The sequence below is a fragment of the Paeniglutamicibacter quisquiliarum genome (genome assembly GCF_019084045.1).
Taxonomy (GTDB): domain Bacteria; phylum Actinomycetota; class Actinomycetes; order Actinomycetales; family Micrococcaceae; genus Paeniglutamicibacter; species Paeniglutamicibacter quisquiliarum.
In genome coordinates this window covers 1-56,506 of sequence record NZ_JAHRED010000001.1, presented here as the reverse complement: position 1 = coordinate 56,506, position 56,506 = coordinate 1, and the positions used below count along the sequence as shown (strand labels likewise).

General features: G+C 67.0%; 51 protein-coding genes (1 of these 51 cut by a window edge). 17 read left to right on the top strand and 34 right to left on the bottom strand.

All coding sequences use genetic code 11. From position 1 onward, the window contains the following. The 3 genes in view from KRR55_RS00255 to KRR55_RS00245 are tightly spaced (at most 1 nt apart) and all read left to right on the top strand, a layout consistent with a single transcriptional unit that may run on beyond the window. Window positions 1-58, top strand: the 3' end of a protein-coding gene (locus tag KRR55_RS00255; RefSeq protein WP_217387041.1) for a Bug family tripartite tricarboxylate transporter substrate binding protein. 926 nt of this gene lie to the left of the window's left edge; only the last 58 of its 984 coding nucleotides appear in the window; its start codon lies beyond the left edge, outside the window; the stop codon is at window positions 56-58. Further along, complete coding sequence (locus KRR55_RS00250; RefSeq protein WP_217387040.1) at window positions 55-696, top strand: tripartite tricarboxylate transporter TctB family protein; 642 nt, start codon at window positions 55-57, stop codon at window positions 694-696. The genes KRR55_RS00255 and KRR55_RS00250 overlap by 4 nt, the downstream gene beginning before the upstream one ends. A 1-nt stretch (window position 697) precedes the next feature. Next, window positions 698-2,242: a tripartite tricarboxylate transporter permease gene (locus KRR55_RS00245; protein WP_217387039.1), complete on the top strand. Its 1,545-nt coding sequence runs from the start codon at window positions 698-700 to the stop codon at window positions 2,240-2,242. Window positions 2,243-2,360: 118 nt separating this feature from the next. Here the strand turns inward: KRR55_RS00245 and KRR55_RS00240 are convergent, their stop codons facing one another. After that, window positions 2,361-3,002, bottom strand: coding sequence for an NADPH-dependent F420 reductase (locus tag KRR55_RS00240; protein WP_217387038.1), 642 nt, complete (start codon window positions 3,000-3,002; stop codon window positions 2,361-2,363). Between the two features lie 414 nt (window positions 3,003-3,416). Between KRR55_RS00240 and KRR55_RS20600 the strand changes: the two genes are divergently transcribed. Further along, window positions 3,417-3,701: a GNAT family N-acetyltransferase gene (locus KRR55_RS20600; protein ID WP_336245001.1), complete on the top strand. Its 285-nt coding sequence runs from the start codon at window positions 3,417-3,419 to the stop codon at window positions 3,699-3,701. A gap of 27 nt (window positions 3,702-3,728) precedes the next feature. On the opposite strand, the gene KRR55_RS00230 is transcribed toward KRR55_RS20600, so the two are convergent. The 3 genes from KRR55_RS00230 to KRR55_RS00220 form a co-directional block, all read right to left on the bottom strand. Further along, a complete protein-coding gene (locus KRR55_RS00230) occupies window positions 3,729-4,526 on the bottom strand; it encodes a dioxygenase family protein (RefSeq protein WP_217387037.1) in 798 nt (265 codons plus the stop codon). Window positions 4,527-4,603: 77 nt separating this feature from the next. Beyond that, the gene (locus KRR55_RS00225; protein WP_217387036.1) at window positions 4,604-6,061 is read right to left on the bottom strand and encodes a benzaldehyde dehydrogenase; all 1,458 of its coding nucleotides are present in this window, start codon (window positions 6,059-6,061) and stop codon (window positions 4,604-4,606) included. Between the two features lie 397 nt (window positions 6,062-6,458). Next, window positions 6,459-7,097, bottom strand: a complete 639-nt coding sequence (locus KRR55_RS00220; protein WP_217387035.1) for an HD domain-containing protein — start codon at window positions 7,095-7,097, stop codon at window positions 6,459-6,461. Window positions 7,098-7,209: 112 nt separating this feature from the next. Here KRR55_RS00220 and KRR55_RS00215 point away from each other — a divergent pair, with 112 nt between their 5' ends. Then, a complete protein-coding gene (locus tag KRR55_RS00215) occupies window positions 7,210-8,196 on the top strand; it encodes a GlxA family transcriptional regulator (protein WP_217387034.1) in 987 nt (328 codons plus the stop codon). 285 nt (window positions 8,197-8,481) lie between these two features. Here the strand turns inward: KRR55_RS00215 and KRR55_RS00210 are convergent, their stop codons facing one another. The 4 genes from KRR55_RS00210 to KRR55_RS00195 form a co-directional block, all read right to left on the bottom strand. Then, on the bottom strand, window positions 8,482-9,015 hold the full coding sequence (locus KRR55_RS00210) for a gamma carbonic anhydrase family protein (RefSeq protein ID WP_217387033.1): 534 nt from the start codon (window positions 9,013-9,015) through the stop codon (window positions 8,482-8,484). Between the two features lie 28 nt (window positions 9,016-9,043). Continuing rightward, on the bottom strand, window positions 9,044-10,459 hold the full coding sequence (locus tag KRR55_RS00205) for a 2-hydroxycarboxylate transporter family protein (protein ID WP_217387032.1): 1,416 nt from the start codon (window positions 10,457-10,459) through the stop codon (window positions 9,044-9,046). A gap of 75 nt (window positions 10,460-10,534) precedes the next feature. Further along, the gene (locus KRR55_RS00200) at window positions 10,535-11,413 is read right to left on the bottom strand and encodes a hydroxymethylglutaryl-CoA lyase (protein WP_217387031.1); all 879 of its coding nucleotides are present in this window, start codon (window positions 11,411-11,413) and stop codon (window positions 10,535-10,537) included. Between the two features lies 1 nt (window position 11,414). Next, window positions 11,415-12,650 carry a CaiB/BaiF CoA transferase family protein gene (locus KRR55_RS00195; RefSeq protein WP_217387030.1) on the bottom strand — a complete coding sequence of 412 codons (1,236 nt, stop codon included), beginning with the start codon at window positions 12,648-12,650 and terminating at the stop codon, window positions 11,415-11,417. A 265-nt stretch (window positions 12,651-12,915) separates the two neighbouring features. Here KRR55_RS00195 and KRR55_RS00190 point away from each other — a divergent pair, with 265 nt between their 5' ends. Then, on the top strand, window positions 12,916-13,572 hold the full coding sequence (locus tag KRR55_RS00190; RefSeq protein WP_254455711.1) for an IclR family transcriptional regulator: 657 nt from the start codon (window positions 12,916-12,918) through the stop codon (window positions 13,570-13,572). Window positions 13,573-13,586: 14 nt separating this feature from the next. Here KRR55_RS00190 and KRR55_RS00185 read toward each other — a convergent pair whose 3' ends face one another. Continuing rightward, window positions 13,587-15,905, bottom strand: a complete 2,319-nt coding sequence (locus KRR55_RS00185) for a helix-turn-helix transcriptional regulator (protein ID WP_217387029.1) — start codon at window positions 15,903-15,905, stop codon at window positions 13,587-13,589. A gap of 377 nt (window positions 15,906-16,282) precedes the next feature. Between KRR55_RS00185 and KRR55_RS00180 the strand changes: the two genes are divergently transcribed. Further along, on the top strand, window positions 16,283-17,791 hold the full coding sequence (locus KRR55_RS00180; protein ID WP_217387028.1) for a SulP family inorganic anion transporter: 1,509 nt from the start codon (window positions 16,283-16,285) through the stop codon (window positions 17,789-17,791). 4 nt (window positions 17,792-17,795) lie between these two features. Here KRR55_RS00180 and KRR55_RS00175 read toward each other — a convergent pair whose 3' ends face one another. Next, a complete protein-coding gene (locus KRR55_RS00175) occupies window positions 17,796-18,227 on the bottom strand; it encodes an acyl-CoA thioesterase (RefSeq protein WP_217387027.1) in 432 nt (143 codons plus the stop codon). 87 nt (window positions 18,228-18,314) lie between these two features. Here KRR55_RS00175 and KRR55_RS00170 point away from each other — a divergent pair, with 87 nt between their 5' ends. Next, complete coding sequence (locus KRR55_RS00170; RefSeq protein ID WP_217387026.1) at window positions 18,315-18,803, top strand: pyrimidine dimer DNA glycosylase/endonuclease V; 489 nt, start codon at window positions 18,315-18,317, stop codon at window positions 18,801-18,803. On the opposite strand, the gene thpD is transcribed toward KRR55_RS00170, so the two are convergent. From thpD to KRR55_RS00130, 8 genes are all read right to left on the bottom strand, one after another. After that, the gene (gene thpD / locus KRR55_RS00165; RefSeq protein WP_217387025.1) at window positions 18,767-19,666 is read right to left on the bottom strand and encodes an ectoine hydroxylase; all 900 of its coding nucleotides are present in this window, start codon (window positions 19,664-19,666) and stop codon (window positions 18,767-18,769) included. The two genes, KRR55_RS00170 and thpD, sit on opposite strands and share 37 nt — an antisense overlap. Before the next feature lie 144 nt (window positions 19,667-19,810). Then, the gene (locus KRR55_RS00160; RefSeq protein WP_217387024.1) at window positions 19,811-20,215 is read right to left on the bottom strand and encodes an ectoine synthase; all 405 of its coding nucleotides are present in this window, start codon (window positions 20,213-20,215) and stop codon (window positions 19,811-19,813) included. Window positions 20,216-20,281: 66 nt separating this feature from the next. After that, on the bottom strand, window positions 20,282-21,550 hold the full coding sequence (gene ectB, locus KRR55_RS00155) for a diaminobutyrate--2-oxoglutarate transaminase (protein WP_217387023.1): 1,269 nt from the start codon (window positions 21,548-21,550) through the stop codon (window positions 20,282-20,284). A 143-nt stretch (window positions 21,551-21,693) separates the two neighbouring features. Beyond that, complete coding sequence (gene ectA / locus KRR55_RS00150) at window positions 21,694-22,239, bottom strand: diaminobutyrate acetyltransferase (RefSeq protein WP_254455710.1); 546 nt, start codon at window positions 22,237-22,239, stop codon at window positions 21,694-21,696. Window positions 22,240-22,803: 564 nt separating this feature from the next. Then, window positions 22,804-23,217: a DUF779 domain-containing protein gene (locus KRR55_RS00145; RefSeq protein WP_217387021.1), complete on the bottom strand. Its 414-nt coding sequence runs from the start codon at window positions 23,215-23,217 to the stop codon at window positions 22,804-22,806. 148 nt (window positions 23,218-23,365) lie between these two features. Further along, window positions 23,366-24,394, bottom strand: coding sequence for an alcohol dehydrogenase AdhP (gene adhP, locus KRR55_RS00140; protein ID WP_217387020.1), 1,029 nt, complete (start codon window positions 24,392-24,394; stop codon window positions 23,366-23,368). 175 nt (window positions 24,395-24,569) lie between these two features. Further along, window positions 24,570-26,093, bottom strand: a complete 1,524-nt coding sequence (gene exaC, locus KRR55_RS00135) for an acetaldehyde dehydrogenase ExaC (RefSeq protein WP_217387019.1) — start codon at window positions 26,091-26,093, stop codon at window positions 24,570-24,572. 105 nt (window positions 26,094-26,198) lie between these two features. Beyond that, entirely contained in the window at window positions 26,199-27,518 is a 1,320-nt protein-coding gene (locus KRR55_RS00130; protein ID WP_217387018.1) for a GAF domain-containing protein, read from the bottom strand. Window positions 27,519-27,778: 260 nt separating this feature from the next. Between KRR55_RS00130 and KRR55_RS00125 the strand changes: the two genes are divergently transcribed. Further along, window positions 27,779-28,195 (top strand): VOC family protein, encoded by a 417-nt coding sequence (locus KRR55_RS00125; protein ID WP_217387017.1) that lies wholly within the window; start codon window positions 27,779-27,781, stop codon window positions 28,193-28,195. Between the two features lie 71 nt (window positions 28,196-28,266). On the opposite strand, the gene KRR55_RS00120 is transcribed toward KRR55_RS00125, so the two are convergent. Together KRR55_RS00120 and KRR55_RS00115 are read right to left on the bottom strand one after the other, a co-directional pair. Then, window positions 28,267-28,434 carry a hypothetical protein gene (locus KRR55_RS00120; RefSeq protein ID WP_217387016.1) on the bottom strand — a complete coding sequence of 56 codons (168 nt, stop codon included), beginning with the start codon at window positions 28,432-28,434 and terminating at the stop codon, window positions 28,267-28,269. A 66-nt stretch (window positions 28,435-28,500) separates the two neighbouring features. Then, window positions 28,501-29,769, bottom strand: a complete 1,269-nt coding sequence (locus tag KRR55_RS00115; protein WP_217387015.1) for a carboxylate--amine ligase — start codon at window positions 29,767-29,769, stop codon at window positions 28,501-28,503. 83 nt (window positions 29,770-29,852) lie between these two features. Here KRR55_RS00115 and KRR55_RS00110 point away from each other — a divergent pair, with 83 nt between their 5' ends. From KRR55_RS00110 to KRR55_RS00100, 3 genes are all read left to right on the top strand, one after another. Further along, window positions 29,853-30,182, top strand: coding sequence for a metal-sensitive transcriptional regulator (locus KRR55_RS00110; RefSeq protein WP_217387014.1), 330 nt, complete (start codon window positions 29,853-29,855; stop codon window positions 30,180-30,182). A gap of 55 nt (window positions 30,183-30,237) precedes the next feature. Beyond that, a complete protein-coding gene (locus tag KRR55_RS00105; protein ID WP_217387013.1) occupies window positions 30,238-30,561 on the top strand; it encodes a heavy-metal-associated domain-containing protein in 324 nt (107 codons plus the stop codon). Window positions 30,562-30,623: 62 nt separating this feature from the next. Continuing rightward, the gene (locus tag KRR55_RS00100) at window positions 30,624-32,927 is read left to right on the top strand and encodes a heavy metal translocating P-type ATPase (RefSeq protein WP_217387012.1); all 2,304 of its coding nucleotides are present in this window, start codon (window positions 30,624-30,626) and stop codon (window positions 32,925-32,927) included. Window positions 32,928-33,024: 97 nt separating this feature from the next. On the opposite strand, the gene KRR55_RS00095 is transcribed toward KRR55_RS00100, so the two are convergent. Beyond that, window positions 33,025-33,999, bottom strand: a complete 975-nt coding sequence (locus KRR55_RS00095) for an EamA family transporter (RefSeq protein WP_217387011.1) — start codon at window positions 33,997-33,999, stop codon at window positions 33,025-33,027. Between the two features lie 147 nt (window positions 34,000-34,146). Here KRR55_RS00095 and KRR55_RS00090 point away from each other — a divergent pair, with 147 nt between their 5' ends. Both KRR55_RS00090 and KRR55_RS00085 read left to right on the top strand, forming a co-directional pair. Continuing rightward, the gene (locus KRR55_RS00090; RefSeq protein ID WP_217387010.1) at window positions 34,147-34,701 is read left to right on the top strand and encodes a CGNR zinc finger domain-containing protein; all 555 of its coding nucleotides are present in this window, start codon (window positions 34,147-34,149) and stop codon (window positions 34,699-34,701) included. A 56-nt stretch (window positions 34,702-34,757) separates the two neighbouring features. Beyond that, window positions 34,758-35,087, top strand: coding sequence for a hypothetical protein (locus KRR55_RS00085; RefSeq protein WP_217387009.1), 330 nt, complete (start codon window positions 34,758-34,760; stop codon window positions 35,085-35,087). A gap of 231 nt (window positions 35,088-35,318) precedes the next feature. Here the strand turns inward: KRR55_RS00085 and KRR55_RS00080 are convergent, their stop codons facing one another. The 4 genes from KRR55_RS00080 to KRR55_RS00065 form a co-directional block, all read right to left on the bottom strand. Further along, complete coding sequence (locus KRR55_RS00080; RefSeq protein WP_217387008.1) at window positions 35,319-35,624, bottom strand: hypothetical protein; 306 nt, start codon at window positions 35,622-35,624, stop codon at window positions 35,319-35,321. Between the two features lie 38 nt (window positions 35,625-35,662). Next, window positions 35,663-36,235 carry a DUF308 domain-containing protein gene (locus KRR55_RS20595; protein ID WP_217387007.1) on the bottom strand — a complete coding sequence of 191 codons (573 nt, stop codon included), beginning with the start codon at window positions 36,233-36,235 and terminating at the stop codon, window positions 35,663-35,665. A 34-nt stretch (window positions 36,236-36,269) separates the two neighbouring features. After that, window positions 36,270-37,490 carry an alpha-hydroxy acid oxidase gene (locus KRR55_RS00070; RefSeq protein WP_217387006.1) on the bottom strand — a complete coding sequence of 407 codons (1,221 nt, stop codon included), beginning with the start codon at window positions 37,488-37,490 and terminating at the stop codon, window positions 36,270-36,272. Between the two features lie 62 nt (window positions 37,491-37,552). After that, window positions 37,553-38,887 (bottom strand): MFS transporter, encoded by a 1,335-nt coding sequence (locus KRR55_RS00065; RefSeq protein WP_217387005.1) that lies wholly within the window; start codon window positions 38,885-38,887, stop codon window positions 37,553-37,555. 147 nt (window positions 38,888-39,034) lie between these two features. On the opposite strand from KRR55_RS00065, the gene KRR55_RS00060 reads away from it, so the two are divergent. Continuing rightward, complete coding sequence (locus KRR55_RS00060; RefSeq protein WP_217387004.1) at window positions 39,035-39,694, top strand: GntR family transcriptional regulator; 660 nt, start codon at window positions 39,035-39,037, stop codon at window positions 39,692-39,694. 13 nt (window positions 39,695-39,707) lie between these two features. On the opposite strand, the gene KRR55_RS00055 is transcribed toward KRR55_RS00060, so the two are convergent. From KRR55_RS00055 to KRR55_RS00035, 5 genes are all read right to left on the bottom strand, one after another. Further along, window positions 39,708-41,063: an MATE family efflux transporter gene (locus KRR55_RS00055; RefSeq protein WP_217387003.1), complete on the bottom strand. Its 1,356-nt coding sequence runs from the start codon at window positions 41,061-41,063 to the stop codon at window positions 39,708-39,710. A gap of 378 nt (window positions 41,064-41,441) precedes the next feature. Next, window positions 41,442-42,593, bottom strand: coding sequence for an MFS transporter (locus KRR55_RS00050; protein WP_254455761.1), 1,152 nt, complete (start codon window positions 42,591-42,593; stop codon window positions 41,442-41,444). A 95-nt stretch (window positions 42,594-42,688) separates the two neighbouring features. Beyond that, window positions 42,689-43,453: a CPBP family intramembrane glutamic endopeptidase gene (locus KRR55_RS00045; RefSeq protein ID WP_217387001.1), complete on the bottom strand. Its 765-nt coding sequence runs from the start codon at window positions 43,451-43,453 to the stop codon at window positions 42,689-42,691. Between the two features lie 60 nt (window positions 43,454-43,513). Next, the gene (locus tag KRR55_RS00040) at window positions 43,514-44,158 is read right to left on the bottom strand and encodes a pentapeptide repeat-containing protein (protein ID WP_217387000.1); all 645 of its coding nucleotides are present in this window, start codon (window positions 44,156-44,158) and stop codon (window positions 43,514-43,516) included. Between the two features lie 121 nt (window positions 44,159-44,279). Continuing rightward, entirely contained in the window at window positions 44,280-46,397 is a 2,118-nt protein-coding gene (locus KRR55_RS00035; RefSeq protein WP_217386999.1) for an acyltransferase family protein, read from the bottom strand. Window positions 46,398-46,696: 299 nt separating this feature from the next. Between KRR55_RS00035 and KRR55_RS00030 the strand changes: the two genes are divergently transcribed. Then, window positions 46,697-48,610, top strand: coding sequence for an FAD-binding monooxygenase (locus KRR55_RS00030; protein WP_217386998.1), 1,914 nt, complete (start codon window positions 46,697-46,699; stop codon window positions 48,608-48,610). Window positions 48,611-48,784: 174 nt separating this feature from the next. Here KRR55_RS00030 and KRR55_RS00025 read toward each other — a convergent pair whose 3' ends face one another. Both KRR55_RS00025 and KRR55_RS00020 read right to left on the bottom strand, forming a co-directional pair. After that, window positions 48,785-50,857: an ABC transporter ATP-binding protein gene (locus KRR55_RS00025; protein ID WP_217386997.1), complete on the bottom strand. Its 2,073-nt coding sequence runs from the start codon at window positions 50,855-50,857 to the stop codon at window positions 48,785-48,787. Beyond that, on the bottom strand, window positions 50,858-52,591 hold the full coding sequence (locus KRR55_RS00020) for an ABC transporter ATP-binding protein (protein ID WP_217386996.1): 1,734 nt from the start codon (window positions 52,589-52,591) through the stop codon (window positions 50,858-50,860). A gap of 303 nt (window positions 52,592-52,894) precedes the next feature. On the opposite strand from KRR55_RS00020, the gene bcp reads away from it, so the two are divergent. Beyond that, window positions 52,895-53,371, top strand: a complete 477-nt coding sequence (gene bcp / locus KRR55_RS00015) for a thioredoxin-dependent thiol peroxidase (RefSeq protein WP_254455708.1) — start codon at window positions 52,895-52,897, stop codon at window positions 53,369-53,371. A 106-nt stretch (window positions 53,372-53,477) separates the two neighbouring features. Here the strand turns inward: bcp and KRR55_RS00010 are convergent, their stop codons facing one another. Together KRR55_RS00010 and KRR55_RS00005 are read right to left on the bottom strand one after the other, a co-directional pair. Continuing rightward, on the bottom strand, window positions 53,478-55,007 hold the full coding sequence (locus KRR55_RS00010; protein WP_217386994.1) for an amino acid permease: 1,530 nt from the start codon (window positions 55,005-55,007) through the stop codon (window positions 53,478-53,480). 56 nt (window positions 55,008-55,063) lie between these two features. Beyond that, window positions 55,064-56,470, bottom strand: a complete 1,407-nt coding sequence (locus tag KRR55_RS00005) for an aspartate ammonia-lyase (RefSeq protein WP_217386993.1) — start codon at window positions 56,468-56,470, stop codon at window positions 55,064-55,066. Window positions 56,471-56,506 lie beyond the last annotated feature (36 nt).

Genomic DNA, 56,506 nt, shown 5'->3' with positions numbered 1-56,506 from the left:
GTTCATCGACTCCGAGGTCGCCATCACCAAGGACATCGTGGAAGGGCTGGGACTGTGAAGACGATAGAAGATTCCCCCGCTACCGGGCGGAAGACAGAGGACTACCCGGTGCGAATCACCGGCTTCTGGTCGGGTCGCAGCGAACTGATCGTCCCGGCACTGGTCTTCACCCTTGCCGGTTTCCTCAGCTACGGAACCGCCACCATGGAGGTGATGGGCACCAGCGTTCCGGGGCCGCAGTTCTTCCCCACCATCGTTTGCGTGTTGCTCTTCCTCATGGCGGCCATCCACACGATCCAGATCCTGCGCACCAGGCGTTTCCCGCACGCCGACAGCGAGGGGCACAACCCCGATTTCTCCAGCGACATGCTCGGAGACCTGGGCGACACCGAGGGCAAGTCGATCTATCGCCCCACCGCACCGCCCTCCGCCACCGGCAAGCGAAAAGCCTATTCGGACTGGAAGACGTTGGGCACGGTCATCGGCGGCGTGGCCGCATTCATTGTGGCGCTGCCCGTCCTGGGCTGGATTCTCAGCGCCGCCGGCCTCTTCTGGGTCGTCTGCCGTGCACTGGGCAGCAAGCGCCCGCTCTTCGACATCAGCATCTCGATCCTGTTTTCCGCGGTCATCCAGCTGGCCTTCAACGCCGGCCTCGGCCTCAACCTGCCCTCCGGCTTCTTGGAAGGACTGATCTGACATGGAATCCATAACCATGCTCATGGAGGGGTTCGCCTCGGCCCTGACACCCATGAATCTCCTGTGGGTGCTGATCGGTGCGGTCCTCGGCACCGCGGTGGGCGTATTGCCAGGTCTCGGCTCGGCCATGGCCGTTGCCCTCCTGCTGCCCATCACGTTTTCACTGGATCCAACCGCGGCATTCATCATGTTCGCCGGCGTCTATTACGGCGGGCTCTTCGGGGATTCAACCTCCGGCATCCTGCTGAACACGCCCGGCAACTCATCGGCCATCGCCTCCACCTTCGAAGGCCACCGCATGGCCCTCGACGGCAGGGCTGCCAAGGCATTGGCCACCGCCGCCATGGGTGCCTTCATCGGCGGACTCATCGCCACGACGGTCGTGGTCTTCTTCGCCCCGGTGCTCGTCAAGATGGCAACGGCGTTCGGCCCCGCCGAATACTTCGCCCTGGCAGTCTTCGCGTTCCTCGCGATTTCCTCCGTGGTTTCCGACTCGGTGGTCAAGGGCCTGCTGTCCCTGGGACTGGGTCTGGTCCTCGCACTGGTCGGCGTTGACGGACCGTCGGGAACGGCGCGCTTTACGCTGGGCCTGCCGCAGCTCTTCGACGGCATGTCAATCGTGGTAATCACCGTCGGGCTGCTGGCGCTCGGCGAAGTCCTTCACATTGCCTCGCGCATCCACCGCGACGATGCGGCCACGCGGGTCGAGTCCAAGGGCAAGCCCCGCCTGGACCTGCGGGACATCCGGCGGGCGCTTCCGGCCTGGCTGCGTGGCACGGCATTCGGTGTACCGTTCGGCGTCATCCCCGCCGGCGGTTCCGAGGTCCCCACCTTCCTGGCCTATGGCACCGAAAAGAAGCTCGCTGCCCGCAACGGCGACACCGACTTCGGCACCAGCGGGTCCATCCGGGGCGTTGCCGCCCCGGAAGCGGCGGCAAACGCGACCGCCGGCACCGCCATGGGCGCACTTCTCGCACTGGGCCTTCCCACCTCGGCGACGGCGGCCATCATGCTGGCGGCCTTCCAGCAGTACGGAATGCAGCCAGGTCCCCTGCTGTTCGAACGCAGTGGCCCGATGGTCTGGACGCTGCTCGCGTCGCTGTTCATCGGCTTGGTCATCCTGCTGATCCTGAACATGCAGTTCGCCGTGCTCTGGGCCAAGCTCCTGCTCATTCCCCGGCACTACCTCTACGCCGGCATCACCGTGCTCTCGGTACTTGGCGTCTACGCGATCAGTTCATCGATCGTTGACCTGTGGATCCTGCTGGCCATCGGGCTGCTGGGCTTCCTGATGCGCCGCTACAAGTTCCCGCTCGCGCCCGTGCTGATCGCGGTGATCCTCGGCCCCCTGGCCGAAACGGAACTGCGCCGCGCGCTGACCGTCTCGGAAGGCGACCTGTCGATCCTGGTCGGCAGCCCCGTCACCCTGGTGCTCTACGGACTATTGGTGATCGCCCTGCTGATCACCGGTATCCAGCACCTGCGCCACAGCAAGGCGGCAAGGAGCCAGGCACCGAAATTCGACTCCGACAGAATCGGCGTCTAGGCACTCAGATCCCGAACTAGAAACATCCTGAAATGGGAGGTCGTCACGGTCCAACTGTGACGACCTCCCATTTCTTAACAGACAAGGCCACCGTTATACAACCAAGCGTTGGGCCGAACTAGATGACCCGCGGCGCCTTGGCCAGGTTGGCCGTCAGTTCTTCCGCGTTTTGCCGCACAACGTAGGACGGGCGGTCGCGCTCCACCCGCCAGCTCTCGGCCAGCGGGCCGATGTTGACGGTGTCGAAGCCGAATTCGTCGTACAGTCGGGTGACGAGCGCCGCCGCGTCCTCGTGGTCACTCGCGGTGGCTAAGGCACGGCGATTTTCGATGCCGGTCGGTGCACCGGTGGTCGTGATTTCCGCGGCGAGGATGTGGTTAAAGCCCTTGGCCACCCGGGATTCCTTCAGATGTTCCTGGACCAAGCCGGAAGTCGTGGCTTCACCGTCATCCAGCGCCGGTATTCGGCCATCGCGCTCCCAGTAGTAGTTGATCGTGTCGATCACGATCTTTCCTGCCAGCGCTTCGACGGGAAGGTCCGTGTAGTTCCCCAGCGGAATGGTGGCCACCGCGAAGTCGCCCGCCTCCGCGGCCTCGGTCGCAGTGGCGGCACGGGCCCGCGGTCCCAGTTCGGCCACCAGGTCCATGAGGGTTTGTGGCCCACGCGAATTGCCGATGACCACGTCATATCCCAGTTGCACGGCCTTGCGCGCGACCTGGGATCCAATGTGTCCTGCTCCGATGATTCCGATGACAGTCATGTGGGTTCCAACGATGCCCTCTGGGCGTCACATTCCCGTGCGTCTCCAGGTTACGCGGTGGACTCTACTTGGCGGGTCGCGAAGTAAAACGACAGAATGGTCCCATGGCCGAGACCACAACGAGTCCGCGGTGGGAAACCCATCCTGTCACGCCGGAGAACTTCGAGGATTTCGCCGACGTCATCAATCCGACCCGGCGGGACACCCATTGCTGGTGCCTCTCGCACCGCCTGGGCGTCAAGGACATCAACGAGCTCGGCGGCGGCAGTCGCGAAAACGCCATGCGCAGGCTCTGCGAGCGGGAGCACCCGCCCGGGGTCATCACCTATCGCGACGGCGAACCCGTCGGATGGTGCAGCATCGGGCCGCGGGCCGAGATCCCCCCGCCTGGCCGCCTCGAAGTTGATCCGTCCCGTGGACGAGGTCCCGGTGTGGAGCATCATCTGCGTCGTGGTGCGCAGCGGTCACCGGCGGCAGGGAGTGACGGCCCACCTGCTGGAGGGGGCCGTGGAGTACGCGGCTTCCCGCGGTGCACCGGCCATCGAGGCGCACCCCGTGGATCCGGACGGGCGCATGGACACCACCATGGCGTTCGTCGGAACCCGGGCGATGTTCGAACAGGCAGGGTTCCGCGTCATCGGCACCACCGACGCGGTGGCCAGCAGGATGACGCGGCTCATCATGCGCCGCGACCTCTGACGGTGAACCGGGCCCTGCAGCCCGTCTTTAGGTGAGCGACCAGGAGCGCTTGGACAGCCCGAACCAGAAACCGTCAATGGCGGTCTTGGCCTCGATGCCACCGGAGGCATAGGCGGCGCCGAGGGCGACATAGAGCGGCGCCCAGTGCTCGGAGCGCGGGTGAGCCTCGCGGGCGGCCGGGGCCTTGTGCAGGAAGTCCAGGATGGAATCCACGTCCCCGCGCGCCATGGCCTCTTCGGCCCAGTGGTCGAATTCGCTCGAGGCGGCCGGTGGCGTCGTGTCGGGTCCCCCGGCCGGGTTGAACCAGCGCAGGTTGTGGGTGGTGAAGCCGGAGCCGATGATCATGGTGCCGCGATCGCGCAGCGGTGCCAGGGACTGGCCGAGCTCGAACAATCCCTGCGGGTCCAGCGTCGGCATCGACATCTGCACGACCGGGACGTCCGCGTCGGGGAACATCTCCTTGAGCGGGACGTAGGCGCCGTGGTCAAGGCCGCGGGTCTCGTCGCGCTCCACGTGGTGGCCGTGATTGCCGGTCAGCCGGGCGACCTCGTCGGCCAGCTCCGGTGCCATGGGCGCGTCGTAGCGCACGTCGTAGTAGTGCTGCGGGAAACCCCAGAAGTCGTAGACCAGCTCCTGCTTTTGGTGGGTGGCGCTCAGGGAAACGGGCGCGTTCTCCCAGTGCGCGGAAATCATCAGGATGTCCTTGGGCTTTTCCATGGTCGCCGACCAGCCGGCCAGCTGGGAGGTCCATGTGGCGTCGTCAGCGAGTGGCGGGGCGCCGTGGGAGAGGAAGAGTACCGGTGGGCGTTCGGCTGCAGTGGTCATGCGACTAGCATACACCAAATTTAGTTGATGCTTCAAGCAATGTTGGGGTGGGCATTACTTGCCGCGAGAAGATCCGGTCAGAACGGGTAGTCGGCAATCTCCGGTCGCATGGTCAGCCACTGCGTCTCGGTGAACGCCTCGATGTTCGCCGCGGCCCCGCCAAAACGCGACCCGGTGCCCGAGGCGCCCACGCCGCCGAACGGGGCATTGGCCTCGTCCGAGACGGTCTGCTCGTTGATGTGGATCTTGCCGGAGTGCACCCGGTCGGCGATCCGCATGGCCATCCCGACCTCGCCCAGGATGCCGACCGAGAGGCCGTACTCGTTGGCGTTGACCTTCTCGATGAGCTCGTCGATATCGGCGAATGCCGCGACCGGCGCGACGGGGCCGAAGATCTCCTCCTTGAAGGCGGGATTGTCCAGCGCCAGGTCCGCCAGCACCGTCGGGGCGTAGAAGAGCCCGTCGAAGGTGCCGCCGGCGGCAAGCCGGCCGCCGGCCATCACCGAGGCATGGACGATGTGGTCGATGTTTCCCAGCTGGTGCTCGTCGATGACCGGACCCAGCGCCACCTGCCCGGTATTCGGGTCCCCCACCGGGATGTTCCGCGCCTTCCCGGAAAGCGCGTCAACGTAGGCATCGTGGAGCGACTCGTGGACGAAGTGGCGCCCGGTGCTCATGCAGATCTGTCCCTGGTGCATGAAGGAACCGAAGGCACCGGCGGAGGCGGCCTTGGCCAGGTCGGCACCGGGAAGCACGATCAACGCGCTGTTGCCTCCCAGCTCCAGGTGGGCGCGCTTCAGGTGCCGGGCCGCGGCCTCGCCGACCTTGCGCCCCGCCGCGGTGGAGCCGGTGAAGGACACCACCCGGACCTCGGGTGCCTCGACCACCGCGGCCCCGACGTCGGCGCCGCCGGGCAGCAGCGAGAGGACGCCGGCGGGAAGGCCCGCTTCCTCAAAGATCCGCATCAAGGCCACGCCACCGCAGACGGCCGTGCGGGGGTCGGGCTTGAGCAGCACCGCGTTGCCCAGGGCCAGCGCCGGCGCCACCGAGCGGATGGAGAGGATCAGCGGGAAGTTGAAGGGTGCGATCACGGAGACGACGCCGGCGGGGCGGCGCCGGGCGAAGGACCAGCGGTCCTCGTTGGAGGTGAGCACCTCGCCGTGGGGGTGGGAGGGAAGCGCGGCGGCCTCCCAGCATTCCTGGGCCGCGGTATGCGTTTCCAGTCCCGCCTTGGCCGGGATGCTTCCGGCCTCGCGGATGAGCCAGGACTGGATCTCCTGGGTGTGCTCCTCCCAAAGATCCCCCGCCCGGCGCAGTACCGCGGCCCGCTCCTCGGGCTTTTTGGCCGCCCACGCCACCTGCGCCCGGGCGGCCGCGGTTGCCGCACGCAACACGTCCTGGACCGAGGCGACGCCCAGGCTGCCCAGGACGTTTCCCGTGGCCGGCTCCATGACATCGCGGGTTCCGGCCGTCCCCTGCACCCAGCCGTTGATGTTGATCTTTGAGCTCCACAGTGATTCCTCGAGCAATGACACGGTGACTCCTTTTCGGGTCGGTGGCTGTCCGGCAAGGCCGTGCGGGATTCAGGGCCAGGGCTTTCAGTCTTCGCCGGCGGCCCTGGCCTTGTTCCGTGCCCTGCCCTTTCCACGCTATGCCAGGGCGTGGTGCCAGTCCATCGAATGCGCAGACGAAAGTCCCTGGGGACTGCCGGCAGGTCCGCCCACCTCGCTTCCCCGGCCGCGGGGACTGGATCTCCAGACCGCCGAACGATGCCTCCCGCCGGCATCCGAGCCGTCCCTTCCAGGTCAATGGGGAACTCGGGCGGACACGGCCTGCGTGGCGTCCGGAGGTTGGCCGTCACCTTCGGCGGCCCGCCTCATTGAGGCGAGCCGCCAAGTTGCAGGTGCATGCACCGGGTGACCCCGGTTCGGTCTACTCGGCCCAGGCTGATCCCTGGATGACCTCCACGAAGTCGCCTCGCTTGAATCCCGGGACGAAGTGGGCCAGCACGTCGGCCTTGACGTTGCCGAAGGTCGTGTCGGGACGATCCTTGAGTCCGTTGGCAAACGCGGCCAGGATCTGGTTCTTGAAATCCGGGCGCGGGTGCGCCGCCACGACGGCCTTGCGCTGCTCGTCGGTGATCGCGTCGTAGCCGATGCCCAGCACGTCGAGCTCGACGCCGCGGGTGACCAGTGCGATCTCCGGCGCCATGTGCAGCGGGATTTCCGGGGTGGTGTGCAGCGCGATGCCCGACCACACCTTGTCCGCCGCCTCGCCGGTGATGCCGTAGTCCCCCAGGAAGCGGCGCGCCTCATCGGCGGCGTCGATCTCGAAGCGCTGGTCGGTGCGGCGGTACTTGTCCGTGAGGCCCAGGTCGTGGAACATCGCCCCGATGTACAGCAGCTCGGGGTCGTAGTCGAGCCCCTGCTCCGCGCCGCGCAGTGATCCGAAGACAAACACACGCCGGGAGTGGTTGTACACGAGCTCGGTGGCCACCTCGCGCAAGAGCTCGGTGGCGTCGCGGGCCATCTTGCTGTCGGGAATCCGGATACCTGCAATGGTCTCGGTCATGGGTGCTTTCCGCCTTCTGGAACTCGTATTGCCAATGATGTCCCCTCCATCCTGGCCGAGCGGGCTATGCTGGCGACATGTCTTTATTGCCTACTTGCCCTCGATTTCGGACATGAGCCTCCGAATCGGCCTGATGGTCTTCGACGGCATGACCATGCTTGATGCCAGCGGGCCCGCAGAGGTGTTCAACCTCGCCGACCCCGCACGGGAGCACTACGAGGTCACCTACGTCTCGCCCGCGGGAGGGCCGGTGGTTTCCTCCTCGGGGTTGGAGCTCTCGCGGACGATTGCTGCAGCCGATGCCGGAAAGGTGGACACGTTGCTGGTCGTCGGAGGGGCATCCCTCCCCGACGGCGGGGTGCCCCCGAACCTCCTGGAAGCCGTGGATGGCCTCGCCGGCGGCGCGCGGCGGGTCGCCTCGGTGTGCACCGGGGCGTTCATCCTGGCCGAGCTGGGCTACCTCAACGGCCGGCGGGCAACGACCCATTGGCGGCACGCGCATGCCCTGGCGGCACGGTATCCGCGCATCAACGTGGAACCGGACGTCATCCACGTCCGCGACGGCCGCTACCTGACCTCCGCGGGCATCAGCGCGGGCATCGACTTGGCCCTCGCCATGGTCGAAGACGATCTCGGTGTCCGGACCGCACGGGAAACTGCCCGCGAACTGGTGGTATTCATGCACCGACCCGGCGGCCAAGCCCAGTTCTCCACGGCGCTGAGCACCCCGCCGGTGCAGAACAGGTTGCTGCGCGCCCTCATGGATTCGGTTGTGGCCGATCCCGCCGACGAGCACACCGTCGCCTCGATGGCAGCGGCCGCCGGGGTGAGCGTGCGCCACCTGAACCGGATCTTCCAGGCCGAGGCCGGCACGACGCCGGCACGCTGGCTCGAACGGGTGCGAGTCGATGCGGCGCGCTCGCTCATCCTCGACGGCCACCCCATGACGCTCGTGGCACAGCTCAGCGGTTTCGGCAGCGACGAGACGCTGCGGCGGGCGTTCGCCCGGCAACTCGACACCACCCCGACCAGCTTCCGGGACCGCTTTGCCACGACCCGGCAGGTCCGCGCAGTCCCCGGCGTTTTGCCGGGCGGGTGACGGCCCGCCATCAAGACAAGGCCCGGGTGGCAGCGCATCCCTGCGCGGCGAAGGCCAATCCCCCTCCAGCAACCGCTGGCGTGTCACTCATTTTTTGCGCTTCGGTCAATGCGGCCAGGGTCTTCAGCCTGGCAGGTTTCGGGTTGCCACCGATTTCCTTCAGCTGTCGTTGGACCGAGCCGGCTGCGCGGTATGGGCACCGGGCCGGTCGAGGACGAGTTGCGTGAATCGCCCTCGATCCGGCCCGGTTCCCGGTCCTTGTCCTTGGTGGCCGGCTGCACGAGATTACAGGGCAAGGGCCTGTGCCGTCGCGGCCGCATGAGCCCGCGTGATTTCCACGTAGGTTTCGGCGTTGGAGCGGCAATGTAGCACCTCGGCGTCGGTCAGTTCGCGGCGCACCTTGGCCGGCACCCCGGCAACCAGCGAGCGTGGCGGAACCACGGTGCCCTCGAGCACCAGCGCGTTGGCGGCGATGAGCGAGCCCTCGCCGATCACCGCGCCGTTGAGCACCGTGGCATTCATCCCGACCAGCGCCCCGTCGCCCACGGTGCAGCCGTGGAGCACCGCACCGTGGCCGATGCTCACGAAGTTCCCGATGCGGGTCGGGAAGCCCGGGTCGGCGTGGAGCACGGCGTTGTCCTGCAGGTTGCTGTGCTCGCCCATCCGGATGGATTCCGTGTCGGCCCGAAGCACCGCGCCGTAGAAGACACCGGATCCGGGGCCGACGCCCGCGTTCCCGATAATGGCGGCGGTTGGCGCCAGCCAGGCCGTGTCGTCGATCTCCGGGGTCTTTCCGTCGAGGGTGATGATGGTGGCCATTGGCTTCTTTCGGTGTAAGTGTGCGGGATCAGGAGGAGATGGCCAGCAGCGGCACCAGCAGCGAGGTCACGAAGAGCACCAGGGCGCCGCCGAGCCGATTGGTCAGCGCGGCGAAGGGCATCAGGTGCATCCGGTTTGCGGCACTGAGCACCGCGACGTCTCCGCTGCCGCCGGTGTCGGCCATGACCAGGCCCGGGGTAATGGAGGCCTCGACGAAGTTGAACTTCATGAGCCAGCCCAGGATGCCGGAGGTCAGGGTCGCGATCAACACCGTGGCAACGGTCAGCACGATGAACTTCGGGTTGCTCAGCGAGGCAACGACCTCGCCCATGTCGATGTAGCTGATGCTCACGCCCACCAACAGCGCCGGGACCATGGTGGCACCCACCATGTCGCCCCAGTCGGCGGTGGATTCCTCGATGTCCTTGGGCAGCCAGCCGAAGATCTTCACCGCGGCGGCGGCAATGATGGTCCAGGCGTAGGGGTGCAGGACCTCGAGGTAGGAGCCGACCAGCTGGCCGAAGATGAACAGCGCGCCCGCGAAGAGCAGGCCCTTGCCCAGGGCAATGAACGAGGAGGCCTCGTTCTTCGGGGGCAGGGAAAGCTCGGACTTCTTGCCCTTGATGCGCATCAGCTCGCCGTGGCCGTTGAAGCCGACGAAGAACTGCTTGCGGGTCTTGCCCAGGCCGTTGTAGATGCCGGCGATGATGATGCACACGATGTTGGCCACCACGACGGCGGACATCAGGTCTCCCATGAACGTCGCGGAGTCCAGGCCGGTGCGGGAGGCGTACATCTCGCTCATGGGCAGTGCGCCCACGCCCAGGCCGCCGGCCATGATCGGGGCGGCGATGAACAGGATGCCCTCCATGAACCCGAAGCCGGTGGCCGCGCCCAGCAGCCCGACGAGCACGAAGGTGGCGACCAGGCAGCCGACCAGCGGCACCGCGAAGCGCGGTCCGGCCTTCAGCAGCAGGGCGCGCGGCATGCCCAGGATGGAGCCGGCGATGATGGTGATGACGAAGAAGTCCAGGAAGCCGTGTCCCTTGACGAAGTTTTCCACGACCTCCACCAGGTTCGCCGGCAGCAGGTTGAAGGACATCAGCGTGGCGGGGATGAAGGTGCACAGCACCGTGGGCAGGCCGAAGTCGCGCACCACCGGGAACAGGTTGCCGATCCAGATCAGCAGCCCGCCGAGCAGGATCGTGACGGTGAAGCCCGAGAGCATGGAATCGGGCAGCTTGCCGGTGGCCGCGGCGATGAACACCATGGCGGCCAGCACGATGAAGAGCGCCGCCGGCAGGCTGGCGATCCGGGTGCCGCGCGGGCCGGCAAAGTGCGTGCCGCGCAGCTTGCCGACGGTGGCCTCCACGCGTCGCTGGACGCCTGGCTCGTCGGGGTGTTGGCCGTCAAGGGTGGGGGTGGGGTTTTCAATCTGAGACATCGTCGTCCTCGCAGAATGATGGGGCGCACCGGGCTCCGGGCGGAGTCTTGCGGCGTGCGGTGGATGGGAGTGGTGTTAGTGCCCGGTCAGGGCGTTGGACTCAAGTGCCGGGGAGTTGGAGACCGCGTCGCGGCCCAGCTGCACGGCACGGGTGAGCGCGGCCTCGTCGATGCCTGTCTCGTGCCCTGCGGCGTGCAGGTGCGCCACGAGTTCCTCGGTGGCGAGGTTTCCGGCGGCACCCGGGGCGAAGGGGCAGCCGCCGTAGCCTCCCAGCGCGCTGTCAAAGCGGGTGATGCCCGCTTCGATCGCCGCATCGACGGTGTCCAGCGCCTGCCCGTGGGCGTTGTGCAGGTGGAGGTAGTAGGTCAGCTCCGGCTCCTTGTCCTGGATGTGGCGCACCGACTCCATGAGCCGCCCGGTGGGGGTGGTGCCCAGGGTGTCTGCCAGGCCGATCTGGGTGATGCCCATGGCCTTGAACCCGCGCACCACGCGCAGCAGGTGGCCGGGATCGACCTCGCCCTCGAAGGGGCAGGTGAAGGCGGTGGAGATCCCGGCGAAGAAGTTGATGCCGGGATGGGCCGCCACGTCGGAGCCCAGGGATTCGAGCGCCTGCTCGATGCTGGATCCGGCATTGGCGCTGCTGTGGGCCTGGCTGGCGGAGGTCACCACTTGGAGATCGGTGGCGCCGGCCGCAACCGCACGCACGATCCCCTTGCCGTTCAGGGCCAGGGCGGTGAACGTCGCCCCACTGCCGGACGGCAAGCCCGCCAGCACTGCCGCGGCGTCACCCATCTGCGGCACGCGGGCCGGATTGACGAACGAGGCGACCTCGAGCCGCTTCACCCCCGCGGCAAGCAGCGCGTCTGCGATTTCGAGCTTGTCGGACGTGGAGACGATGACTTTTTCGTCCTGCAGCCCGTCGCGCAGGAAGACGTCGGTGATCTGGATCCGCATGTCAGTTCTTCTCCTTGGCGCCGAGCGAGTTGATTTCGAGGGTGCTCAGGCCGGCGAGGTCCGCGAGGACCTCGTGCGTGTGTTCGCCCAGCTCCGGGCCGATCCAGTTCACGCGGCCCTCGTGCCCGGGCAGCTTGGGGACCACGCCCGGGAAGCGGATGAGTTCCGGCTCGTCCTCGATGATGACCTCGTGGGTCTGGATCATGTCGCGGGCCAGGTAGTGCTCGTCCTTGGCGATCGAGGGGGCGTCGTAGACCGGTCCGGCGGGGACGCCGGCGGTGTCAAGAGCCGTGAGCACCTCGGCCAGCGGCATCGAGGAGGTCCAGGTGGCGATGGCGCCGTTGAGTTCCTCTTCGCGCGCGCCGCGCCCCTCGGTGGTCAGCAGGGTTTCGTCGGCGGCCAGGTCGTCGCGTCCGATGGCCTTCATGAGGCGGACGAACACGGAGTTCGAGTTCCCGCCGATCACCACTTCCAGCTCGTCCCCGCACGGGTAGGAGCCCGTGGGCACGACGCCGGGAAGCGCGCCACCGGTGCGCTTGCGGACCATGCCGTAGGCGTCGTAGTCCGGGACCAGGGATTCGAGCAGGGAGAAGACGCCCTCGTAGAGCGCCACGTCGACGATCTGCGGGCCCTCGCTTTTCACGCCCTGGGCCTTCTGGAACATCAGCATCAGTGCGCCGATCACGCCGTAGAGACCCGAGACGGTGTCCCCGACGCTGGCTGCCGCGCGGCCCGCCGGGCGGTCCGGTTCGCCGGTGATGTAGCGCAGGCCGGCGAAGGACTCGGCGGAGCTGCCGAATCCGGCACGGTTCTTGTACGGGCCGGTCTGGCCGTAGCCGGAGATGCGGACCATGACCAGGTTCGGGTTGGCCGCGTGAAGTTCCTCGGGGCCCAGTCCCCACTTTTCCAGGGTGCCCGGGCGGAAGTTCTCGATCACGACGTCGGTCTTGGCCACGATCCGCAGGACGGCCTCGCGGCCCAGCTCGCTGCGCAGGTCCAGCGCGACGGATTTCTTGTTGCGCCCCATGGTGCGGAAAAGCATCGAGGTGGTGCCGCGGGTCTTGCGCCAGTCGCGCAGCTCGTCGCCGCCCTCGGGCTTTTCGATCTTGATGACTTCGGCCCCGAAGTCACCGAAGAGCCGTGCGGCGAACGGGGCGGCAATGAAGCTTCCGAGTTCCAGAACGCGGATTCCCTCGAGCGGCAGGGCGCTGCCCGGGAGGTGGAGATTTTCAGTCATGGTTGTGGCCCTTTATTCGGTGACTTCTTCAAAACTTCCCATACAGTGGGATATGATTCCTTGTGAGCAGGAAGACCATAGCAAGTGATCCAGCACACAGCAAGGGGCGCGTCGGCAATAACTGCCTCGCGGGCCTCCCGGGACCTGTGACGCCGGGATCGAATGGCTCCCTCACCTGCTCGTTCCGCAATTCCGGAAAAGCACGTCACATAGCATGGTCGGGGAAACGATTCCCGCCCTCCAACCGAAACACCAGGAGTCAGCCATGGCCGAGCCGGCAACCACCAGCAACCGCATGCTTGAACGCGTTGCCATGGTCCTTGACGCGGTGGAGGGTTCCTCCGCCTCGGCCAGCGAACTGGGACGGCGCACCGGATTGTCGGTGTCGACTGTCCACCGCCTGGCCCTGTCCATGGTGGAGTATGGGTTCCTGCGCCGCGTCGACGACGGCGATTTCAAGCTGGGCCACCGCTTCGTGCGCACCGCGCTGGAATCCATCGCGACCCCCATCCTCACGGAGTTGCGCAACGTCACCGGGGAGACGGCGCAAATGTGGATTCGCCGGGGAGAACGGCGCATCTGCCGGGTGACGGTGGACAGCCAGCACGAACTCAAGGCCACCCTTCCGGCGGGATCCACCCTGGAGCTGCCCAACGGTTCGAGCGGGCGGCTGCTGTCGCACGACCCCGAGGCCCTGGAGTCCGTGGAGGAACACGGATGGGTCGAATCGGTGGGCCGGCGCACCCCCGGCCTGGGCTCGGTCAGCGCGCCCGTGATGCTGCGCGACCAGATGATTGCCACGCTGTGCCTGGCCATGCCACTGAGTCGGGTTGAGGTCTCCCCCGGCCGGGACTTCGGGGAGAACCTGGCCCGGGCGGCACGGATGGTCGGCACGGAACTGGAAACGGCCAAGCAACTGTAGTGACTGGCGGGCGCTCAGAGACCCCAGGCCCGCGCGTTTTCCAGCGCCTGTTCCACGTCCGAGGCCTCCAACTTCCGATAGAGGCTGCGCATCTGGGTCTTGACGGTGTTTTCGGACCGGTAGCCCGCCTCGGCGATCTGCCGCCGCGTCATTCCCGCGCGCAATTGCCTCAAGATCTCCTGCTCCCGCACGGTTAGGACCGGCCGCCTGGGCAACGGCGCCGGCGCGAGATCCAGCGCATATCCCAGGCGTTGGAGTTCGTCGGGCTCCAGGTCCAGGGACCTGCCCACCTCTGACCATCCTGGAACCATGCCCAGGATCGCGAGTTCATACAAGACTCCCGAGTCCCGGTGCTGCTGCTTCACGCGCAGCAACGCCGCCGGCGTCGGGCCCAGGGGGTTCCGGGCGGCGATATCCAGGTACAGCGCCAGGTTTCCCCGCCATCGCATGCCCCCGGCGGGCGGGACTTCCTGCAGGGCCGCCAGGGCCGCGTCGGGATTCCCGCCCAGCAGGTGGCCGAGCGCCACCAGCAGCGGATCCCTGTTTTCGATCCCGGTTCCGCTGCGCACGCCGCCGCGTTCCAGGATCTCGGCCAACAGGAGCGTGTCGTCGAACAGCCGCCGCGCCAGGGGCGCGGCCGCCGCGAAGCGACGGTCCCGGCGCAGTGAAGAGATCAGTGTCCTGGCCGCGTCAAAGATGCCGGCATTGAGTTTTTGCAGGGCCAGCAGTTGGGCATGCACCGACCAGAATTCGTCGTTGTCCACCATGGGTGGCAGGGTCTCCATCACCTCGTCGAATCCCGCGTAGTCGAGGCGGGCCAGGGCCAGGAACGCCCGGGCCATCATCGCGGTGCGCTCCACCATCTTCCGCCCCCACCCGACGTCCCCGATGGCTGCATCGTGCTCGGCCAGCCAGCGCAGCGCCGTGTCGCTGCCGCCTTCAAGGACATCGAGCAGGGCAAGCTTTCCCGCCAGGTCCGCCAGCAGGAAGGCCTTTCCGGAAACTTGCGCCCAGTGGAATCCCCGCTCATAGGCCGCGCGCGCCTGCACGTCCCGGCCGGCCAGCTGAAGCGAGATGCCGATTTGGAGTTCAATCAGCGACACCAGTGCCGGGTTGACCCGTTGGGTGTCGAGCGCCCGGTGCAACGCGTCGCGCAGCCGGGTGCCTGCCACGGCGGCCTCCTCATACAGACCCGCCAGCCGCAAATGGAGCATCTCCAGGATGCCCACTGTCAGGGCGTGGGCATTGGGCTTGCGGTAGAGCCGCAGGGTGTCCCGGTGCAGGCGCTGGGCCGTTTGGTTGGTGTCGTAGTCGGGTTCGAACCCCGGGAGCTGCTGGGCCATCCCGTCCCGGTCACTCTGGCCGAGGATGCGCAGGCCGACGCGCATGTACTCGGTTTGCTCGGAAATGAAGCGCGGGATCTTGGCCGCAATCACGCCCAGTTGCCGGGGGTTTCCGATGAAGATGTCCACCCACCGTTCCAGCAGCAGGTTCAACAGGGCAGGCCAGCTGCGGCGCGCCACGGCCGAATCCACGGCCTCGCCCACCCCGCGGGTCGCGGCCATCGCGTTGACGGCAGCCTGCTCCAGGACGGCAATGCGTTCACGCCCGCGCAGCCCGACCCGTTCGGCGAGCACCTTGCGCACCATCAGCGGCATCATCCAGCCGCCGCGCCCGTCGGACTGCACCAGCCCCGCCTCGACGAGCTCCTCCAAGGTATGGACCACCAAGGAAAATTCCCCGTAGAACGCCTCCACGGTGCGCCGGTCGAACGCGGGCAGGAACGCGGCCTCGGACAATTCCCCGTCGGGGTCGCGGTTGGCCAGCCAGACGGCCAGGCCGTTGCGGATAATCTGCTGCGCGCGGCTTTGGGCCTGCGGATCGGCGGCCAGGACCCGGCTCGCGGCAAGCCACCCTCCGGACAACTCGTGGATGCGGTGGGCATCGAGTTGGCCGACTCGTGCCCCGGCGCCAATGAGCTGCTCCGTCTCCCCGGCATCCAGCAGCAGGTCGCGATGGTTTGCCACCCGGCAGGGGGCCCGCGAGGCCAGTTCCCAGATGGAGGCGCCCGGAGGCAGGATGACGGCCAGATGCAGCGCCTTGTCCGCGCGCAGCCGATCGACCAGCCGGTCCGTTTCGGCCGCCACGTCGATTCCCCCGCCGGAGAAGTCAAGCAGCTCCCCGGAACGGTTCCCGATCCACGAGCGGGCGAAGGTGTCTCGTCCGGTGCCGGCGGCGGCGCGGATGAAGAGCAACCTGTAGCCGGAGTCGTCCCAGGCGAGGAATCTCGCGATGGCCGGGTGAATGGCCTGCCGGTCGAATGGGGCCCCCATGCCACCTTCTTCCTTGTCCTCTCGACCCGACCCCCTGCGTGCCGAGGCGACGGTTCAGGGAGCCATACCAACGATGCCGCCCGGCAACACTGCGGCGGGCGATTTGATACCTCATCCTAAGCGACGGCACGCCGTTTTGACCCTCTGGAACGGCACCTGAACCTCCTTGCCGTGCGCCCGCGGCAGCCAGGGAGTCCGGTGCCGCGCCGGGCGGCCGAAGCCACTGGGCAGGTCACCGGGGATTGTCCGTTCCAACACATCTGCCAGCCGCAATACCCCGGCTCCCCTAGAATGGGGCTTAATCCCCGAGCCGCGTCGCAGGCGTGTTGCCCTCCCCGCATGCCCCCTGACCACACTTCTTCTGAACGGAATCCCCTATGCCCTCCCTGTCCGCCGCGCCAAGCGCCGCGCCGACTCCCCTTGAACGCCAATCGGTGCTGCGCACCCTGCGTTCCCCGCGGTTGCTGGGCGTGGAGATCCTCGGCGGGCTGGTGGTGGCGCTCGCGCTGATCCCGGAGGCGATCGCGTTCTCGATCATCGCCGGGGTCGACCCGCGGGTCGGGTTGTTCTCCGCCTTCACCATGGCGGTGACCATCGCGGTGGTCGGCGGCCGCCCGGCGATGATCTCGGCGGCCACCGGGGCGGTGGCCCTGGTGATCGCACCGCTGGTGGCAAGCCACGGCGCGCACTACCTGGTCGCGGCGATCCTGCTGGCGGGCGTGTTCCAGGTCCTGCTGGCGGTGCTGGGCGTCGCAAAGCTGATGCGCTTCATCCCCCGCCAGGTCATGGTCGGTTTCGTCAACGCGTTGGCGATCCTGGTGTTCATCGCCCAGCTGCCCGAGCTCATGAACGTGCCGTGGCTGGTCTACCCGCTGCTGCTTCTGGCCCTGCTCATCGTCTTCGGACTGCCGCGGATCACCACCAGGGTCCCGGCCCCGCTGGTGGCGATCGTGGCGCTCACCCTGATCACCGTCCTGGCCTCGCTCACGGTGCCGACGGTGGGCGACAAGGGCGAGCTGCCCTCCTCCCTTCCCGAGTTGTTCTTCCCGCAGATCCCGCTGGACCTCGAGACCTTCAAGGTCATCGCCCCCTACGCGCTGGCGGTGGCGTTCGTGGGTCTGCTCGAGTCGCTGATGACCGCGAAACTGGTCGACGACGTCACCGACACCGCGTCCAACAAGACCCGCGAGGCCTGGGGCCAGGGCGTGGCCAACCTGGTCACGGGGTTCTTCGGCGGCATGGGCGGCTGCGCCATGATCGGCCAGACCATGATCAACGTGAAGGCCTCCGGGGCCCGGACCCGGATCTCCACGTTCCTGGCGGGTGTCTTCCTGCTGGTGCTGGTGGTGGTCTTCGGCGACGTCGTGGCGCTGATCCCGATGGTTGCGCTGGTCGCGGTCATGATCTTCGTGTCGTGGGCGACCTTCGACTGGCACAGCATCCGGCCCTCCACGCTGCGCCGCATGCCCAAGAGCGAAACCTCGGTCATGCTCATCACCGTGGTGGCCACGGTGTCCTCGCACAACCTTGCCGTGGGCGTAGGAGCCGGAGTGCTCACCGCGATGGTGCTCTTCGCCCGCCGCGTGGCGCACTTCGTCACCGTCAAGCGAACAGTGGATGCCGAGGGCGAGACCGCCACCTACACGGTCAACGGCGAGCTCTTCTTTGCCTCGTCCAACGACCTGTACACGCAGTTCCAGTACGCCCTGGACCCGGGTCACGTTCTCATCGACATGCACGCCTCGCACCTCTGGGACGTCTCCACGCTCGCGGCGCTCGAGGCTATCACCGCCAAGTACGAGGCCGGCGGCAAACGGGTGGAGATCGTGGGCCTGAACGAGGCCAGCGCGGCCATGAAGGATCGCATGGCCGGGCACCTGGGCTAGGCGGTCATGTCGTGGCAGCCGCCACCGCGCCTTCGAGCCAGCCGCGCTCGAGGTCGTTGAGCGCGCGCGAAGAGACCCCGTCCGCGGCCAGCGGAACCATCACCGTGGTGCCGTCAAAGACCGGCTGCCCGTCCTGGATTCCCACATGCCGCAGGGAGAACGACTTGGTGCCGATGCGCACCACTGTCAACTGGATAAGCATGGTCGGCTGGTAGTACAGCGGACGCAGGTAGTCCAGCCGCAGCGAGGCCACGACGGTGCCGTGCGGGAAGCGGCCCGATTTGCCGCGCGGCTGCGTCCAGCGCAGGCGCGCCTCCTCCATCAGCGTGACGATGCGGGCGTTGTTCACGTGCCCCAACGCGTCCTCGTCGGACCAGCGCAATTGCAATTCAATGTCGATCGGTGCCGGAGTGCCGGCACCATGGTTTTCGCTCATGGATCCCATTGCACCAGAGTGCGGGAAAAGCGCGCAGAACATGAAGCACTCGGGTCGCCGGGGCGTCCGCCCCGCTAGGCTGGTCGAATGCGTCTCTGGAGCCTGCACCCCACGTACCTGGACACCAAGGGCCTGCTCGCCGGCTGGCGCGAGACCCTGCTGGCGCAGAAGGTGCTGGACGGGAGGACCGCCGGCTACCGGAACCACCCGCAACTCGTGCGCTTCCGCGCCGCCGCGGATCCGCTCGCGGCGGTCGGGAACTACCTGGAGGGCCTGGCCCGGGAGGCCGACGCGCGCGGCTACAACTTCAACCGCGCCCTCATCCTGCACCCGCCGGCGGACGGCCCGGTGCAGATGCTCACCGTGGCCGCCGGCCAGGTCGGCTACGAAAGCGAACACCTGCTGGCCAAGCTGGCCGTGCGCGATCCGGAACGCGAATCCCTGCTGGCGGCTGCCGACCCGCCCCGGCTGCATCCCGCCTTCGGGGCCGTCCCCGGGGACATCGAGTCCTGGGAACGGCCCGAAGCCGGACGCCGGAGTCAGCCGGCCGGGGTGAAGTCCCGGACCCCGATGTAGTCCGGGCGCGGCTGGTCCGCGCCGAACGGTTCGACCAACGTGTTTTTGACGCTGTTGAACACGATGAAGATGTTCGAGCGCGGGTACGGGCTCACGTTGCCGTTCGAGGCGTGCATGCAGTTCGAATCGAACATCACTGCCCCGCCGGCCTTGCCCTCGAGCACGTCAATCCCGTATTCATCGGCGAACCGGGTCAGCGTCTCCTTGTCAGGGGTTCCTGCTCCCTGCATGATGAGGGACTTCTTGTAGTTGTCCTCCGGCGTTTCGCCACCGCAGGAAATGAACTTCTTGTGCGAGCCGGGCATGATCATCAACGGCCCGTTGAACGTGTAGTTGTCGGTCAGCGAGATCGAGATGCTCACCGCCCGCGGGTCCGGCATGCCGTCCTCGGCGTGCCAGGTCTCGAAGTCCGAGTGCCAGGAAAATTCCTTGCCCTCGAAGCCAGGCTTGAAGTTCACCCGAGACTGGTGGATATAGACCTCCGAGCCCAGGATCTGCCGGGCCCGGCCCACAACGCGGGGGTCGTTGGCGATCTTCTTGAAGACCTCGCTGGTCCGATGCACGTCGAAGATCGAGCGCACCTCCTGGGACTTCGCCTCGATGATGGTCCGCTCGTCGGCCCTCACCGACGGGTCTTCCGACATCCGGCGCAGTTCCACCCGGAGAACCTCCAACTCCTCGGGGTCCACCAGCTGGTCGATGGCCAGATAGCCCTTGGACTCGAAACCCTGCAGGGTCTGCGCGTCAATGGGTCCATCGGCGGCGGTTCCCCAGGCCACCGGGCCCGGGCGATCAAGCACCGTGTAGTTGCTGCCTGTTCGTGTTGGATACGCATCGTGGTGGCGACGCAATGTCTCCGTCATGTCCGTTCCTCCTCGGTTTTTTAACTTGTCTGCGCCGTACCGCGCAGACACGGATGTGCCGGACCCTTCGGGGCCGGCACATCGCACTGCCCTGCCCCGTGGGGCAGGCAAGTCCACGGGGGGGCGAATGGCCCCCGATGCGGGTCAGGAAGCCGAAACCGCCTCTTCGACGACCAGCGGGTAGACGCCGTTCTCGTCGTGGACCTCGCGGCCCGTCACCGGCGGGTTGAACACGCAGGCCATGCGCAGCTCGGTGGTGGCGCGCACGGTGTGCTTCTCATTGCCGTTGAGCAGGTACATGGTGCCGTCGCCCAACTGGTGCACCTCACCGGTCTCCTCGTTGGTCAGCGTCCCCTCGCCCTGCACGCAGTACACGGCCTCGATGTGGTTGGCATAGTGGAACGTCGAGGTGGTCCCGGCGTAGATCACGGTGTCGTGGAAGGAGAAGCCGACGCCCTCCCCCGCAAGCACCATGCGGCGGCTGCGCCAGGTCTCCGACTTGACGTCGCGGTCGGTGTCGTTCAGGTCGTTCAGGTTGGTAACCAGCATGTGTCCTCCAAGGGGATCGATAGTGTACTCGGCGGCCGTTGCCGGCCATGGAAGTCGGGGGGGTGATTAGGCGGAGGCCAGCGCCGGGGTGCCGGCGACGGTGCGCACTGCCGCGGCGAGGATCGCCAGGCCGCGGCCCAGTTCCTCGTCGGTGACGGTCAGCGGCGGCATGAGCTTGACGACCTCGTCATCGGGACCGGAGGTCTCGACCAGCAGTCCGTTCGCAAAGGCCTCGGCGGCGACCTTGGAAGCCGTCTCCAGATCCGGGAAGATGATGCCCACGAGCAGGCCGCGGCCGCGGAGGCCCGCGCCCTCGACGGTGCCAGCGATTTCCTCGAGTCCGCGGTGCAGCGTCTCGATGGTGCCCGCCAGCTGCTGCTGGAACTTGTCGTCGGCCCAGTAGGTGCGCAGCGCGGCGGTGGCGGTGACGAAGGCCGGGTTGTGGCCGCGGAAGGTTCCGTTGTGCTCGCCCGGCTCCCAGACATCCAGTTCCGGACGGAACAGCGTCAACGCCATCGGCAGCCCGTAGCCGGAGATCGACTTGGAGACGCATACGATGTCCGGCTCGATCCCGGCTTCCTCGAAGCTGAAGAAGGTGCCGGTGCGGCCGCATCCGGCCTGGACATCGTCGACGATCAGCAGGATGTCGTGGCGCTTGAGCAGCGCCGCGAGGCTGCGCAGCCATTCGATGCGGGCGGCACGCAGGCCGCCTTCGCCCTGCACGGTTTCGACGATCACGGCGGCCGGCTTGTCCACGCCGGAGCCCGAATCCTCCAGGACCCGCTCGAGCCACATGAAGTCGGCGGTGGTGCCGTCGAAGTAGTCATCGTAGGGGATCTTGGAGCTGTTGGTCAGCGGGATGCCGGCGCCCTTGCGCTTGAGCGAGTTGCCGGTGACCGACAGCGAGCCCAGGGTCATGCCGTGGAACGCGTTGGTGAAGGAGAGGATGTGCTGGCGCCCGGTGACCTTGCGGGCCAGCTTCAGGGCGGCCTCCACCGTGTTGGTGCCGGTCGGGCCCGGGAACATGACCTTGTAGTCAAGGTGGCGCGGCTTGAGGATCAGTTCCTGGAACGTCACAAGGAACTCTCGCTTGGCCGGGGTCATCATGTCCATCGAGTGGACGACCGCCCCGCTGGAAAGGTAGTCCAGCAACGGCTTGGTCAGCGCGGGGTTGTTGTGCCCGTAGTTCAGGGCGCCGGCGCCGGAGAAGAAGTCCAGGTACTCGGTCCCGTCCTCGGAAGTCTGCGTGGCGCCTTTGGCGTGCGTGAACACGACGGGCCAGCTGCGGCAGTAGCTGCGGACTTCGGATTCCAGGGTTTCAAAAATATTGCTCATGGTCTTTCCCTTCAATAGGTATGACAAAGCTGCGGCCGGTCCTCGAAGGAGCTGGCCTCGGTGCGAAGATACTGATGGTGGTGCGGGCAGGTCGGGCCGCCCGCTGGCCGCAATGGATACGGCGTGGTCAGGAAATGGTGCCGCTAGCGGCTTCCGGCGGCAGCCAGTTCAGGCACCGGTGAATTGGTGCCATGCCCCAGCGGGCCGATCCTGTACAGGTACTCGGTGTCGTGGTCGTCCGGGTAGAGCTCGGGGGTAAACAACGCCGTCCGGGTCAGTTCGGCACCGTGCCGTTCGGCGAAACGGGTGAACAGCCGGTTGGAAGGCGCGTTGTCATCGGTGACCGTGGTCTCGAGCAGTTCCGCGCCGCTGCGTGTTGCCAATTCGTCGAGCATGGCCGCAGCCAGGCCGCGCTGCTGGAAGTCGGCACCCACGGCGACCTGCCACACCATGAGTGTTCCCGGGTCCTCGGGGCGCAGGTAGCCGGTGACGAAGCCGGCCGGGGCACCGTCGATTTCGGCGATGAGCGACGTCTCGGCGAAGTCGCGGGCCCAGAGCAGGTACGCGTACGAAGTGTTCACGTCCAGTACTTGGCTGTCGTGGGCCATCTGCCACAGGGCGCGGCCGTCGGATACTGCTGGTTGGCGGAATGTTGCCTCGGACAATGTGTTTTCGAGTTCTTCAACCATCCATTCCAACGTAGCCATATGTCAGCAGAACTCAACCCCGAGTCCGGGGATTTGACAAGAATCGGCCAACGCCGGGGCTGCCGGCCCATTCGGAGGCATCCCATGGGCGACTAAGGAAGCGCGGGGGTCGAGCGGGACCCGAAAAAGGCCCGAAATACCGTTATCATTTTGTTATATTACGAAGGGTCCCACGGCCCCGGGCGCGATCCGGGGGCAGAGTGGTCGACATTGAAGGAGCGGACTGGCATGCGGGAAAGCTGCAACGTCGCCGAATGAATCCGCTCATCGGAGCATCGACCTCTGTTGCGGGCGATCGCCGGAGACCCGAAATCGACGCCACACCGGGTATGACGCCACACCGGGTATGCAGAGACCCGTTCCCCGTGGCCACCGGGATCCAGGGAACCCTGGCCGTCAATCCCGACCCCGCTTTCGCCTGCCAATGGAGTTGGCCAAACCGGGCGCCGCTTACCCCCCTAAGGCTTGCACGTAAACCGCGGCCTAGCTTCCGGGATACGTGCCTGACGGTACGCTGCGGTGCTTTCCTGCGGGTGGGAGCCGCCTTTAGCGTTCAGGAAACTCGATGATCTCGCTGCGGATCAGGAACCTCTTGCCCTCGGGCGCTTCCACGGAGAACCCCGAGCCTCGTCCGGGAACCACATCAATGGTCAGCTTGGTGTGCTTCCAGTACTCGAACTGCTCCCGGCTCATCCAGAAGTCCAGGGAGCCCAACGCACCGTCCTCGCCGTCCGGCAGCGCGAACGTGCCCAGCAGGATGTCCGAATCGCCGGTCTTGAACTCCCCGGCCGGGAAGCACATGGGCGAGGACCCATCGCAGCAGCCGCCGGACTGGTGGAACATCAGCGGCCCGTGCCGGTTCCAGAGCTTGCGCAACAGGTCAGCGGCCTCCTGCCCGAGCGCCACCCGCGAAAATTCCTCGCCGGCAATCGCCGGCGCCGACTCGATGACGTTTTCCATGGTCGTGCTCCCTTGTGCTTGTGGGTGTTTCCAATGGCAGACACCACCGCCCGGCACCGTCTTGGGGGATCGGTGCCGGGCGGGAGGTGTGGAACGGTTCCTGCACTGGCCCTGCCCTGGTTCCACGGGGCAGGGGGCTGGGCGTCCGCTACTTGTTGACGTAGTCGATGACCACGCGGCCATCGATCTTGGCGTGCTTCATTTCGTCGAAGACCGCGTTGACGTCCTCAAGCGGGCGGGTGTGGAAGGTGGGCTTGATCTTGCCGCGGGCGTAGAACTCCAGCGCCTCGTCCATGTCCTGCCGGGTGCCGACGATTGATCCGCGGATGGTCAGGCCCTTGAGCACGATGTCGAAGATCGGTGCCGGGAAGTCCCCCGGCGGCAGGCCATTGAACACGATGGTTCCGCCGCGCCGGGTCATGCCGATGGCTTGGCCGAATGCCGCCGGGTGCACCGCGGTGACGAGCACCCCGTGGGCGCCGCCGGTGGCCGCCTGGATGGCCTCGGCCGGGTCTTGCGCGAACGCGTTGACGGTGACCTCGGCGCCGTGGCTGCGGGCCAGGGCCAGTTTTTCCTCGGCGACGTCTACCGCGGCGACCCGCATGCCCATGGCGACCGCGTACTGCACTGCGATGTGCCCGAGCCCGCCGATGCCGGAGATGACGACCCACTGGCCGGGCTTCACTTCCGTCTGCTTCAGGCCCTTGTAGACGGTCACGCCGGCGCAGAGCACCGGGGCGATCTCGTACGGGTCCGAACCCTCGGGGATGTGTGCGGCGAACTTCGCATCCACCAGCATGTATTCGCCGAAGGAACCGTTGAGAGAGTATCCGCCGTTCTGCTGCGACTCGCAGAGGGTTTCCCAGCCGGTGCCGCAGTACTCGCAGCTGCCGCAGGCGCTGGCGAGCCAGGCGTTGCCGACCAGGTCGCCGACCTTGACCTCGGTGACGCCTTCGCCGATCTTCACGACGTTGCCGACGCCCTCGTGTCCGGGGACCAGCGGGAGGATCGGCTTGATGGGCCAGTCGCCCTCGGCGGCGTGGAGGTCGGTGTGGCAAACGCCGGAAGCGATGACCTTGACCAGCGCCTGGCCAGGGCCTGGCTCGGGGATCTCGGTGGTTCCAACGGTGAGTTCGTCGCCGAAGTTCTCGACTATGGCTGCGCGCATGGTGCTCATCAGTATTTCCTTGTCATTGGTTGATGGCGCGGGGACAGGGGGTTCGTGCACCGGAAGGTGACTGGCCCCTGATCACGCACCACGGAAGCAGGGCGGAAAGCGGGTGGTGCTCACGTGCGGGGGTGGTGCGCATTGGAGGGGTCGGCGGCTTTCCGGCCGCCGACCCCAGGGCGGTTTAGAAGAAACCGAGCTTGTTCTCGGAGTAGGAGACCAGCAGGTTCTTGGTCTGCTGGTAGTGGTCCAGCATCATCTTGTGGTTTTCGCGCCCGATGCCCGAGGACTTGTAGCCGCCGAACGCCGAGTGCGCCGGGTAGGCGTGGTACTGGTTGACCCAGACGCGGCCGGCCTGGATGTCGCGGCCTGCGCGGTATGCGGTGTTGCCGTTGCGGCTCCACACCCCCGAGCCCAGCCCGTAGAGGGTGTCGTTGGCGATCTCGATGGCGTCCTCGTAGCCGGAGAACTTGGCGACCGAGACGACGGGGCCGAAGATCTCTTCCTGGAAGACGCGCATCTTGTTGTGGCCCTCGAAGATGGTCGGCTGCACGTAGTAACCGCCGGCCAGGTCGCCCTCGAGTTCGGCGCGGCCGCCGCCGGTGAGCACCTTGGCGCCCTCGGCCTTGCCGATGTCCAGGTAGGAGAGGATCTTTTCCAGCTGGTCGTTGGACGCCTGGGCGCCCATCATGGTCTCGGTGTCCAGCGGGTTGCCCTGCTTGATGGCCTCGGTGCGCTTGATGACCTCGGGCATGAACGTGTCGTAGATGGATTCCTGGACCAGGGCGCGCGAGGGGCAGGTGCAGACCTCGCCCTGGTTCAGCGCGAACATGGTGAAGCCTTCCTTGGCCTTGTCGTAGAACGCGTCGTCCTTGGCCGCGACGTCCTCGAAGAAGATGTTCGGGGACTTGCCGCCCAGCTCCAGGGTGACCGGGATGAGGTTCTCGGAGGCGTACTGCATGATCAGCCGGCCCGTGGTGGTCTCGCCGGTGAACGCGATCTTGCGGATGCGCTTGTTGGAGGCCAGCGGCTTGCCGGCCTCCACGCCGAAGCCGTTGACAACGTTCAGCACGCCGGCCGGGAGCAGGTCGCCGATCAGCTCCATCAGCACCAGGATCGAGACCGGGGTCTGCTCGGCGGGCTTCAGGACAATGGCGTTGCCCGCGGCCAGCGCCGGGGCGAGCTTCCACACGGCCATCAAGATCGGGAAGTTCCAGGGGATGATCTGCCCGACCACGCCGAGCGGCTCGTGGAAGTGGTAGGCGGTGGTGTGCTCGTCGAGCTGCGAAAGGCTACCTTCCTGGGCGCGGATGGCGCCGGCGAAGTAGCGGAAGTGGTCGATGGCCAGCGGCATGTCGGCGTTGATGGTCTCGCGGACGGCCTTGCCGTTGTCCCAGGTCTCGGCGACCGCGAGCATCTCCAGGTTTTCCTCCATGCGGTCCGCGATCTTGTTCAGGATCACCGCGCGTGCCGCCGGGCTGGTCTTGCCCCAGGGGCCTGCGGCGGCCTCGGCCGCGTCAAGGGCGGCCTCGATGTCCTCGGCGGTGCCGCGGCCGACCTCGCAGAAGCCCTTGCCGGTGACCGGGGTGATGTTCTCGAAGTACTCGCCCTTGACCGGGGCGACCCACTGGCCCCCGATGTAGTGCTCGTAGCGGGACTTGAACTTGACCAGGGAACCTTCGGTGTTGGGGTTGGCGTAGACCGTCATGACGACTCCTTGCAATCGGTGGTGTGGCGCTGTTCTGGATGTGAGCCTACTCACACCAACGTTGCGGCAACGTTGCATTCCGTCACGGCCCCGATGCGCCGCCCGTCATCCGGCGGATTCGAGCCTTTCGAGGCGCTCGAGCGCGGCGACCACCATCGCCCGGCGGGGCGAGCGGGCGGGCAGGACCTGCAAGGTGGTGCTGAGGACCTCCTCGTCGTCATGCACCTCGGGCAGCTCCAGGAAGCGAAGCAGCTGTGCCGCGGTGCCGTCCTGCAGCAGGCCCTGTCGCAATGCGGCGAAGACCTCGTCGCGGATCGCCTCGATCCCCGGGGCCTGCGAGCGCGGCAGGACAGGTCCCGCGTAATGGGCCAGCGCGGCATCGAGGTCGCCGTTCTCGATGGCACGCAGCACCTCGCGGGCATCGCTCGCCGGCGGACTGGCCAGCCGGTAGGGACGCGAGAGCGGGACCAGCGACGGGTCGAATTCCGCCAGCACCTTGCGCAGTCGGACCATTTCGGCCCGCAGCGTTCCCATGTCGGCCGCATCCGGATTCAGGTGCAGCAGTTCGACCAGTTCCTCGCCACTGAGCCCGCGGGGATGCCAGGAAAGCAACCCCAGCAATTCGGCATGCCGGCTACTGAGTTCAAGGCACCCGGCGCCGCGGCGCAGTTCCGCACCCGTGCCGGAGGTCAACCGCAGCATTGAAACTTCCACCGGCGCCGCGTGCGGTGCCGGCGCGGCAGGCACCGCAAGGCTTCGGCGCACCGGTTCGACCTGTTGCCGGTGCCAGCGCAGCTCGGATTCCGCCGCAGCCACGGCCGCCTGCAGGAGCGCCAGCGAATGTGCCGCGACGGCGTCCGGGCCCCCGGTGATGTCCACGACCCCGATCACTTCCCCGGTATCGGGGGCATGGATGGGGACAGCCGTGCAGCTCCAGCGGTGCGCGATGGGATCGAAGTGCTCGGCCCCGGAAACCTGGACGCCCCCTCCGGTGACCAGGGCGGTCCCCGGTGCCGAGGTTCCCACCGCGCGTTCGGACCAATCGGCGCCGGGCACGAAGGCCATCGATTCGGCGTCCCGCAACACCTGGCTGTCCCCCTTGACCCAGAGCAGGCGTCCATGCGGATCGCCGATGGCCAGGATCAAGCGGGCGTCGCGGGTGGGCTCGAGGAGCAGGCGGTCAAAGACCGGAAGCACGAGGCGCAGCGGGGAAGCGGTCCGCAATTCGCGCAGGGCCTCGTCGCCGAGCACGGTGTGGGCAATGGATGCGGCCGCCCCCCTGTATTCCAGGGAACGCAGCCAGGAGGCGCGCACCACGTCGCGCAATTGCCAGGCCCCGTGTCCATGCGCCCCCGTACCCAACGTCTCGTGGGCCGCCAGCGCACTGCGCTGCAGTGCCTTGGAGGCGGGGGAAATCAGGGACATTTTTAACCTTCCGCGGGGCAAGGGGCAGAGGCGCGCAACATTGCATCGCCACGCAACGTGATCCCCTTCACGATTTGTCCCCCAGCTTAGGGGAGAATCCCCTTCAAATGAACCCCGGCGCCGCTCGGCCGCGACCGACGCATGCGCGGCACCTGGCACCAAGGCAAACCCTTGCACCGATCGCTTCACCCGAGCATCATGGGGTGCGGGAGCCTTCCCGTTTCGCCCGACGTCCCTCCCCCACATTAAGGAGCGGCCCCATGGCCCGCATGATATTCGTCAATCTTCCCACCAGGGATCTCGCTGCCTCGGATGCGTTTTATGCCGGGCTCGGATTCGAAAAGAACACCGACTTTTCCAACGACGTGGCCACCGCCTGGATGATCACCGAGACCATCTGGGTCATGGTGCTGTCCGAGGAGTTCTATTCATCGTTCCTGCGCAACGGGGACAAGCCCACCTACGGCGCCGGCCCGCGCGAGGTGCTCAATGCCATCAGTGGCGAGAGCCGCGAAGAAGTCGATGAGTATGCGAGCCGCGCGCTCGCCCATGGCGGCACGATCTACCGCGAGGCCGCCGAGGAATTCCCGGGGATGTACTCGGTAGCGTTCCTGGACCCGGACGGACACGAATGGGAAGTCGGCTGGATGGACATGTCGGCCGCCCCCGAGGCCTAGGGGAACGGGCAGGTCGCCGATCCGTGGATCGGCGACCTGCCCGTCTCTATTGACCCGGAATTCCCATGCGCTCAGGCGGTGCAGGCCTCGTTGGAACAACCCGCGTCGCGCGGTGACCAATGGGCCTCGCCCTCGCCCTTGTCTTCCCACACAACATGGCGGTGCTGCCCGCATCGTTCGCAGGAAGGCGCCAGGAACGTGGCGCGCTCGGCGTCCGTATACAGCTTGTAGTCACCCATGTTTTTCTCCCTTGATCCGCACGGAACTAAAGTTCAATCACTCTACGCCGGGTGGGGAGCGGAACTCTAGGATGCCGGGTGGTGGCGCTTGAACTTGCGGTAGTGGTTTACGGTGCTCACCAGGATGTAGAGCCAGCGCCGGGGATTGGTTTCCTTCTTGTAGTACAGCGGGTGGCTGTATCGCTTGGCCGAAATCAGCTCCTCGACCCCGGCCTTCATGTCGCCGGGCAGGTAGCGGCGCAGCAGCCGCAGCGGCAGGATGTTGTAGAGGTGGCGATTGTTGGCCACCTGCAGTTCCCCCGCCCCGGACAGTCCGCCGCGCAGGTATTCCTCCACGTAGAAGCGCGTGACGTTGTCTCCGGCGGCGGTGATGTAGAAGTGGTTGCGGCCCAGTCGGGGATTGAGCTCGAAGAACTTGTAGGTCCCGTCGCGCGGGTCCAGTTTCATGTCGAACATGGAGAAGCCCGTCCAGCCAAGCTCCTCGAGCAGGCGGGTGCCCTCGGCGACGGCCGTGTCGTTGGGCTGAGCGACGATGGCGGCGGAGTTTCCCAGGGCGCCGGGCGCGTGCTCCTCGACGATGACCCGGCCGCAGGAGACAAAGCGGACCTTGCCGGCGCGGTCGCTGAAGAACGTGGCCAGGTGCATGCCGCTGTCATCGCCCGGGATCAGGTCCTGGACGACAAGCGTGCCGGTGTACCCCGCCTTGGTGGCGCTGGCGATGAGTTCGGTCAGCTGCGCCAGCGAGGCAACGGTGTGGACCTTCTTCTTGCCCGCAAACTCCAGCGCGCCCCAGGCCACCCCGTCGGAGGGCTTCACGATGGCGGGGAACGGCACGCCCTCGGCGGCGAGCTCCGCCTCAAGCGCCGCGGGATCCGCCCCACCGGCGGCGCAGTCGTGGACCACGGTGGCGGGATAGCTCACGCCAAGGTCGCGGCACAACTCATAGAAGGCATCCTTCTCCGTGGCCCGGTCCAATTCGGCATTGCCCACGTACGGGATGGTGAACCACTCAGACAACTCGGCGGCGTGGGTGGCGATGAAGCGGATGTGCTGGTCCGCGGCGCCCAGGAGCAACAGCGGTCGCTTGGTGCCGTTGGATCCGGCCAATTCGCGTCCCAGCCCGGAGACGAAGGCGGCAAATGCCGACGGATCGTCCTGCCGGGCAAAGGGCCGCGGCACCAGGATCCGGGAGTATTCGGTAATGCCGGTCAGGACCGACGGGACGACAACCGAATGCACGTCGTACTGCTCGTGGAACTCGCGCGCCAACGAGTACGCGCCGATGTCACCGCCCAAAATGACAGGGACGAAGGGCTGGTTATCGTTGATCTGCATGTTCCAAAACTATCAACCTCCCACAAATCGGATACCCCAGTAGGGTACTTGACAGGATACCCGCCAGGGGTATTATTGAGGCTATGGAAAACATCGCCCTTCCCATCGACGAGCACGTCGGCCACGGATACACCGCCAACAAGGAATCACTGCTGAAGCGGCTCAGCCGCATCGAGGGCCAGGTCCGCGGCGTCAGTCGCATGGTCAACGAGGACAAGTACTGCATCGACATCCTCACGCAGATCTCCGCCATCAACGCGGCCCTGCACAAGGTCAGCCTCGGCCTGGTGGAAGAGCACGTTTCGCATTGCGTCGTGAACGCCGCGGCCCAAAGCATCGAAACCGGGGACCAGTCCTACGTGGATGACAAGGTAGCCGAGGTCACCACGGCCATCGGCCGCCTGCTGCGCTAAGAAACCCCGCGTCACCACGGATTTCCCAGACCAAAACACTGTCCCAGGAGGACCCATGAGCAACTCATCAAGCGGCGGTTGCTGCGGTGGCAGCTGCGGCTGCAACTCGAACGAAGGACTCGCCATCACCACCCGACCGGAGGACACCATGACACAGAACAACATCACCCTGAAGATCGACGGCATGACCTGCGGCCACTGCGTCGCCTCCGTCACCGAGGAGCTGCGGGAAGTCGACGGCGTCACCAACGTCGAGGTCTTCCTCTCCGCGGGCGGCACCTCGACCGCCAACCTCACCACCAGCGCACCGGTTGACGACGCCGTGCTGACCCAGGCTGTCGAGGAGGCCGGCTACACCCTCGTCTCGGTCGACGCCTAAGCCCACCACCGATTGCCGGCGCCGGCCACCCCGGGCACCTGCAATCCCCAGGAACGGAAAAGATGAGTAACGAAACCACCTTCCCCGCCAACCAACGCATCATTGAACTGGATATCCAGGGTATGACCTGCGCATCGTGCGTGGGGCGGGTTGAACGCAAACTCGGCAAACTCGACGGCGTCGAGGCCCTGGTGAACCTGCCGCTCGAATCGGCGCGGGTCACGGTCCCCGACTCGGTCAGTGACGAGCAGATCATCGCGACGGTCGAGTCCGCCGGGTACCAGGCCAGCCTCAAGGTCGACCAGTACGCCGCCGCGGCTTCGTCCCCGGGAACAACCGCGGTTGACACCGGGCCGGAGCATTCTCCCACCTCCGGGGACAGCCGCCGGCTCGGCATCAACCACGCACACGAGCCCGCCGGGCACGACCTGAAGAAGCGCCTGATCGGTGCCGCGATCTTCACGGTTCCGCTGTTCATCATTTCCATGATTCCCGCCGCCCAATTCCCGCATTGGGGTTGGGTGGCCCTGGCCCTGGCCACGCCCGTGGTCTTCTGGTCCGCGTGGCCGTTCCACCGCGCCGCCGCCATCAACGCCCGGCACCTCGCCTCCACGATGGACACGCTGGTTTCGCTCGGCGTGCTCGCCGCGTACTTCTTCTCGGTGTGGCAGCTGGCCGTCGATCCGATGCTGACCGCCCACGTCGGCATGGCGATGAGCGAACATGCCCTGTACTTCGAGACCGCGGGTGTCGTGGCGACGTTCCTGTTGCTGGGCCGCTACCTGGAGGCGCGCGCCAAGTCGAAGGCCGGGGATGCGCTGAAGACCCTGCTGGATCTGGGCGCGAAGGAAGCCGTGGTGTTGCGCGACGGCCTCGAGGTGAAGATCCCCGCCGCCGAACTGGTTCCCGGCGACGAGTTCGTGGTCCGCCCCGGGGAGAAGGTCGCCACCGACGGCTTCGTCGCCAGCGGCCACTCCGCCGTGGACACCGCACTGGTCACCGGCGAGTCGTTACCCGTCGAGGTCGGCCCCGGGGACACCGTCATCGGCGCCACCATCAACACCTCCGGCCGCCTGCTGGTGCGTGCCACGCGGGTCGGCAAGGACACCACGCTGGCCCAGATGGGACGCCTGGTGTCCCAGGCGCAGACCGGCAAGGCGCCCATCGCCCGGCTTGCGGACAGGATCTCCGCGGTCTTCGTCCCGATCGTGCTGGGAATCGCCGTGCTCACCTTCGTGCTGTGGCTGGTGATCACCGGGGATATGAACGCGGCGTTCGCCGCCTCCGTCGCAGTGCTGGTCATCGCCTGCCCGTGCGCCCTCGGCCTGGCCACGCCCATCGGCCTGCTGGTCGGTTCCGGGCGCGGCGCCCAGCTGGGCATCCTGATCCGCGGACCCCAGGTGCTCGAGGACACCCGCAAGATCGACACCGTGCTGCTGGACAAGACCGGCACCATCACCGAGGGCAACCTCGCCGTCACCTCCACCGCCCCGGCGAACGGCCTCGACGCGGCCACGCTGCTGGCGCTGGCCGGGGCCGCGGAATCGGGTTCCGAGCACCCGATCGCCCATGCCATCGTCGCGGCGGCACGCGCCGAGGCCCCGCTGCCCGAATCCGAGGCCTTCTCCTCCGCTCCCGGCGGCGGCGTCAAGGCCCGCGTCGGACGGCAGACAGTGGTGGTGGGCCGGATGAGCTGGATGCGCGAGAACGGCATCGACCTAGACGACACCCACCAGGCGATGCTGCGCGAGGCCCAGGAAACCGGATCGACGTCCATCATGGTCGGTGTTGACGGCACCTTCGCGGGACTGGTCAACCTTTCGGACACCATCAAGGAATCCTCGGCAGGCGCGATTGCCCGGCTCAGGGAACTGGGCCTGCGACCGGTGCTGCTGACCGGTGACAATGCAGCGGTCGCGGCGCAGGTTGCCGCGCGCGTCGGCATCGCCGGGGAAGATGTCTTCGCCGACGTCTTCCCCGAGGGCAAGGCCCAGGCCGTGCGCCGGCTGCAGGACGAGGGCCGGGTGGTTGCCATGGTCGGAGACGGCGTCAACGACGCCCCGGCATTGGCCCAGGCGGACCTGGGGATCGCCATGGGCTCGGGAACCGATGTCGCCATCGAGGCGGCGGACCTGACCATCATGGGCAACGACCTCGCCCAGGTGGCCCAGTCCATCGAGCTGTCCCGCAAGACGCTGGGCACCATCAAGATGAACCTGTTCTGGGCCTTTGCCTACAACACCGCCGGCATCCCCATCGCGGCACTCGGGTTCCTGAACCCGATGATCGCCGGGGCCGCCATGGCCGCCAGTTCCGTGCTGGTCGTGGCCAACTCGCTGCGGCTGCGCAGCTTCGGGCGCAAGTAGAAAAGCCGCCGCCAAGGGCCGGTGTGCCGCTGCAGGCCTTCCCGTGGGAAGCACTGCAACGGCGCACCGGCCCGGCGTTTTTGCCGGTGCAGGCCGGCTACCGGCTGCGCAATTCGTCGGCCCGCACCAGCAGCACGCCGCCGACGATCAACAGCCCTCCCAGCAACTGGACTCCGGCAGGCAATTCCCCCAGCAACAGCCAGGCCCACAACACCGCGAAAAGCACCTCGGTGAGCGAGATGAAGGAGGCGAGCTTCGAGCCCAGCGCCCGGGCGGCCATGATTCCGGTGACATAGGCAATGACGGTGGAGAAGAGGACCAGCCCGCCGAGCGCCACCCACCACTGGGTTTCCCAGTTCGCCAGTTTCACCGGGACGAACGCCACCTTCATGTCCAGCACGCCGACCAGTCCCAGCAACCCCATGGCCGCGGACCCGACGAGCAGCCCGCCGGTGGCCAGCACAATCGGCGGCAGTGCGCCGTCGGCGCGGGCGCTGACGAAGAAGTAGACAGTCAAGCCGACGGCCGCTCCCAACCCCCAGAGCACGCCGATGGGATCCACCCGGGTCTCCCCCGCCAAATCCAGCACGGCAACCAACCCGGCCAATGCCAGCAGTGCGCCGCCGATCGTCATGGGCTTGGGCGTCTTGCGGTGTCGGGCCCAGAGGAAGAGCACTATCAGCACAGGGGCCAGGTATTCCAGCAGCAGGGCCACGCCCACGTCGAGCCGCTCGACGGCCAGGAAATAGCAGAATTGGCAGGCGCCGACGCCGAAGAGCCCAAAGAGCAGGATTGACTTCCAGTTGCTGGCAACCAGCGCCCACTTGCCGCGCATGAACAGCAGCGTGGGAACCAGCAGCACCAATGCGGCACCGGCCATGCGCAACGTCACGGCCGCGGAGGGACTCCAGCCGGCCTCCAGCAGGGATTTGGCGAAGGAACCGGAAAGGCCGAAGACCGCAGAGGAAAACAGGGCAATGCCCACTCCACCCAGGCGCGGGCGGATTGCGTCCACGGGGGTCGCCAGGGTTGTCGGCTGCGCCAACTGGGTGGGGATTTCTTCTCTTGGCACGGCGATACGCTCCCTGGGGCGAAGTTGGTCCGACGGTTGAATGGGCTGGTAAGCCGCCTCGACTGTCAGGAGTAAAACTATGTATGATCATGACATTAGATCCACACCGGTTCTTCCGTCAATCCATCAGGCACCACAGGAGTCATAATGATCTTTGCCCCTGACACAGAGATTGCCCTGGGCACGATCGTGGCGCTCATCAATTCGGCAAGCGGTGACGCCGACGAGCTGCTCACGGGTGCCGATCTCGACGAGTTCCTCGAGCAACAGGGGTTCACCGGGTCGCGGACGCACAACGAGGCGGAGCTTCGCTCGGTGCGGCAGTTGCGGACCCAGATGCGCGGCCTGTGGCTGGCTTCCGAGTCGGAGTCGGTGGACCAGGTCAACAACATCCTGCGCAGTGCCCGCGCCATGCCCCAGCTCTTCAAGCACGATGGATGGGACTACCACATCCACGCCACCACCCCCGAGGCTCCGTTGAGCGAGCGCATGGCGGTGGAGGCCGCGATGGCCCTGGTGGATGTGCTGCGGTCGGGCGAATTGTCGCGCCTGCGGGTTTGCGCCGCCGAGGACTGCGAGGCGGTGTTGCTGGATCTTTCCCGAAACCGTTCCAAGCGCTATTGCGACACCGGAAACTGCGCCAACCGGGAACATGTGCGTGCATACCGACAACGAAAATCCGAGCAAAAACACGGAGTCTGAACATACACTGGTGCCATGGCTGAAAGTGCTTTCGGCCCGTGGATCGGAGGAGCACCGTGAACAGCGAAGAAGTACCGCAACCACACGCCGCTGACGAGTACGAAGTCGACCTGGAAAAGTCGAACGACGGCCCGGTACGTGCCGCCGCCCGCTGGGCCGCGGGACTGGTCGATGCATTCTTCGGCGGGGACGGATCCGATGCCGTCGGTGCCGCCGTCGTTGTCCACCGGATCGACAACGATGCCGAAGTACTGCGCATCAATGCCGGCAGCATCGAGGAAGCCGAATCCCTGGTGGCGATGGTGCGCTCGGACCTGGAGGAGTTGGGACACGACGAATTCCTGGACCGCTGGGGCGGACGCGACGGCGCCGAACCTGCCCTCTAACGGGAGCCGGACGACTGCGCTTGCGGCGAATGCCAACCACGTTGGCTCCCGCCGGTTCCCGTGTAGGCGATGAACCGCGGCCGAACGAAACGATCGGACGGGGTCCGCATTGCTCCGACCAGGCCATCAGGAAACGAAGCCGAATCTGCCCGTGGTGGCGCCGGTTCCTCCCCCTTAACTGCAGATGCCGCCCGGGAATCCCGGGCGGCATCTGCTAAAAGCGTGGTTTATCTAGTTCTTCGTCTCGGGCTTCGCATCAGGGGTTTCCGACGAGCGGTTGACGCCGGCTCCGGTCCCCATCTCCTCCGGATTTTCCTTGCTTGCCATGGTCATCACGGAAATGACCAGGAGGCACGCGACGAAGGCGACGCCAAAGGCCACGAGCCCGATGTCGATTCGCAAGGGGTTGTCCGACCCGCCGGTTGACGAAATGGTGGCGATTACGCCGGCGATGATGGCCATGACCAGGGAGAAGGACAGGGGTGCCTTGATGCTCTGCTGCCAAGACTTCTTCTGCTCGGCTGGGGTGTTGCCCACGAAAGGCCCTCCTACAGGTTTTTGATTCAAGATCTATTCTAGCTCCAAAGCCCGGGCTCGGGTTCCTTCGCGGCATGGCGCAGGCCGAAGGCCGAAATCAATTCGAACACCGCCAGTATGATGGCACTGCCGCCGGCCAGGCCCAGCAGCCCGTGGGCGTCCAGGTGCAGTCCCATCAGCAGGGAAGCGCCCGCGCCCAGGGACACGAAGCCGGTGACCAGCTGGTCCTTGAACGGGACAAACTCGGCGCGGTGCCGAATGAAGACCACGATTTCCAGCGCCCCGGCGACGATCCAGGCCGACGCCGCGGCGATCGCGACAACGAGGGTTTCCGGGCGGAACGCCATGACCAGGCCCGCGAGGATCATGGCCACCGCTGCGGCCGCGTAAAGGCCGCGCACGGACTTCGGGGCGCTCGGGGCGCTGGCGTAGTCCCAAAGGAACTTTGCGCTGATCACCATGAAGGCTGCCAGGGCATAGGCCAGCACCTGGTTGGTGGCCGCGGGCCAGAAGATGGACAAGAGCGCAAAACCGGCGGCGGTCGCGGCGCGCCCCATCACTGGGGTGGCTACTTCGGCGGCAATGGTTGCGGGGATTTTTACTGCAGGCACGACTACGAGTCTACCGGCGATGGGCCGCCGGGCCTTATTCGCGCCCGGGCCGCCGGCGGATCAGCTCCGGGCCCAGGTCGGCGATCGTTGCGGCTCCCATGAGTTGCATGTTGACCTCGATTTCCTTGGCAAGCAGCTCGATGACACGCGCAACACCCTGCTCGCCGCCTGCCATCAACCCGTAGAGGTAGGCGCGGCCAATGAGCACGAAGTCTGCGCCGGCGCAGAGCGAGGCGACGATGTCGGCACCTGACATGATGCCCGAGTCCAGGATGATCTCGGTCCCCTCACCGACCTCGGCGCGCACCTCGGTGAGCGCCTCGAAGGAGATCGGGGCGCGGTCCAGCTGCCGCCCGCCGTGGTTGGAGACGACCAGGCCGTCGGCCCCGGCGTCGACGGACTTGCGGGCGTCCTCGGCGGTGAGCACGCCCTTGACGAAGAGTTGGCCGTCCCAGATGGAGCGGATCCACTCCAGGTCGGCAAAGGAGAGCGTCGGGTCGAACATCGAGTTGATCAGCGTGGGCAGGTCGGTGGCGCTGTCGGACAGCGAGGCGAACTTCAGCGAATCCGTGGTCAGGAAGTTGAACCACCACTCGGGGCGGTAGGAGGCGTCCAGCACCGTCTTGAGGTTCAGCCGGGGCGGGATGACCATGCCGTTGCGGGCATCGCGCAGCCGCTGGCCGGCCACCGGGGTGTCGACGGTGACCAGCAGGGTGTCATAGCCCGCGGCCGCGGCGCGCTCGAGCAGCTGGCGCGACTTCTCGCGGTCCTTCCACAGGTAGAGCTGGAACCAGCGGCGGGATTCCGGCGCCGCTTGCGCGACCTCCTCCAGCGACCGGGTGCCCATGGTGGACAGGGAGAACGGGATGCCTGCTGCCGCGGCGGCGCGCACCGCGCCGGTCTCGCCCTCGGCGTGCATGAAGCGGGTGAACCCGGTCGGGGCGATGCCGAAGGGCAGCGCGGAAGGTCCCCCGGCGATGGTGGTGGACAGATCGGCGCTCGCGGTGCCGTGCAGGATGCGCGGGATCAGCTCGATCGAATCGAGGACCTCCCGGGTGCGGGTGTGGGTCAGTTCGCGCTGGGCCGCGCCATCGACGTAGTCGAAGGCCGGGGTCGGGGTGCGCCGCTTGGCGATGGCGCGCAGGTCCCACACGTCGGCGGCCTTGGCCAGGCGGGCCGCCCGCCGGTCCAGGGTGATGGGCTCGAACTTCATCAGCGAGCGAAGTTCGGATATCTGGGGCAGGCGGCGCTTCATCTGGGGTTTTCCGGCTTTCTGTGGATCGTGCGTGGGTGGATGCTGCGTGCGAGGGGGGCAGCTCAGTGGTTGGCGGGAACCCTCAGGGAAAGCAGGACGGCGATCGCCGAGAGCAGGCAGCAGGCCAGCAGGTAGCCGGCGGCCAGGTGCGTGCTGCCATCCGCGGCGTTGACCAGGGCGGCGGCAATGAGCGGGCTGAGCCCGGCGACGACAGCACCGTTGGTCTCGCGGGCCACGCCGATTCCGCTGAGCCGGCGCTGCGGCGGGAAGAGGTTGGTGAGGAATGCGCCCTGGGCGCCGCTGGTGGCCGGGATGACCAGCCCGTAGCCCAGCGCGATCGCGGTGAAGGCCAGGGCGAAGCTTCCGGCGCTGAGGAGCCCGAAGATCGGGTAGGCCAGCGCCGCGCCCATGACGGAACCGAAAAGCAGCACCTTTGCGGCGCCGAACCTGTCGGAGAGCCGGCCGCCCACCGGGGTCAGCGCGACGGAGACCAGGGAACCGAGGGTGACCGCCAACAGGGCGTCGGACTTGGCCAGTCCCACCAACGGGGAGGTCATGAGGCTGAGCGCATAGACGGCCAGGATGTAGTTCATCGCATTGTGGCCGGTGATCGAGAAGAACCCGATGAGCACCTGGCGCCAGTCGCGGGCCAGCACGTCGCGCAGCGGCAGGCGCGCCTTGGTGCGCTCGGCCGCCGCCTTCTCGATGGCCCTCGAGTATTCCGGGGTTTCCTCGAGGCGGTTGCGGATGTACAGGGCCAACAGGAAGAGCACCGCGGACACGAGGAACGGGATGCGCCACGCCCAGCCCAGCAACGCCTCGGTGCCCAGCGAGGAAACGGCGAAGAAGGCGAAGGTCGCCAGCGCGATGCCGGCCGGCGGGGTGGAGAGGACCAGCGAGGTGTAGAAGCCGCGGCGCTTCGGCGGGGCGAACTCGGCCACCAGGGTCATGGCCCCGGCCAGCTCGGCTCCGGCCCCGAAGCCCTGCAGCAGCCGCAGGATGACCAGCAGCAGTGGGGCGGCGGCACCGATTGCAGCGCTGGTGGGCAAGAGCCCCACGCCGACGGTGGCCACGCCCATCAGGATGATGGTCAGCATCATGGCGGGGCGCCTGCCGTACTTGTCGCCGATGTGCCCGACGATGACCCCGCCCAGCGGGCGGGCGACGAACCCCACCGCGAAGGTGGCAAAAGCCATCATGGCGGCGGCCGAGGACACCGCGTCGGAGAAGAAGAGCGGGGCGATGACCAGCCCTGCCGCCGCGCCGTAAAGCGCATAGTCGTACCATTCGATGACCGTGCCGAGCACCGCGGCGAAGACCGCCCGGCGCCCGGCCGGGGTGAGACGCTGGTCCTCGGCACGCTGTTCCTCGGCGCGAAGCCCGGGGTTAGTGGTCATCGTTGACACCCATCCGTTTAGAACTCGTTGAAAAATCCCTGAAAGATATTTCTAACAGGCAGGTAGTATCTTTCACAAGGGCCACGGACGCACCCGGCCCAATGTGACGCGGGCACCGACGCCCGCCGACCCGAGGGAGGTTCACCGATGAGTCCGTCGCTCACCGATCGCCTGGTCGTGCAATTGCGCGCTGCCATCCTCTCGGGACAGATCGCCCCGGGCAGCATCGTGGTCGAGCCGCGCCTGGCCGAGGAGTACTCCGTCTCCAAGACCCCGGTCCGCGAGGCGCTGCGCCTGCTGACCTCCCAGGGCCTGCTCACCGTGCTGCCAAAGAAGGGTTATCTGGTGCGCACAATGGGCCTGCACGACGTGAAGGAAACCCTTGACCTGCGCATGCTCCTGGAACCGCACGCGGCGGCCGCCGCCGCCGGATTCCTGCCGCAGGAACTCACCGTCCGACTGCGCCAGCTGCTCGACACGCAGGCAACGCTCTCCGCCGCCGACCCGCTGGGGGCCATGAATGCGGCGCAGGACTTCCACCAGGCGATTGCTGACGCCTCGCGCAATTCACGCCTGGCCGATTCCCTGCGGCGCTGCTTCGACGAGACCGCCCGCGCCCACCATGTGCTTCCGGGGCTCCAGCACTACATGGGCGCCCCCACCGAGCTTGCCGAGCACGAGGCCATCTACGCCGCGATCGCCGCGGCGGATGCGCGGGCGGCGGAGGAGGCCATGCGCGTGCACCTGCGTTCCATCCGCACCGCCATGGCCCAGCAGTTCACCGACCCGGGAAGCCTTTGGGCCTGAGTTTCCCCGGGGCTCAGGCTCCCAGGCGCATCCACTTGTCGTTGCGCACCCGCCACGTGAGCGTCGCGGCGCGGGCAAGCATGAAGCCCAGCCCGAAAGCCACCCAGATCCAGGCGACGGCCGAGACGCCGGCGTGCTCGAAGAGCGTGACGATGAAGAGCAGCGGCAGGTAGACCAGCAGCGTGAGGACGCCGGCGACCGCCAGGTAGCGCGCGTCCCCGGCACCGATGAGCACCCCGTCCAGCACGAACACGAGCCCGCAGACCGGCTGGGACGCGGCGAGGATCCAGACCCCGACCATGGTCGCCTGCCGCACCGAGTCGTCCGTGGTGAACAGCGCCCCGACAAAGGGGGCGATGGCCGCCAGCAGCACGCCGGTTGCCACGCCGAAGTACAGGCCCCAGCGGCACATGGTCCTGGTCAGCAGGTTGGCCCGCGCCGCATTGCCGGCCCCCAGCTCCTTGCCGATCAGTGCCTGCGCGGCAATGGCCAGCGCATCCAGCGCGAAGGCCATGAAAGTGAAGATGGTGAAGACCAGCTGGTGGGCGGCGAGCGTGAGCGCACCCTGTCCGGTGGCCACCCAGACCGTGGCAAGCAAGGCCAGGCGCAGCGACAGCGTGCGCAGCATCAGCCAGGATCCGACTTGCCCGGTGCCCAGCACCCCGCGCGGGTGCGGCGCCAGCGACTGTCCGGCCTTGCGGATCCGCGGGATAAGCATCCACAGATACACCGTGGCCATCCCCCACTGCGCGATCGAGGTGCCCAGCGCGGCACCCGCAACGGACATGCCCAGCGGGTAGACCAGGATGAGGTTGAGCACGATATTGGCGGCAAAGCCGATCCCCGCCACGTAGAGCGGGGTCTTGGTGTCCTGCATGCCGCGCAGCACCCCGGTCGCGGCGAGCACCAGCAGCATCGCGGGGATGCCGAAGGTGGAATATTGGATGTAGTCCACCGCGAACCGGAGCACCTCGCCCTCGGCTCCCATGGCGGCCGCCAGCATGGGTGCACCGAAGAACCCGACCAGGCCCAGGACCAGACCCAGGCCGACGGCAAGCCAGATCCCGTCGCGCCCGGCGGCCATGGCCCGCCCGAGGTCGCCGGCGCCGATGGCCCGGGCGACGGCGGGGGTGGTGGAGTATGCCAGGAAGACCATGAGTCCCACCGCGGTCTGCAGGACCGTGGTCCCCAGCCCCGCACCGGCAAGTTCGTTGATGCCGAGGTGCCCGACGATGGCCATGTCGGCCAGCAGGAAGAGCGGCTCCGCGATGAGAGCGCCCAGCGCGGGAACCGCCAGCGCCAGGATGGTTCGACCCAGCCCGCGGGAGGCATCGGGGGTGACGACCTGTTTCCTGCCTGCTTCTTTCACCCCACCAGCCTACCGGGCAGGGTGTTGTCCGAAATTCGGGGGAATCGCGCCAACGGCGGGCACCGCCCGGGCGCTTCGGCCCACATGCAGCAAGTCCCGTCCATTGCTGGACGGGACTTGCTGTTAACTACTCAGAGACGATGCCCTAGATCGCAGAAGCGATCCAGATTACCAAGGCAACGGCGACGAGAACGCCTACGATTGTCCAAACAAGGTTGCTTCCACGCATGTGGTCCACTTCCAATCTCTTCGTTGTTACTTCTCAATATGGGTATAGAGAGAACTTCTTCAGCATAACGGGTGGCGACGCCGGGGCCATCACGATTTGCACGGACGCGCCGGGGAAAACCCGTCCTCGGGCCAGTTTTCCCCGCAAGCCTAGGGGCTTCGGCGCAACCCGGCCAGTGCAAGCAGCGCCGCCAGCACCAGCAGGGACACCACCGAGACCACCAACCCCGGCCAGTTGGCAGCATTGAACGCCAGGCCGATGGCCCAGCCGAAGAGCGAGGACCCGGAATAGTAGGCCAGGTTGTAGAGGCTGGCGGCCTGCGCCCGTCCCCCCACGCCCAGCATCGGGATCCAGCCGCTGGCCACCGAGTGGGCTGCAAAGAACCCGGCGGTGAACACCAGCAGCCCCGCGACGATGGTCGGCAGGAAATCGGCCAGCGTCACCGCGAGCCCGGCGGCCATCAGCCCGATGGAGCCCAGCAGCACCGGCAGCCGCCCGAAGCGCGCCACCAGCGCCCCGGATCGGCGCGATGACCAGGTTCCCGACAGGTACGCGACGAACACCAGCGAGGCCAGCGAGGCGGGGATCAGGAAGGGCGGGGCCTCAAGCCGGAATCCCAGGTAGTTGTAGACGGCCACGAAGCCGCCCATGAGCAGGAAGCCCTGCGCATAGAGCACCAGCAGCGGGCCCTTGCGCAGGTTCATCCACAGCTTTTTCCACAGGGGGATGCGGTTCGGGCTGCGCCAGGGCACCGGGGTGAATCCGCGCGGCTTGGGCGCCACCGCGATGAACACGCCGGCGGCGACGGCGGCCATCACCGAGACCACCAGGGTGCCCAGGCGCCAGGAGACGAATTCGCTCAGCGGCCCGGCGACCAGCCGCCCGGCAAGCCCGCCCAGGGTGGTCCCGGAAATGTACGTCCCGGCGGCAACCGCCGAATGCAGCGGCGAGACCTCCTCGGACAGGTACGCCAGCGCGACCGCGGGGATCCCGCCCAGGGCCAGCCCCTCGATGAAGCGCAGGGCCAGCAGCCACTCGAAGCCCGGGGAAAACGGGACCGCCAGCCCCAGCGCCACGGCGGCCAGCACCGCGAAGGTCATGGCGCGCAGCCGTCCCAGGCGGTCCGCGAGCAGCGACCAGAAGAGCACCGAGCAGGCCAGGCCCAACGTCGCCGCGGAGACCGCCAGCGCCGCATCGGCCTCGGTCACCGACAGGTCGCGGGCCAGTTCCGGCAGCACACCCTGCACCGAGTACAGCTGCGAGAAGGTTGCGACCCCGGCGGCGAACAGCGCCAGGATCATCTTGCGGTAGCCGGCGCTGCCATGGGCGTGGCCGCGCCAGGACGCGGAATCTTCGGGAACGCTACTCACGTGTGCGGCGGTCTTTCGTTCGATGTCTACTGCTGGAACAGCGGCAGCAGCGTGTAGGACAGGATCAGCGCCACCGCGTTGTTGAAGACGTGCAGGACATAGGAGTACGCCAGCGACTTGCCCGTGAGCACGTAGGCCAGGGACATCATGATCCCCAGCGTCGTATAGGGGATCGCGCTGGTCAGGTCGAAGGACCCGGCGCCGACGAAGTGCAGGGAGGTGAAGAGCACCACCGAGATCGCCACGCAGACCCAGACGTTGAGCCGGCGGCTGAGCTTGCCGATAAGCAGGTGGCGGAAGACGTATTCCTCGACGAAGGGTCCCAGGATCACGGTGACCACGAACATCGTCAGGAACGGCACCGATCGGGTCATGCCCTCGATGGCCAGCTGGTTTTCGCTCTTGACCGGGTTCCCCATGGAAACCAGGACGGCGGCGCTGACGATCAGCGACCCCAGCCAGCCGCCCGGGACCATCAGGGCCTTGGCCCACGGGTGGTACCTGAACGTGGCGAAGGAGGCCCGCAGTGCCTCGAAGCCCATGATGATGGCCCCGGTGAACACCACCACGTAGATGATGAGGTTCACGCCGAATTGCGCCGAGTCATGGTTCTTGAAGGCCTCGACGAACCCGGGGACCAGCGTCAGCAGGCCGCCGGCGCCCAGGATGAACAGCACCAGGTAGGTCCCCAGCACCACCACGTCCCCGCGCCGCATGGGCCCGGCGTCGAAGACCGGTTGCCGCCTGCGGGGCGGCGGGGCGTACGGGTAGGGAACGGGGTGTTGGTGCATGGTTTCCACCCTACCGATCGTTGCGCGGTTCCGGTGCCTCGTCCCCGCGGCCCGCCGGGCTCATTGGACGCGCAGGCCCAGTTCGTTGGCAAGGATCGGGGCCAGGTCCAGGAGCTGCTCGAAGCTCACCGTGGCGCCCTTGAGCGAGGTGATGCCCGAAAGCGTGCGCAGGCGCGCCCCGCGCAAGTCGACGTCCTTGAGCTTGGCGCCGTTCAGCGCCAGGGTGTCGATGGTGCAGTCGATGAAGGTGACACGTTCCAGGTTCGCTCCCCCGGCGTCGAGCTCCTCGATGTGCACGTCGCGGAATTCCACGTCCTTGATCTTCGCCCGGCGCAGGTTCAGGTAGCCGAGCTTGGCGCGTTCGAACTTGACCGAGCGGAAGGTGGAGCCGTAGAGCTCGGCCGATCCGATGCGCCCGCCCACCACGGCGGTGTTCCACCAGCCCGAGTCGGGGGCCTCCAGCACCGGGGCGTTGACCTCCTCGATGCGGCAGTCCCCGAACGTCACCCGGGCCATGGACGCCCCCTGCAGGGAGACCGCGCGGAAGATGCATTCGGTGAAGACCGCGTCCTCCAGGTCCACCCCTGCGGCGTCGTCTGATTCGAAGAGCAGGCCCTCGGCCCGACCGTCCGTTTCCAGCCCGGTCAGGTCCCCGGACCCGGTGGTGGCCGGTTCCTTGAAGGCGGGCAGGCGGGGGGCTTTCACGGAGGCAGGCATGGGCAATAGCTTATGCGGCGATTCCGGCGATTCCGGCCCTCACGCGCGTTGGCTTTCTCACCTGTCCGCGGCTTGACGGAAGGCCGCGGCCGGTGTCCGGAAGGTGCCGCTACCTGCCGAGGGCGAAGGCCTCGTCCCGGTCCAGTTCCCTCGCGAGCATGGGAGCCAGCGAACGGGAATAGTCGTGGGAGAGGTGCGACTGGTCGTAATAGGTGATCAACGAGCCGACGACGGCGAAGCAGGTTTCCTGGGAGCAGATGGAATCGGTCAAGTCCGCCCGCACGATGCCCTTCGGGGCGGTGTCGCTGTCCAACGCCTTTTGCAGGTTCTGCCGAATCGACATTCCCTTTTGGCGGCTCACCGAGCAGGCCAGCGGGTCCCCGGGGTTCGAGGCCACGCAGGTTGGCACGTTCGTGTTGCCCAGGCGCGGCACCTCGTGGATCACCGCGACGGACTTGCCGGCATCGATCCAGGATTGCCACAGGCTGGTGAAGCCCTCGGTGGCCGGGTCGGTGAATTCGTAGCCCGGGGAGGAAACCCAGGACCGCTTGTTGCCCTGGGCCGCAACGATGACCGCGTCCAGGTCCGGATCCGCCGCAAGCCTCGGGCCCAGGGCGCGCACCGATTCGGTGCACAGGCGTTCGGCGGTGCCGCTGAGCTTTTCGGAGCCCTTGAGCGCGGCGAGGGAAGGCGAGCAGCCGGAGCGGATGTGGGTGACCAGCTCCCAGTCGCGGGCGTTGGCGATTTCCACCAGGGCAGGCAACCAGGCGGAGGCGTGCGAGTCCCCCACCACCGCAACGCGCAGCTTCGGGTTGGAGGTGTTTCCCAGCCTGCAGCTGGACTCTCCCACCTGCAGCGTGTCGGTCTCGCAGCCCGGGAACAACGGGGCGCGCACCTGCTGGGAGACGGCGACCGCCGAGGGGTACGGGGCGAAGTCGGAGGCAACGGGCAGGCAGTCGGCGGGGTTGGCGAGGGTGCCGGCGCCGTAGCAGGGGTCGGAGGCCGCCAGCCGCGGCAGGTTCGCGCTCTGCGCCGAGGCGGCGGTGCCTGCCCACGAAACCCCCGCAAGCACCAGCATTCCGGCCAGCGCAAAGACCAGGGAATTGCGCACCGGCCTGAGCACCGCCCCGAAGCGGAAGGGGTCCTCGATCAGCAACTTGGAGATCCAGGCCAGAACCAGGGTCAAGGCCAGGATGCCTGCCTCGTGGTACCACTTCGGTTCGGCGTGCAGCACGAACGGGGCGACGATGATCAGCGGCCAATGCCACAGGTAGGCGCCGTAGCTCACGTCCCCGACCCGGCGCACCGGGCGGATGGAGAGCCAGGTGGCATGTGAGAACCAGCGCAGCCCCGGCCGCCCGGTGCCGGCGGCGGCGAGCACCGCGGCTGTGCCGAGCACCGGGACCAGTGCCATGGTGCCGGGGAAGCGGGTCTCGGTGGGGATCAGCAGCGCGCCGGCCAGCAGGGTGGCGACGCCGCCCCACCCCAACAGCGCACCGCCGATCCCGCCGATGCCGCGGTTCACGCACCACAGGGCCACCAGGCCGCCGGCGGCAAATTGCCAGGCGCGTCCGGCGGTGTCGAAGTAGGCCGCCTGCGGGCTGGCCGCGGTGACCCAGAGCCCGTAGGCGAAGGAGAGCACGGTGATTGCGCCGATGGTGGCCAGGAAGAGCCGGTGGACGCCGGTGCCGGCGACGTCGTGCCGTCCAGCGCCGAGGCGCCTGCCCCACCGGGGAAACAATTTGCCGGCCGCGAATGCGGCGCCCAGGATCAGCAGCGGCCAGGCGAGGTAGAACTGTTCCTCCACCGAGAGTGACCAGTAGTGCTGCACCACGGTGGCCATCTGCCCGGCGGCCGAGTAGTCGGTGGCGTCGGCGACCAGCGCCCAGTTCTCCACGTAGAACCCGGCGGCGGCAATGTGCTTGAACATGGTGCCGTGCTCGGTGGCGGGGATGAAGGCGAGGACCAGTCCCGTGCTGGCCAGCAGCACGGTGAAGGCAAGGGGCAGCAGCCGCCGGATGCGCCGGGACCAGAAGGTTGCGAGCTTGATGGTGCCGGTGGTGCGCATTTCCCGGAAAAGGTGCGCGGTGATCAGGTACCCAGAGATCACGAAGAACATGTCCACGCCAATGAATCCGCCGCTTAGCGCGCCGGGGCGCAGGTGGTGGATGATCACCATCAGCACGGCGATGGCACGCAGCCCCTGGATGTCGGCCCGAAAGCCCATCGACGAACCGTTGGCATTTTCCCGCGGAGCCTCCGCGGCTTGGGGCCTGTGCGGTGTTCGGGGCGGGACGGAACCGGTTGAAGCTGTCACTCGCGCAAGCCTATCCCACCGCCCAGCGTCCGGTCTCCGGGCGGTGGGCTGGCTTCATGGGCCACGCCGCCGCCGCGCGGAATCCGGCGCGAATCCGGTCATTAACAAGATTCTGGTGTGCAGAATCTTGTGGCAGTGCCGGGGCCCGCGCGCCTACGGTTGGTAGGCCAGATCACAGCGCCCCCACGCGCAGCAGACCAAGGAGCACCATGCAGTTCTACCAGGATGGCTACCGCCCGGGCGACCCCGATATCCGCCCGGCGGCCCCCGGACGCCGCACCCCGGGAACATTCCCCGAACAGGTTGACGTGCTCATCGCCGGCACCGGCCCGGCCGGGTCGGTCCTTGCCGCGCAGCTGGCCGAATTCCCCGACATCTCCACGCTCGTCGTCGAGCGCCGCGAAGCGGCACTGGAGTTGGGGCACGCCGACGGCGTCGCCTGCCGCACCGTGGAGATGTTCAATGGCTTCGGGCTCGCCGAGCGCCTGATGCGCGAGGCCTACTGGGTCAACGAGACCACCTTCTGGGGACCTGCGGAAACCGCGGGCATCGCACGCACCGGCCGGATCCTTGACGTCGCCGAGGGACTCTCCGAGTACCCGCACGTGATCGTGAACCAGGCCCGCATGCAGGACATGCTCTTCGAGCACATGGCCAACTCCCCTTCCCGGCTGGTTCCCGACTACGGACTGGAACTCATCGACGTGGTGATCGCCGAATCCGGCGAGTACCCGGTCACCGCGACGCTGCGCCGCACCGGCGAGGAGCCCGGCAACGAGATCACCGTGCAGGCAAAGTACGCGGTGGGCTGCGAGGGCGCCCGTTCGAACGTGCGCCGGTCGCTGGGCATCAAGATGCAGGGAGACGCCCGCAACCACGCCTGGGGTGTCATGGACATGCTGGCGGTCACCGATTTCCCGGACATTCGCCTCAAGGCGGCGATCCAGTCGGCCTCCGGCGGATCCATCCTCCTGATCCCGCGCGAGGGCGGCTACATGGTGCGCCTCTACGTCGATTTGGGCGACATCGAACCGGGCGACCGCGAGGCCCGGAGCCGGTTCACCGCCGACTCGGTCATCGAGGCCGCGCAGAAGATCCTGCACCCCTACACCCTTGAGGTGAAGGAGATCGTCTGGTGGAGCGTCTACGAGGTGGGCCAGCGCATCGCCGAGCGGTTCGACGACGTGCTTCCCGAGGACCGCGGCACGCGCACCCCGCGCGTGTTCATCGCCGGCGACGCCTGCCACACGCACAGCGCCAAGGCCGGCCAGGGCATGAACGTCTCCATGCAGGACGGCTTCAACCTGGGCTGGAAGCTGGCGGCGGTGCTGCAGGGCCGCAGCCCCGAATCCCTGCTGGACACCTACTCCGCCGAGCGCCAGGTCATCGCCCAGGAGCTGATCGACTTCGACCTGAAGTGGTCCACCGCCATGGCGGCCAAGCCCAAGGACCCCGCCAACCCGGAGGCAGGCGGCATGGACGCCGCCGAGCGCCAGGGCATCTTCACCCAGGGCGGCCGTTTCACCGCCGGATTCGCCACCGACTATTCCCCGAGCATGATCACCGGGCCGGACACCCACGAACACCTGGCCTCCGGTTTCCCGGTGGGCGAGCGTTTCCATTCCTCCCCGGTGATCCGGCTTGCGGATGCCAAGCCGCTTGAGCTCGGCCACCAGGCCCTGGCGGATGGCCGCTGGCGGATCTACGCGTTCGCCGACGCCGCGCGCCCCGATGCCAGGGATTCGCGCCTGGCCGCGTTCTGCGCCTACCTGGGGCAGGATCCTTCCTCCCCCGTGCGCGCATTCACCCCGGCGGGGGCCGACGACGACGCGGTCTTCGACGTGCGCGCCGTGCTCCAGCAGCACCACCGGGACGTGGAGCCCGGCCAGGTCCCCGCGTTCCTCTTGCCGCGCAAGGCGCCGCTGGGCCTCATCGACTACGAGAAGGTCTTCACCGCCGACACCGCGAACGACATCTTCGAGGCGCGCGGCATCAACCGGGAACAGGGCGCCATCGTGGTGGTGCGCCCCGACCAGTACGTCGCCCACGTGCTGCCGCTGGATGCGCACGCGGAGCTGTCCGACTTCTTCGCCGGCATCATGAGGGCCCCGGCGCTGGTGTAGCCGCCCGCACAATTTCGTGCGGTCCACGATAGGTTTCAGGCCTCCCGTGGTGACCCGCGCGCTTGAACTCTCGCCGGCTGTCCAGGGACGACAAAGGCGCGTGACCGATGGGAACAGTTGATCCCATCGGCCACGCGCCTTCGCCAACTACGGCAGGCCGTCAATGATTCGCGGCTAGCTCCTGGCGTCCTCGGTCTCCGACTCCTGGCCGGGCGCGATGCCCTCCAACGCCGGGGCCCCGCCGGGGGCGGGTTCGGCGTCGACATCTTCCGCCGGGCCGGCGAACTGCGACTGGTAAAGCCGGTAGTACGCGCCGCGGGCCGCGAGCAGCACCTCGTGGTTGCCCTGTTCCACGATCTTGCCCTCTTCCATCACCAGGATGGTGTCGGCGTCGCGGATCGTGGAGAGTCGGTGCGCGATCACGAAGCTGGTCCGGTCGCTGCGCAGCGCCGCCATGGCCTTCTGCACCAGCAGCTCCGTGCGGGTGTCCACCGAGGAGGTCGCCTCGTCGAGGATCAGCAGCGACGGGTTGGCCACGAACGCGCGGGCGATCGTGATCAGCTGCTTCTCGCCGGCCGACACGTTGGTGCCTTCCTCGTCGATGACAGTGTCGTAGCCCTCGGGCAGGGCGCGGACGAACCTGTCAACGAAGGTGGCCTTGGCCGCCTCGATGACTTCCTCGTCCGTGGCCTCCAGGCGGCCGTAGCGGATGTTCTCCAGGATGGAGCCGCCGAAGAGCCAGGCGTCCTGGAGCACCATGCCGACCTTGGAGCGCAGGTCCGCCCGGCTGATCTGGGTCACGTCCACCCCGTCCAGGGTGATGCGCCCGGAGTCCAGCTCGTAGAAGCGCATGACCAGGTTCACCAGCGTGGTCTTGCCGGCGCCGGTGGGTCCGACGATGGCCACGGTGTGCCCCGGGTGCGCCTCGAAGGACAGGTCCTCGATGAGCGGCTTGTCTTCCGAGTAGGAGAAGGTGACGTGCTCGAACTCGACGTGGCCGTCGGTGCGGGCCGGAAGCGACGCGGTCACGGTGTCCTCGTCCTGCTCGTCGGCGTCCAGCAGCTCGAAGGTGCGCTCCGCGGAGGCAACGCCGGACTGGAGCATGTTGGCCATGCCGGCCATCTGCCCCAGCGGCTGCGTGAACTCGCGCGAGTACTGGATGAACGCCGTCGCGTCGCCCAAGGACATCTGCCCCGAGGCCACGCGCAGCCCGCCGACCACGGCAATGCCGACGTAGGCCAGGTAGGAGATGAAGTTCATGACCGGGAAGATCATGCCGGAGACGAACTGGGCGCCGAAGGATGCCTTGTAGAGCTCTTCGTTCTTCTCGTGGAAGCGGTCCAGCATGTCCTGCTCGCGGCCAAAGACCTTCATCAGGTCGTGGCCGGAGAAGGATTCCTCGATCTGCCCGTTCAGCGCGCCGGTGTTCTTCCACTGCGCGGTGAACAACCCCTGGGCGCGGGAGCCGATGACGCCGGCCGCGACGGCCGAGAGCGGCAGCGCGATGAGCGCAATCAGCGCCATCTGCCAGGAGATGATGAACATCATGATGATGATGCCGATGACCGTCAGCAGCGACTGCACCAGCTGGCTGATCGCCTGCTGCAGCGCGTTCTGGATGTTGTCCACGTCGTTGGTGACCCGCGAAAGCAGGTCCCCGCGCTGGCGGGTGTCGAAGTAGTTCAGCGGCAGCCGGTTGAGCTTGTGCTCCACGTCGCGGCGCAGGCCATAGACGACCTTCATGACCAGGCGGTTCAGCAACCAGCCCGAGGCCCACATGAACAGGGAGGCCACGAAGTACATGGAGAGCACGATGAGGATATAGCGGCTGAGCAAGGGGAAGTCGATGCCCACGCCGGGGATGAGGTTCATCTTGGACATCATCTCGGCCAGGTCGTTCTGCCCGGAGGCGCGCAGCCCCTCAATGACCTGCTCCACCGGGACATTTGCGGGCATGTTCCCGCCAATGGCGCCGGCGAAGATCACGTCCATGGCCTGGCCCAGGATCTTCGGCGCGATCACCGAAAGCACCACGCCGGCCGCGGCCAGCAGCAGGACCACTGTCATGCCGAGTTTTTGCGGGGCCAGCAGCCCCACCAGGCGCTTGGCCGAGGGCCAGAAGTGCTTGGCCTTGCGGACCGGCACCGAGTCCCCGAACATGTCGGAGGCCCCGGCCGTGTCGAACTCGTCGATCTCGTCTTCTGGTTCCACGACCGCTGTCGTTTCCTTCTTGGTACGTTTTGCCATTTAGGCCACCTCCTCCACTGCCAGCTGGCTGGTCACGATTTCCTGGTAGGTTTCCGAGGATTCCAGGAGCTCCTCGTGCGTTCCGCGGGCCACGATCTCGCCGTGGTCAAGGACCAGGATCTGGTCGGCCCCGGTGATCGTGGAGATGCGCTGGGCGACGATGATGACCGCCGCATCCTTGGTGGGTTCCTTCAACGCGGTCCGCAGATGCGCATCGGTTGCCACGTCGAGTGCTGAGAAGGAATCGTCAAAGAGGTAGACCTCGGGTTTCGCGGCCAAGGCCCGGGCGATGCACAGGCGCTGGCGCTGTCCTCCGGAGACGTTGGTGCCGCCCTGGGAGATCTTCCCGTTGAGGCCGTCCTCGCGTGCCGCGACGAAGTCCTCGGCCTGCGCGGTGCGCAGGGCGTCCCACAGGTCCTCGTCGCTGGCGTGCTCGGCGCCGAAGCGCAGGTTGGAGGCGACGGTTCCGGAGAAGAGGTAGGGGCGCTGCGGGACGGTGGCCACCGAGGTGGAAATCTGCGCGCGGGTCAGCTTGGTGACCGGCACCCCGCCCACGAGCACCTGGCCTTCCTTCGCGTCGTAGAGCCGCGGGATCAGGTTCAGCAGCGTGGTCTTGCCCGAGCCGGTGGACCCGACGATGGCGGTGGTCTCGCCGCGGCGGGCGGTGAAGGAGATGTTGTTGAGCACTGGGGCCTCGGCACCCGGGTAGCCGAAGGTGACGTTGCGGAACTCGATGGTTCCCGGGGCGTCCATCTCGGCGACGTGCTCGTGCTGGTCGGTGAGGCTCGGGGCCATGGTGGTGACCTCGTCGATGCGCTCGGCGCAGACGATGGCGCGGGGAATCATCATGGCCATGAAGGTTCCCATCATCACCGCGATGAGGATCTGCAGGAGATACTGCAGGAATGCGGTCAGCGCACCGACCTGCATTTCGCCGGTCTCCACGCGGTGCCCGCCGAACCACAGCACGGAGGCGGTGGCGATGTGCAGGATCATGCCGATCAGCGGGAACATCAACACGAAGAGGTTGCCGACCTTCACGCCCACGCGGGTGAGCTTGGCGTTGGCCTCCTCGAAGCGCTCGGTCTCGTGGGGTTCGCGCACGAAGGCACGCACCACGCGGATGCCGGTGATCTGCTCGCGCAGCACCCCGTTGATTCCGTCGATGCGGTCCTGCATCTGGCGGAAGAGCGGCATCAGGAAGATGACCAGGACGCCGACGACCACGAGCAGGACGGGCACGGAGACCCAGACCAGCCAAGACAGGCCGACGTCTTCGCGCAGCGCCATGATGATGCCGCCGATGCACATGATGGGGGCCGAGACCATGAAATTCAGGCCCATCAGCACCAGCATTTGCACCTGCTGCACGTCATTGGTGCCGCGGGTGATCAGCGTTGCTGCACCAAACTTGTTCACATCCTGCGCGGAGAACGCGGTGACGGCGTCAAAGACGGAATGGCGCAGGTCCCGGCCGATGGCCATGGCGGTCCTCGCGCCGAAGTACACGGCGGCGATGGCCGTGAGCACCTGGACGAATGCGACGGCAAGCATCACGCCGCCGGTGCGCCAGATGAAGTCGGTGTCGCCCTTGACCACGCCGGTGTCGATGATGCGGGCGTTGAGGCTGGGCAGGAAGAGTGTGGCGATGGTGGTGGCGAGCTGGAAGAACAGCACGGCGGCAATCCACCACTTGTAGGGTTTCGAATGTCTAAGTATGAGCTTTAAGAGCATCAGGCAGTGTCCTCATGATTTTTTAGCCGCACGAATCCACCATGGTTTGGTGGCCCCGCGAGGGCGGCAACGCGGCATTTTTCAGCCAAGCATTGGTCACTCTACCCTCGATGCCCCACGGTTTGACCCTCCCTAAGACTGATTTTTTCCGGGGCCGTACATCGCAGGATGTGGGGGTGATTTGGCGACTGCAAACATCATGCCTTGCAGCGCACGGTTTTTCCCGATTCCCTTTCGGTGTCCATGCGAAAACCCTAGGCTGGAAACGACATCAACAATTTGCTTGATCGAATGGAGAATTTCATGTCCTTGCTTTCAACACCCTTGTCCTCCGGCGACCGCGCCCCGGGGTTCACCCTGGCCGATGCCCGAGGCAGGGAGGTCTCGCTGGGCGACTATGCGGGGAAGAACGTTGTCGTGTACTTCTACCCCAAGGCGGCAACGAAGGGCTGCACAACGGAGGCCTGCGATTTCAGGGACAACCTCAACTCGCTGCGGGCCGCCGGATACGAGGTCCTGGGCATTTCCCCGGACGAGGGCGATGCGCTGGCCTCGTTCGCCGAGGCCGAGTCGCTGAATTTCCCGTTGCTCTCGGATCCTGATTTTGCGGTGGCCGCCGCCTATGGTTCGTATGGGCAGAAAGAGGTCAGCGGCAAGAAGTTCTCCGGCACCCTGCGCAGCACCGTGGTGGTTGGCCCGGACGGCAAGGTTACTTTGGCCGAATACAACGTCTCCGCCGACGGCCATGTGGCCAGGCTGCGCGAGGAACTCGGGGTCTAGGAAGCCACCCGCGCACGGCTCCGCTGGCCTAGGCGCCGGCGCCAGGGCAGTTAAAGACGGCGGCACCGGCGCGGATCGTGTCCGCGCCGGTGCCGCCTCCGGCTTCCTACTCTGAGTCGGAAGCCCCGGTGACCGAGAACTCGTGGTTCCCCGTCGGGTCGGAGAGCGCGTCGGCGTTCGCCCGCGCGGCGGCGATGTCCCGGATGCGGCCGCGCGAGGCGTACCAGCCGATCATCAGCGCCGGGATGATGACGATGATCGAGGCAACGGTCCAGGTGCCCACCGGGGAGTCAAAGGCCATCAACACGATAACCGCCAGCAGGAAGGCGAGGGTCAGGTAGCCGGTGTAGGGCGCCCCGATCATCCGGAAGGCCGGACGCACCGCTCCCCCGCGCTTGGCCAGGCAGTAAAGGGCCAGCTGGCAGAGCACGATCATGCCCCAGGAGGCGATGATCCCCAGCGCCGCCATGTTCAACACGATCTCAAACGCCTCGGCCGGAACCACTGCATTGAGCACCACGCCCAGGCCCGCCACCGCTGCGGTCAGCGCGATGCCGCCATAGGGCACACCCTGCTTGTTCAGCTTGGCGGTGAAGCGCGGCGCGGATCCGGCAAGCGCCATCGAGCGCAGGATGCGCCCGGTGGAGTAGAGCCCGGCATTCAACGAAGACATCGCGGCGGTGAGCACCACCAGGTTCATGATCGAGTCCATGCCCGAAACGCCGATGGAACCGAAGAACGTCACGAACGGGGATTCGCCGGCCTTGTAGGCGGAGTAGGGCAGCAGCAGCGAGAGCAGCACCAGGGAGCCGACGTAGAAGACGGCGATGCGGATGATCACGGTGTTGATGGCCTTGGGCATGACCTTTTCGGGGTTCTGCGTTTCGCCCGCGGCGGTCCCGATCAGCTCGATCGAGGCGTAGGCGAACACGACTCCCTGCATCACCACAACCACCGGCAACAGTCCGTTGGGGAAGAACCCGCCGTTGTCGGCAATCAGGGAGAAGCCAACCTCGTGCCCGGCAACCGGGGTGCCGAAAATGACGAAGTACACGCCCACCGCCAGGAACCCGACCAGCGCGACGACCTTGATCAGCGCGAACCAGAACTCGAGTTCGCCGAAGACCTTCACCGAGACCAGGTTCAGGCCCAGCACGATCAGCAGCGCCGCAAGCGCCCACACCCACTGCGGGACCGAACCGATCCAGGGCACGTACTTGGCGAAGAAGTTCATGTACAGCGCGATCGCGGTGATGTCCACGATGGCCGTCATGGCCCAGTTGAGCCAGTACAGCCAGCCGGTCACGAACGCTGCCTTCTCGCCGAAGAACTCGCGGGCGTAGGAGACGAAGGAGCCCGAGGAGGGGCGGTGGACGACCAGTTCGCCCAGGGCACGCAGGATCAGGAACGCGAAGAACCCGCACACGGCGTAGCTGAACATCAGAGCCGGGCCGGCACCCGCCAGACGGCCGCCGGCGCCCATGAACAGCCCCGTGCCGATGGCCCCGCCAATGGCGATCATCTGGATCTGGCGGGATTTCAGGCCCTTGTGCATCCCCTTGTCCTCGGCGGTCAGGGCCGAGCCGGGGGTGTCAGGGCGGTGCGTGGTGCGGGTTTCTGGGATTTCACTAATCATGCGCAGGTGCCTCTCGGGGAGTGTCTAGGGCGTGCTCAAGGGTGGAACGGATGGTGCTATTCGCTGAGGTTGGCCAGGCGCTCGGGGCGCAGCAGCTCGTTGAGCTGGGCCGCGGTGAGCAGCCCGTGCTCCAGGACCAGCTCGGCCACGCCGCGGCCGGTGGACAGGGCCTCGACAGCGATCTTGGTCGAGGCGGCATAGCCCAGCTGAACGGTCAGCGCGGTGACCAGGCCGATGGAGTTCTCCACCTGCGCCCGCAGCTTGTCCTCGTGCGCGGTGATGCCCACGATGCACTTGTCGGCCAGCGTGGTGCAGGCGGCCTCCAGGTGGCGCATCGACTTGGTCAGGCTGTGCACGATGATCGGCTCGAAGGCGTTGAGCTGCAACTGCCCGGACTCGGCGGCCATCGTGATGGTCACGTCGTTGCCGATGACCTCGTAGGCCACCTGGTTCACGACCTCGGGGATCACCGGGTTGACCTTGCCGGGCATGATCGAGGAGCCGGACTGCACGGCGGGCAGGTCGATCTCGCCCAGCCCGGCGCGCGGGCCGGAGGAGAGCAGTCGCAGGTCGTTGCAGACCTTGGAGAGCTTGACCGCCACGCGCTTGAGCACCCCGGAGAGGTGGACGAAGGCGCCGACGTCGGCGGTGGCCTCGATCAGGTCGAACGCGGTCTCCAGCTTCAACCCGGAGATCGAAGCCAGGTGCGAGCAGGCCAGGGCCGAGTAGCCCACCGGCGCGTTCAGCTCGGTGCCGATGGCGGTGGCGCCCAGGTTGATCTCGTGGATCAGCAGCGTGGACTCGGCCAGGCGGGCACGGTCCTCGCCGAGGGTGACGGCGTAGGCGTTGAATTCCTGTCCCAGGGTCATCGGGACGGCGTCCTGCAGCTGGGTCCGGCCCATCTTGACCACGGTGCGGAACTCCACTGCCTTGGCGGCGAAGGCGGCGCCCAGGTGCTCCATGGCGGCGACCAGCGAGGTGGCGCCGAAGATCGTGGCCACGCGCACCGCGGTGGGGTACACGTCGTTGGTCGACTGGCTGAGGTTCACGTGGTCGTTGGGGTGCAGGTACCGGTACTCGCCCTTGGCGTGGCCCATGAGTTCCAGTGCCCGGTTGGCGATGACCTCGTTGGCGTTCATGTTCGAGGAGGTCCCGGCGCCGCCCTGGATCACGTCGACCACGAACTGCTCGTGGAGCTTCCCGGCGATGATTTCGCGGCAGGCCTCGATGATGGCTGCCGCGCGGGTTGCATCGAGCAGTCCCAGTTCCAGGTTGGCCTGGGCGGCGGCCTGCTTGACCATGGCCAGGGCCGTGACCAGGTGCGTGTTGGTGGACAGCGGCTGGCCGGTGATCGGGAAGTTTTCCACGGCGCGCAGCGTGTGCACGCCCCAATATGCCTCCGCGGGAATATCCCTGTCCCCGATCAGGTCGTGTTCGCTGCGGGTCGCGCGGGGGGGCGGCAACCTGCAAGGTGGCGGTGGATTCGGACATGGCTCTCC

Bases quoted from the DNA above. Each gene is read 5' to 3' on its own strand.
- KRR55_RS00245 (WP_217387039.1), top strand. From the start codon at position 698: ATGGAATCCATAACCATGCTCATGGAGGGGTTCGCCTCGGCCCTGACA.
- KRR55_RS00240 (WP_217387038.1), bottom strand. From the start codon at position 3,002: ATGACTGTCATCGGAATCATCGGAGCAGGACACATTGGATCCCAGGTC.
- KRR55_RS00230 (WP_217387037.1), bottom strand. From the start codon at position 4,526: ATGACCACTGCAGCCGAACGCCCACCGGTACTCTTCCTCTCCCACGGC.
- KRR55_RS00220 (WP_217387035.1), bottom strand. From the start codon at position 7,097: ATGACCGAGACCATTGCAGGTATCCGGATTCCCGACAGCAAGATGGCC.
- KRR55_RS00215 (WP_217387034.1), top strand. From the start codon at position 7,210: ATGAGCCTCCGAATCGGCCTGATGGTCTTCGACGGCATGACCATGCTT.
- KRR55_RS00210 (WP_217387033.1), bottom strand. From the start codon at position 9,015: ATGGCCACCATCATCACCCTCGACGGAAAGACCCCGGAGATCGACGAC.
- KRR55_RS00205 (WP_217387032.1), bottom strand. From the start codon at position 10,459: ATGTCTCAGATTGAAAACCCCACCCCCACCCTTGACGGCCAACACCCC.
- KRR55_RS00200 (WP_217387031.1), bottom strand. From the start codon at position 11,413: ATGCGGATCCAGATCACCGACGTCTTCCTGCGCGACGGGCTGCAGGAC.
- KRR55_RS00195 (WP_217387030.1), bottom strand. From the start codon at position 12,650: ATGACTGAAAATCTCCACCTCCCGGGCAGCGCCCTGCCGCTCGAGGGA.
- KRR55_RS00190 (WP_254455711.1), top strand. From the start codon at position 12,916: ATGGCCGAGCCGGCAACCACCAGCAACCGCATGCTTGAACGCGTTGCC.
- KRR55_RS00185 (WP_217387029.1), bottom strand. From the start codon at position 15,905: ATGGGGGCCCCATTCGACCGGCAGGCCATTCACCCGGCCATCGCGAGA.
- KRR55_RS00180 (WP_217387028.1), top strand. From the start codon at position 16,283: ATGCCCTCCCTGTCCGCCGCGCCAAGCGCCGCGCCGACTCCCCTTGAA.
- KRR55_RS00175 (WP_217387027.1), bottom strand. From the start codon at position 18,227: ATGAGCGAAAACCATGGTGCCGGCACTCCGGCACCGATCGACATTGAA.
- KRR55_RS00170 (WP_217387026.1), top strand. From the start codon at position 18,315: ATGCGTCTCTGGAGCCTGCACCCCACGTACCTGGACACCAAGGGCCTG.
- thpD (WP_217387025.1), bottom strand. From the start codon at position 19,666: ATGACGGAGACATTGCGTCGCCACCACGATGCGTATCCAACACGAACA.
- KRR55_RS00160 (WP_217387024.1), bottom strand. From the start codon at position 20,215: ATGCTGGTTACCAACCTGAACGACCTGAACGACACCGACCGCGACGTC.
- ectB (WP_217387023.1), bottom strand. From the start codon at position 21,550: ATGAGCAATATTTTTGAAACCCTGGAATCCGAAGTCCGCAGCTACTGC.
- ectA (WP_254455710.1), bottom strand. From the start codon at position 22,239: ATGGTTGAAGAACTCGAAAACACATTGTCCGAGGCAACATTCCGCCAA.
- KRR55_RS00145 (WP_217387021.1), bottom strand. From the start codon at position 23,217: ATGGAAAACGTCATCGAGTCGGCGCCGGCGATTGCCGGCGAGGAATTT.
- adhP (WP_217387020.1), bottom strand. From the start codon at position 24,394: ATGAGCACCATGCGCGCAGCCATAGTCGAGAACTTCGGCGACGAACTC.
- exaC (WP_217387019.1), bottom strand. From the start codon at position 26,093: ATGACGGTCTACGCCAACCCCAACACCGAAGGTTCCCTGGTCAAGTTC.
- KRR55_RS00130 (WP_217387018.1), bottom strand. From the start codon at position 27,518: ATGTCCCTGATTTCCCCCGCCTCCAAGGCACTGCAGCGCAGTGCGCTG.
- KRR55_RS00125 (WP_217387017.1), top strand. From the start codon at position 27,779: ATGGCCCGCATGATATTCGTCAATCTTCCCACCAGGGATCTCGCTGCC.
- KRR55_RS00120 (WP_217387016.1), bottom strand. From the start codon at position 28,434: ATGGGTGACTACAAGCTGTATACGGACGCCGAGCGCGCCACGTTCCTG.
- KRR55_RS00115 (WP_217387015.1), bottom strand. From the start codon at position 29,769: ATGCAGATCAACGATAACCAGCCCTTCGTCCCTGTCATTTTGGGCGGT.
- KRR55_RS00110 (WP_217387014.1), top strand. From the start codon at position 29,853: ATGGAAAACATCGCCCTTCCCATCGACGAGCACGTCGGCCACGGATAC.
- KRR55_RS00105 (WP_217387013.1), top strand. From the start codon at position 30,238: ATGAGCAACTCATCAAGCGGCGGTTGCTGCGGTGGCAGCTGCGGCTGC.
- KRR55_RS00100 (WP_217387012.1), top strand. From the start codon at position 30,624: ATGAGTAACGAAACCACCTTCCCCGCCAACCAACGCATCATTGAACTG.
- KRR55_RS00090 (WP_217387010.1), top strand. From the start codon at position 34,147: ATGATCTTTGCCCCTGACACAGAGATTGCCCTGGGCACGATCGTGGCG.
- KRR55_RS00070 (WP_217387006.1), bottom strand. From the start codon at position 37,490: ATGAAGCGCCGCCTGCCCCAGATATCCGAACTTCGCTCGCTGATGAAG.
- KRR55_RS00065 (WP_217387005.1), bottom strand. From the start codon at position 38,887: ATGACCACTAACCCCGGGCTTCGCGCCGAGGAACAGCGTGCCGAGGAC.
- KRR55_RS00060 (WP_217387004.1), top strand. From the start codon at position 39,035: ATGAGTCCGTCGCTCACCGATCGCCTGGTCGTGCAATTGCGCGCTGCC.
- KRR55_RS00050 (WP_254455761.1), bottom strand. From the start codon at position 42,593: ATGATCCTGGCGCTGTTCGCCGCCGGGGTCGCAACCTTCTCGCAGCTG.
- KRR55_RS00045 (WP_217387001.1), bottom strand. From the start codon at position 43,453: ATGCACCAACACCCCGTTCCCTACCCGTACGCCCCGCCGCCCCGCAGG.
- KRR55_RS00035 (WP_217386999.1), bottom strand. From the start codon at position 46,397: ATGGGCTTTCGGGCCGACATCCAGGGGCTGCGTGCCATCGCCGTGCTG.
- KRR55_RS00030 (WP_217386998.1), top strand. From the start codon at position 46,697: ATGCAGTTCTACCAGGATGGCTACCGCCCGGGCGACCCCGATATCCGC.
- KRR55_RS00025 (WP_217386997.1), bottom strand. From the start codon at position 50,857: ATGGCAAAACGTACCAAGAAGGAAACGACAGCGGTCGTGGAACCAGAA.
- KRR55_RS00020 (WP_217386996.1), bottom strand. From the start codon at position 52,591: ATGCTCTTAAAGCTCATACTTAGACATTCGAAACCCTACAAGTGGTGG.
- bcp (WP_254455708.1), top strand. From the start codon at position 52,895: ATGTCCTTGCTTTCAACACCCTTGTCCTCCGGCGACCGCGCCCCGGGG.
- KRR55_RS00010 (WP_217386994.1), bottom strand. From the start codon at position 55,007: ATGATTAGTGAAATCCCAGAAACCCGCACCACGCACCGCCCTGACACC.